At 69.7% G+C, this 53,997-nt stretch carries 54 protein-coding genes, 1 tRNA gene, 1 pseudogene and 2 riboswitches; of the genes and pseudogenes, 23 read left to right on the top strand and 33 right to left on the bottom strand.

Annotated features, from left to right (window positions below):
* Nucleotides 1–223: 223 nt before the first annotated feature.
* The 4 genes from ACFVZW_RS10875 to ACFVZW_RS10860 form a co-directional block, all read right to left on the bottom strand.
* Complete coding sequence (locus tag ACFVZW_RS10875; protein WP_384519545.1) at nucleotides 224–1,081, bottom strand: fumarylacetoacetate hydrolase family protein; 858 nt, start codon at nucleotides 1,079–1,081, stop codon at nucleotides 224–226.
* 137 nt (nucleotides 1,082–1,218) lie between these two features.
* Nucleotides 1,219–1,941, bottom strand: coding sequence for a YidC/Oxa1 family membrane protein insertase (locus ACFVZW_RS10870; protein ID WP_384519544.1), 723 nt, complete (start codon nucleotides 1,939–1,941; stop codon nucleotides 1,219–1,221).
* An 81-nt stretch (nucleotides 1,942–2,022) separates the two neighbouring features.
* Entirely contained in the window at nucleotides 2,023–2,352 is a 330-nt protein-coding gene (locus ACFVZW_RS10865; RefSeq protein ID WP_384519542.1) for a DUF6412 domain-containing protein, read from the bottom strand.
* Nucleotides 2,353–2,362: 10 nt separating this feature from the next.
* Nucleotides 2,363–2,893 (bottom strand): winged helix-turn-helix transcriptional regulator, encoded by a 531-nt coding sequence (locus ACFVZW_RS10860; protein ID WP_384519540.1) that lies wholly within the window; start codon nucleotides 2,891–2,893, stop codon nucleotides 2,363–2,365.
* A gap of 111 nt (nucleotides 2,894–3,004) precedes the next feature.
* Here ACFVZW_RS10860 and ACFVZW_RS10855 point away from each other — a divergent pair, with 111 nt between their 5' ends.
* A complete protein-coding gene (locus tag ACFVZW_RS10855; RefSeq protein ID WP_384519538.1) occupies nucleotides 3,005–4,384 on the top strand; it encodes an MFS transporter in 1,380 nt (459 codons plus the stop codon).
* On the opposite strand, the gene ACFVZW_RS10850 is transcribed toward ACFVZW_RS10855, so the two are convergent.
* The gene (locus ACFVZW_RS10850; protein ID WP_384519536.1) at nucleotides 4,338–5,114 is read right to left on the bottom strand and encodes a class E sortase; all 777 of its coding nucleotides are present in this window, start codon (nucleotides 5,112–5,114) and stop codon (nucleotides 4,338–4,340) included. The two genes, ACFVZW_RS10855 and ACFVZW_RS10850, sit on opposite strands and share 47 nt — an antisense overlap.
* 63 nt (nucleotides 5,115–5,177) lie before the next feature.
* On the opposite strand from ACFVZW_RS10850, the gene ACFVZW_RS10845 reads away from it, so the two are divergent.
* The 4 genes from ACFVZW_RS10845 (at nucleotide 5,178) to ACFVZW_RS10830 (ending at nucleotide 11,290) form a co-directional block, all read left to right on the top strand.
* Nucleotides 5,178–6,182, top strand: coding sequence for an SEC-C domain-containing protein (locus ACFVZW_RS10845; RefSeq protein WP_384519534.1), 1,005 nt, complete (start codon nucleotides 5,178–5,180; stop codon nucleotides 6,180–6,182).
* Between the two features lie 144 nt (nucleotides 6,183–6,326).
* A complete protein-coding gene (locus tag ACFVZW_RS10840) occupies nucleotides 6,327–9,407 on the top strand; it encodes a DUF3427 domain-containing protein (RefSeq protein ID WP_384519607.1) in 3,081 nt (1,026 codons plus the stop codon).
* A 44-nt stretch (nucleotides 9,408–9,451) separates the two neighbouring features.
* The gene (locus ACFVZW_RS10835) at nucleotides 9,452–10,660 is read left to right on the top strand and encodes a DUF262 domain-containing protein (protein ID WP_384519532.1); all 1,209 of its coding nucleotides are present in this window, start codon (nucleotides 9,452–9,454) and stop codon (nucleotides 10,658–10,660) included.
* Nucleotides 10,661–10,672: 12 nt separating this feature from the next.
* Nucleotides 10,673–11,290 carry a HEPN domain-containing protein gene (locus ACFVZW_RS10830; RefSeq protein WP_384519531.1) on the top strand — a complete coding sequence of 206 codons (618 nt, stop codon included), beginning with the start codon at nucleotides 10,673–10,675 and terminating at the stop codon, nucleotides 11,288–11,290.
* Between the two features lie 49 nt (nucleotides 11,291–11,339).
* Here ACFVZW_RS10830 and ACFVZW_RS10825 read toward each other — a convergent pair whose 3' ends face one another.
* On the bottom strand, nucleotides 11,340–11,537 hold the full coding sequence (locus tag ACFVZW_RS10825; protein ID WP_384519529.1) for a hypothetical protein: 198 nt from the start codon (nucleotides 11,535–11,537) through the stop codon (nucleotides 11,340–11,342).
* A 696-nt stretch (nucleotides 11,538–12,233) separates the two neighbouring features.
* Between ACFVZW_RS10825 and ACFVZW_RS10820 the strand changes: the two genes are divergently transcribed.
* The 5 genes from ACFVZW_RS10820 (at nucleotide 12,234) to ACFVZW_RS10800 (ending at nucleotide 17,036) form a co-directional block, all read left to right on the top strand.
* Nucleotides 12,234–13,622: a Tat pathway signal protein gene (locus ACFVZW_RS10820; protein ID WP_384519528.1), complete on the top strand. Its 1,389-nt coding sequence runs from the start codon at nucleotides 12,234–12,236 to the stop codon at nucleotides 13,620–13,622.
* A 60-nt stretch (nucleotides 13,623–13,682) separates the two neighbouring features.
* The gene (locus ACFVZW_RS10815; protein ID WP_384519526.1) at nucleotides 13,683–14,168 is read left to right on the top strand and encodes a TrmO family methyltransferase; all 486 of its coding nucleotides are present in this window, start codon (nucleotides 13,683–13,685) and stop codon (nucleotides 14,166–14,168) included.
* Between the two features lie 612 nt (nucleotides 14,169–14,780).
* Nucleotides 14,781–15,452 (top strand): hypothetical protein, encoded by a 672-nt coding sequence (locus ACFVZW_RS10810; RefSeq protein ID WP_384519524.1) that lies wholly within the window; start codon nucleotides 14,781–14,783, stop codon nucleotides 15,450–15,452.
* Between the two features lie 170 nt (nucleotides 15,453–15,622).
* Entirely contained in the window at nucleotides 15,623–16,687 is a 1,065-nt protein-coding gene (locus tag ACFVZW_RS10805; RefSeq protein WP_384519522.1) for an excalibur calcium-binding domain-containing protein, read from the top strand.
* A 46-nt stretch (nucleotides 16,688–16,733) separates the two neighbouring features.
* Nucleotides 16,734–17,036, top strand: coding sequence for a hypothetical protein (locus tag ACFVZW_RS10800; protein ID WP_384519521.1), 303 nt, complete (start codon nucleotides 16,734–16,736; stop codon nucleotides 17,034–17,036).
* Between the two features lie 131 nt (nucleotides 17,037–17,167).
* Here ACFVZW_RS10800 and ACFVZW_RS10795 read toward each other — a convergent pair whose 3' ends face one another.
* The 4 genes from ACFVZW_RS10795 to ACFVZW_RS10780 form a co-directional block, all read right to left on the bottom strand.
* Nucleotides 17,168–18,541, bottom strand: a complete 1,374-nt coding sequence (locus tag ACFVZW_RS10795; protein WP_384519519.1) for a DUF445 domain-containing protein — start codon at nucleotides 18,539–18,541, stop codon at nucleotides 17,168–17,170.
* Between the two features lie 17 nt (nucleotides 18,542–18,558).
* Nucleotides 18,559–19,539: an ATP-binding cassette domain-containing protein gene (locus tag ACFVZW_RS10790; protein WP_384519517.1), complete on the bottom strand. Its 981-nt coding sequence runs from the start codon at nucleotides 19,537–19,539 to the stop codon at nucleotides 18,559–18,561.
* A 3-nt stretch (nucleotides 19,540–19,542) separates the two neighbouring features.
* Nucleotides 19,543–20,319 carry an ABC transporter permease gene (locus ACFVZW_RS10785; protein ID WP_384519605.1) on the bottom strand — a complete coding sequence of 259 codons (777 nt, stop codon included), beginning with the start codon at nucleotides 20,317–20,319 and terminating at the stop codon, nucleotides 19,543–19,545.
* Between the two features lie 280 nt (nucleotides 20,320–20,599).
* Nucleotides 20,600–21,403, bottom strand: a complete 804-nt coding sequence (locus ACFVZW_RS10780) for an ABC transporter permease (RefSeq protein WP_384519515.1) — start codon at nucleotides 21,401–21,403, stop codon at nucleotides 20,600–20,602.
* A gap of 170 nt (nucleotides 21,404–21,573) precedes the next feature.
* On the opposite strand from ACFVZW_RS10780, the gene ACFVZW_RS10775 reads away from it, so the two are divergent.
* A complete protein-coding gene (locus ACFVZW_RS10775) occupies nucleotides 21,574–23,940 on the top strand; it encodes a transglycosylase domain-containing protein (RefSeq protein WP_384519513.1) in 2,367 nt (788 codons plus the stop codon).
* On the opposite strand, the gene ACFVZW_RS10770 is transcribed toward ACFVZW_RS10775, so the two are convergent.
* The 3 genes from ACFVZW_RS10770 to ACFVZW_RS10760 all read right to left on the bottom strand — a co-directional run bounded on the left by ACFVZW_RS10770 (nucleotide 23,937) and on the right by ACFVZW_RS10760 (nucleotide 25,126).
* Nucleotides 23,937–24,257: a DMT family transporter gene (locus ACFVZW_RS10770; protein ID WP_384519511.1), complete on the bottom strand. Its 321-nt coding sequence runs from the start codon at nucleotides 24,255–24,257 to the stop codon at nucleotides 23,937–23,939. The two genes, ACFVZW_RS10775 and ACFVZW_RS10770, sit on opposite strands and share 4 nt — an antisense overlap.
* A 33-nt stretch (nucleotides 24,258–24,290) precedes the next feature.
* Nucleotides 24,291–24,368, bottom strand: a riboswitch (guanidine-III (ykkC-III) riboswitch).
* A 52-nt stretch (nucleotides 24,369–24,420) separates the two neighbouring features.
* Nucleotides 24,421–24,759, bottom strand: coding sequence for a co-chaperone GroES (locus ACFVZW_RS10765; RefSeq protein WP_329120126.1), 339 nt, complete (start codon nucleotides 24,757–24,759; stop codon nucleotides 24,421–24,423).
* Between the two features lie 46 nt (nucleotides 24,760–24,805).
* The gene (locus tag ACFVZW_RS10760; protein ID WP_384519509.1) at nucleotides 24,806–25,126 is read right to left on the bottom strand and encodes a DUF3618 domain-containing protein; all 321 of its coding nucleotides are present in this window, start codon (nucleotides 25,124–25,126) and stop codon (nucleotides 24,806–24,808) included.
* A 121-nt stretch (nucleotides 25,127–25,247) separates the two neighbouring features.
* On the opposite strand from ACFVZW_RS10760, the gene bcp reads away from it, so the two are divergent.
* From bcp to ACFVZW_RS10740, 4 genes are all read left to right on the top strand, one after another.
* Nucleotides 25,248–25,715 (top strand): thioredoxin-dependent thiol peroxidase, encoded by a 468-nt coding sequence (gene bcp / locus ACFVZW_RS10755; RefSeq protein WP_384519507.1) that lies wholly within the window; start codon nucleotides 25,248–25,250, stop codon nucleotides 25,713–25,715.
* A 135-nt stretch (nucleotides 25,716–25,850) separates the two neighbouring features.
* Nucleotides 25,851–26,501 carry an HNH endonuclease gene (locus tag ACFVZW_RS10750; RefSeq protein ID WP_384519505.1) on the top strand — a complete coding sequence of 217 codons (651 nt, stop codon included), beginning with the start codon at nucleotides 25,851–25,853 and terminating at the stop codon, nucleotides 26,499–26,501.
* Nucleotides 26,498–27,163 (top strand): HNH endonuclease signature motif containing protein, encoded by a 666-nt coding sequence (locus tag ACFVZW_RS10745; protein WP_384519504.1) that lies wholly within the window; start codon nucleotides 26,498–26,500, stop codon nucleotides 27,161–27,163. Before ACFVZW_RS10750 ends, ACFVZW_RS10745 begins: the two co-directional genes overlap by 4 nt.
* A gap of 50 nt (nucleotides 27,164–27,213) precedes the next feature.
* Nucleotides 27,214–27,297, top strand: a tRNA-Leu gene (locus ACFVZW_RS10740).
* Nucleotides 27,298–27,345: 48 nt separating this feature from the next.
* On the opposite strand, the gene rdgB is transcribed toward ACFVZW_RS10740, so the two are convergent.
* The 4 genes from rdgB to ACFVZW_RS10720 all read right to left on the bottom strand — a co-directional run bounded on the left by rdgB (nucleotide 27,346) and on the right by ACFVZW_RS10720 (nucleotide 29,518).
* A complete protein-coding gene (gene rdgB, locus ACFVZW_RS10735) occupies nucleotides 27,346–27,948 on the bottom strand; it encodes an RdgB/HAM1 family non-canonical purine NTP pyrophosphatase (RefSeq protein ID WP_384519502.1) in 603 nt (200 codons plus the stop codon).
* An 8-nt stretch (nucleotides 27,949–27,956) separates the two neighbouring features.
* The gene (locus ACFVZW_RS10730) at nucleotides 27,957–28,337 is read right to left on the bottom strand and encodes a hypothetical protein (RefSeq protein WP_384519500.1); all 381 of its coding nucleotides are present in this window, start codon (nucleotides 28,335–28,337) and stop codon (nucleotides 27,957–27,959) included.
* Between the two features lie 82 nt (nucleotides 28,338–28,419).
* Nucleotides 28,420–29,151 carry a ribonuclease PH gene (gene rph / locus ACFVZW_RS10725; RefSeq protein WP_362357406.1) on the bottom strand — a complete coding sequence of 244 codons (732 nt, stop codon included), beginning with the start codon at nucleotides 29,149–29,151 and terminating at the stop codon, nucleotides 28,420–28,422.
* Nucleotides 29,152–29,224: 73 nt separating this feature from the next.
* Nucleotides 29,225–29,518, bottom strand: coding sequence for a glucose PTS transporter subunit EIIB (locus ACFVZW_RS10720; RefSeq protein WP_384519603.1), 294 nt, complete (start codon nucleotides 29,516–29,518; stop codon nucleotides 29,225–29,227).
* Between the two features lie 174 nt (nucleotides 29,519–29,692).
* Between ACFVZW_RS10720 and ACFVZW_RS10715 the strand changes: the two genes are divergently transcribed.
* Nucleotides 29,693–30,994 (top strand): PTS transporter subunit EIIC, encoded by a 1,302-nt coding sequence (locus tag ACFVZW_RS10715; RefSeq protein WP_384519498.1) that lies wholly within the window; start codon nucleotides 29,693–29,695, stop codon nucleotides 30,992–30,994.
* A gap of 263 nt (nucleotides 30,995–31,257) precedes the next feature.
* Nucleotides 31,258–32,523: a PTS transporter subunit EIIC gene (locus ACFVZW_RS10710; protein ID WP_384519497.1), complete on the top strand. Its 1,266-nt coding sequence runs from the start codon at nucleotides 31,258–31,260 to the stop codon at nucleotides 32,521–32,523.
* Nucleotides 32,524–32,762: 239 nt separating this feature from the next.
* Here ACFVZW_RS10710 and ACFVZW_RS10705 read toward each other — a convergent pair whose 3' ends face one another.
* On the bottom strand, nucleotides 32,763–33,515 hold the full coding sequence (locus ACFVZW_RS10705; protein WP_384519495.1) for an MBL fold metallo-hydrolase: 753 nt from the start codon (nucleotides 33,513–33,515) through the stop codon (nucleotides 32,763–32,765).
* Nucleotides 33,516–33,704: 189 nt separating this feature from the next.
* On the opposite strand from ACFVZW_RS10705, the gene ACFVZW_RS10700 reads away from it, so the two are divergent.
* Nucleotides 33,705–34,232, top strand: a complete 528-nt coding sequence (locus tag ACFVZW_RS10700) for a type II toxin-antitoxin system PemK/MazF family toxin (RefSeq protein WP_384519493.1) — start codon at nucleotides 33,705–33,707, stop codon at nucleotides 34,230–34,232.
* A gap of 19 nt (nucleotides 34,233–34,251) precedes the next feature.
* Here the strand turns inward: ACFVZW_RS10700 and ACFVZW_RS10695 are convergent, their stop codons facing one another.
* The 10 genes from ACFVZW_RS10695 to clpS form a co-directional block, all read right to left on the bottom strand.
* Nucleotides 34,252–35,202: a PLP-dependent cysteine synthase family protein gene (locus ACFVZW_RS10695; RefSeq protein WP_383550282.1), complete on the bottom strand. Its 951-nt coding sequence runs from the start codon at nucleotides 35,200–35,202 to the stop codon at nucleotides 34,252–34,254.
* A gap of 5 nt (nucleotides 35,203–35,207) precedes the next feature.
* Nucleotides 35,208–35,495 (bottom strand): MoaD/ThiS family protein, encoded by a 288-nt coding sequence (locus ACFVZW_RS10690; protein ID WP_329120102.1) that lies wholly within the window; start codon nucleotides 35,493–35,495, stop codon nucleotides 35,208–35,210.
* A gap of 98 nt (nucleotides 35,496–35,593) precedes the next feature.
* On the bottom strand, nucleotides 35,594–35,689 hold the full coding sequence (locus ACFVZW_RS10685; protein ID WP_329120100.1) for a putative leader peptide: 96 nt from the start codon (nucleotides 35,687–35,689) through the stop codon (nucleotides 35,594–35,596).
* 44 nt (nucleotides 35,690–35,733) lie between these two features.
* Nucleotides 35,734–36,519 (bottom strand): ABC transporter ATP-binding protein, encoded by a 786-nt coding sequence (locus ACFVZW_RS10680; protein ID WP_384519491.1) that lies wholly within the window; start codon nucleotides 36,517–36,519, stop codon nucleotides 35,734–35,736.
* A complete protein-coding gene (locus ACFVZW_RS10675; protein WP_384519489.1) occupies nucleotides 36,516–37,658 on the bottom strand; it encodes a FecCD family ABC transporter permease in 1,143 nt (380 codons plus the stop codon). The genes ACFVZW_RS10680 and ACFVZW_RS10675 overlap by 4 nt, the downstream gene beginning before the upstream one ends.
* Nucleotides 37,655–38,623, bottom strand: a complete 969-nt coding sequence (locus tag ACFVZW_RS10670; RefSeq protein WP_384519487.1) for an ABC transporter substrate-binding protein — start codon at nucleotides 38,621–38,623, stop codon at nucleotides 37,655–37,657. The genes ACFVZW_RS10675 and ACFVZW_RS10670 overlap by 4 nt, the downstream gene beginning before the upstream one ends.
* 59 nt (nucleotides 38,624–38,682) lie before the next feature.
* A riboswitch (cobalamin riboswitch) is annotated at nucleotides 38,683–38,756 on the bottom strand.
* 31 nt (nucleotides 38,757–38,787) lie between these two features.
* Nucleotides 38,788–39,216 (bottom strand): M67 family metallopeptidase, encoded by a 429-nt coding sequence (locus ACFVZW_RS10665; RefSeq protein ID WP_329120093.1) that lies wholly within the window; start codon nucleotides 39,214–39,216, stop codon nucleotides 38,788–38,790.
* A gap of 77 nt (nucleotides 39,217–39,293) precedes the next feature.
* Nucleotides 39,294–40,745 carry an amino acid permease gene (locus tag ACFVZW_RS10660; RefSeq protein ID WP_384519485.1) on the bottom strand — a complete coding sequence of 484 codons (1,452 nt, stop codon included), beginning with the start codon at nucleotides 40,743–40,745 and terminating at the stop codon, nucleotides 39,294–39,296.
* A gap of 315 nt (nucleotides 40,746–41,060) precedes the next feature.
* A complete protein-coding gene (locus tag ACFVZW_RS10655) occupies nucleotides 41,061–41,645 on the bottom strand; it encodes a DUF2017 domain-containing protein (RefSeq protein ID WP_384519483.1) in 585 nt (194 codons plus the stop codon).
* On the bottom strand, nucleotides 41,645–41,950 hold the full coding sequence (clpS, locus tag ACFVZW_RS10650; protein WP_329120087.1) for an ATP-dependent Clp protease adapter ClpS: 306 nt from the start codon (nucleotides 41,948–41,950) through the stop codon (nucleotides 41,645–41,647). Before clpS ends, ACFVZW_RS10655 begins: the two co-directional genes overlap by 1 nt.
* Nucleotides 41,951–42,050: 100 nt before the next feature.
* On the opposite strand from clpS, the gene ACFVZW_RS10645 reads away from it, so the two are divergent.
* On the top strand, nucleotides 42,051–43,379 hold the full coding sequence (locus ACFVZW_RS10645; RefSeq protein ID WP_384519482.1) for a nicotinate phosphoribosyltransferase: 1,329 nt from the start codon (nucleotides 42,051–42,053) through the stop codon (nucleotides 43,377–43,379).
* Nucleotides 43,380–43,488: 109 nt separating this feature from the next.
* A complete protein-coding gene (locus ACFVZW_RS10640; RefSeq protein WP_384519480.1) occupies nucleotides 43,489–44,085 on the top strand; it encodes an isochorismatase family protein in 597 nt (198 codons plus the stop codon).
* A 134-nt stretch (nucleotides 44,086–44,219) separates the two neighbouring features.
* Here ACFVZW_RS10640 and ACFVZW_RS10635 read toward each other — a convergent pair.
* Nucleotides 44,220–44,513: pseudogene (locus tag ACFVZW_RS10635) on the bottom strand (hypothetical protein); the annotation flags it as partial.
* A gap of 124 nt (nucleotides 44,514–44,637) precedes the next feature.
* Entirely contained in the window at nucleotides 44,638–47,079 is a 2,442-nt protein-coding gene (locus ACFVZW_RS10630) for an immune inhibitor A domain-containing protein (protein WP_384519478.1), read from the bottom strand.
* Between the two features lie 343 nt (nucleotides 47,080–47,422).
* Here ACFVZW_RS10630 and ACFVZW_RS10625 point away from each other — a divergent pair, with 343 nt between their 5' ends.
* A complete protein-coding gene (locus tag ACFVZW_RS10625; protein ID WP_384519476.1) occupies nucleotides 47,423–47,695 on the top strand; it encodes a hypothetical protein in 273 nt (90 codons plus the stop codon).
* Between the two features lie 13 nt (nucleotides 47,696–47,708).
* Here ACFVZW_RS10625 and ACFVZW_RS10620 read toward each other — a convergent pair whose 3' ends face one another.
* Together ACFVZW_RS10620 and ACFVZW_RS10615 are read right to left on the bottom strand one after the other, a co-directional pair.
* Nucleotides 47,709–48,476 carry an RDD family protein gene (locus ACFVZW_RS10620; RefSeq protein ID WP_384519474.1) on the bottom strand — a complete coding sequence of 256 codons (768 nt, stop codon included), beginning with the start codon at nucleotides 48,474–48,476 and terminating at the stop codon, nucleotides 47,709–47,711.
* Between the two features lie 79 nt (nucleotides 48,477–48,555).
* Complete coding sequence (locus tag ACFVZW_RS10615; protein ID WP_384519473.1) at nucleotides 48,556–50,046, bottom strand: RDD family protein; 1,491 nt, start codon at nucleotides 50,044–50,046, stop codon at nucleotides 48,556–48,558.
* A 292-nt stretch (nucleotides 50,047–50,338) separates the two neighbouring features.
* Here ACFVZW_RS10615 and ACFVZW_RS10610 point away from each other — a divergent pair, with 292 nt between their 5' ends.
* Nucleotides 50,339–50,830: an SsgA family sporulation/cell division regulator gene (locus ACFVZW_RS10610; protein ID WP_384519472.1), complete on the top strand. Its 492-nt coding sequence runs from the start codon at nucleotides 50,339–50,341 to the stop codon at nucleotides 50,828–50,830.
* Nucleotides 50,831–50,861: 31 nt separating this feature from the next.
* On the opposite strand, the gene ACFVZW_RS10605 is transcribed toward ACFVZW_RS10610, so the two are convergent.
* A complete protein-coding gene (locus ACFVZW_RS10605; protein ID WP_384519471.1) occupies nucleotides 50,862–52,241 on the bottom strand; it encodes an FAD-binding oxidoreductase in 1,380 nt (459 codons plus the stop codon).
* An 88-nt stretch (nucleotides 52,242–52,329) separates the two neighbouring features.
* Between ACFVZW_RS10605 and ACFVZW_RS10600 the strand changes: the two genes are divergently transcribed.
* On the top strand, nucleotides 52,330–53,784 hold the full coding sequence (locus tag ACFVZW_RS10600; RefSeq protein WP_384519469.1) for a tetratricopeptide repeat protein: 1,455 nt from the start codon (nucleotides 52,330–52,332) through the stop codon (nucleotides 53,782–53,784).
* Nucleotides 53,785–53,997 lie beyond the last annotated feature (213 nt).

Here is a 53,997-nt window from a genome sequence, read left to right as displayed (position 1 = left end):
CCGGCCCCCACAGCGCGGGCCGCACCGCCCGCCCCCCCCCCCCCCTCGGCGCCCCCCCTCCGGATCTCCCCGCCGCGCCCCCCATTTCGGCTGTCCCGAGTTGCCCAGGGCCTCTCGTTTGGATCCTGCCGGGCTCGCGTGCCCTGGTACCGGGCCGGCCCGCCCCGTGTCCTTGGAGCTGGGCGGCCGGTCCGTTACGCCGTCAGCCGGCCCGGCCGACGCGCTACGCGTCCTTGAGCTCCTGGCGCTGGCGGCCGAGCCCGTCGATCTCCAGCTCCACCACGTCACCGGCCCGCAGATACGGCTTCGGCTCCGGCTGCCCCATCGCGACGCCCGCGGGGGTACCGGTGTTGATGATGTCGCCGGGGTACAGGGTCATGAACTGGCTGACGTACCGGACGACCTCCGCGACCGGGAAGATCTGGTCCGAGGTGTTGCCGTCCTGCTTCAGCTCGCCGTTGACCCAGAGCTTGAGCGACAGCGCCTGCGGGTCCGGCACCTCGTCGGCGGTGACCAGCCACGGGCCGAGCGGGTTGAAGGTCTCGCAGTTCTTGCCCTTGTCCCAGGTGCCGCCGCGCTCGATCTGGAACTCGCGCTCCGAGACGTCGTGGGCGACCGCGTAACCGGCGACGTGCGCGAGGGCCTCCTCGTCGGTCTCCAGGTAGCGGGCCGTGCGGCCGATGACGATCGCCAGCTCGACCTCCCAGTCCGTCTTGGTGCTGCGGCGGGGTACGAGCACGGTGTCGTCGGGGCCCACGACCGTGTCGGCGGACTTGAGGAAGACCACCGGCTCGGCGGGGGTCGCCGCGCCGGTCTCGGCCGCGTGCCCGTGGTAGTTCAGCCCGATGCACACGACCTTGCCGATCCGGCCGACCGGCGGGCCGATCCGCAGCCCGGTCGCGTCGAGCGCGGGCAGCACGCCGGCCCCGACGGCCGCCCGGATCCGGTCGAGCGCGGACGCGTCGGCCAGCAGGCTGCCGTCGACGTCGTCGACCAGGGCCGACAGGTCGCGCAGCGTCCCGTCCTGGTCGAGCAGGGCAGGACGCTCGGCACCCGCCGGACCGACTCGCAGCAGCTTCATGGTCTTCTCCCTGTGGTCGAGGAGGGCCCAGGGTCGGGCCCTACTGATCCCCGGCCGATGGGTTGCGGCCATCGGAGGTTGGTCGATCCTCCAAGAGTTTCGACCACTCGGCAAGACCCCGTTCACGGACTGGACCCTTACGCCTGAGTAGCGAGGGCCTCCGCGGGGCGCTGCTCACGGAAGAGGACGGCCCGCTCGAAGACGGTCCACGTGGTGCTGGTGACGACGTAGAGCGCGGCGGCGAGCGGGACGACGGCGACGGTGATCAGGGTGGCGAAGGAGAGCAGCGGCATCACCTTGTTGATCGTGTCCGCGCCCGGCGTCGCCGGGAGTCCGGTGTCCAGGGGCTGCGCGGCGAGCTGCCGCTTCGTACGGCGGTAGTTGAAGGCCGCCACGGCGGCGACGATCGCGAAGAGCACGAGGTAGACCTGGCCGGCCGGGCCGAAGGCGCCGCCGTGGCCGAGGGCGTCGGCCCAGTGGTCGCCGAGCGGGGCGGCGAAGAGGGTGTGGCCGGCCATGCGGTCGCCGGAGAACAGGTGGTACATGAGGAGGAACGCGGGCGCCTGGAGGAGGCTCGGCAGGCAGCCGGCGAAGGGCGAGACCTTCTCCTTCGCGTGCAGCTCCATGACCGCCTTCTTGAGCCGCTCGGGGTCCTTGGCGTGCTTGGTGCGGAGCTCGGCGAGCTGCGGGGCGATGCGGGTGCGGGCCTTCTGTCCGCGGGCGGACGCCCGCGAGAGGGGATGGATCGCGAGCCGGACGAGCATCGTGAACAGGACGATCGCGGCGGCGGTCGCGGTGGTGGCGAAGAGCGGCTGGAGCAGGTCGGCGAGCTGCTCGACCAGGGAAGCGAAAACGGACATGGGAGCCCTCCGAGGGGTCTCGTCGTGCCGGAAGAAGGACGTCTCGGCATGACGGATCCGCGCAGGGTCGTGCTGGTGTTCCTACGCGGCCGTCGGGAGGGGACGGCCGGGTGCCCGGGGCCTGCGGCGGCCGGAGGCATCGGGGTCGCGTTGCGGCAGGAAGGCGGTGCGCCGCTCGCGATCGCGCAGGGCGGTGCGTACCCGGGTCGGGGGTACGGACGCCGGCGCGGAGGCGCCGATGAGGGCGCAGACGACGGTGGTCGCGGCGAGGGCGACGGCGGCGGAGAGGCTGGAGCCGTCGGAGAGGAGGAGATCGGCGAGCGCGAGCAGGAAGAAGAGGGGAGCGAGCACGCGCAGCAGCAGGTTGCCGATCACCGCACTTCCCTCCCTCGTTGCCGCTCGCTTCGTCATGTATCAGCCGTTATACACGATCGGCTTCGAGGGGGACGAGCAGTCGGCGGGGCAGGAGCAGCGCCCGGCTGACCGGATCGGCGGGGTCCGGATCGAGCCCGGCTCCGGGCCGCAACTCGACGTCGGCGGCCGGTACGGGAACGCGACAGGCCGGACATTCGCCGTACGGGCCGAGTTCGGTGCCGCAGTCGGCGTGGTGGAACTGGCGTACGGCCGGGGCTCCGGGCACCTCGTCGCGCCCCCAGCGTCCGAGCGTGCGCAGGACGGGCCACAGGGCGAGGCCGCGCTCGGTCAGGACGTACTCGTCGCGCGGCGGCGATTCCTGGTAGCGGCGCTTGTCCAGGACGCCGGCCTCGACGAGGGCCTGGAGGCGGGCGGCGAGGACCGCGCGGGGCAGGCCGAGGTGAACGAGGAAGTCGTTGTAGCGGCGCACTCCGTAGAAGGCGTCGCGGACGATGAGCAGGGTCCAGCGCTCGCCGATGACTTCGAGGGCGCGGGCGATGGAGCACTGCTGTGCCGCGTAGTCCTTTCCGAGGGCCATGAGGTCGAGGGTACAGCCCCGGGGTTCATTGACCGAACCGACCGACGTAAGGTTCAATCACTGAACCGACCAGATGAATCCGGTCCACCAAGACGATCCGTCGAGGCCCCCATGCCCCAGCTCTCCTCCGCTCCCACCCGCACGCCTGTGACCTCACGCCCAGGCGCCACCCTCACGATCACCAGCGCGGCCACCACCCTCGCGCTGATGAACTACACGGCCCCGATGCTCACCCTCCCGGACATGGCCGCCTCCTTCTCGACCCCCGCCTCCGCGCAGGCGTGGCTGCTCAACGGCACCCCGCTCGGCCTGGCCGTCGTCCTCCTGATCGCCGGCAGCCTCGCCGACGACCACGGCAGGCGCCGGGTCTTCCTGCTCGGCACCCTCGCCTTCGGACTCACCACCGGACTGGGCGCCTTCGCGACCTCCACGCTCACCTTCACCCTCGCCCGCGTGGCCCAGGGCGCTGCGAGCGCGGCCGTCCTGGCGAGCAGCCTGGGGCTCCTGGCGCATGCCTACCCCTCCGGCCGGGACCGGGTACGGGCGACGGGCGTGTGGGGTGCGTTCGTGAGCGCTGGAATCGCGCTGGGCCCGCTGCTAGCGGGCGGGCTGAGCCTGATCGACTGGCGTCTCGCATACGAGGTGCTGGCGGTGGCCGCGCTCGTGGTCGCCGCCCTGGGCACCCGTACCCTCGCCGAGTCCCGCGCACCGCGCGGCGGCCGGCCCGACATCGCGGGCGCGCTCGCCCTCGGCCTGTCCCTGGCCGCCCTGCTGACCGCGCTCACCCTGGGCCGGGACGGCTGGCTGCGCGCGCCGGTGGGCCTGCTGGCGGGCGCCGCGGTGGCGCTGGGCGCGGTCTTCGTGGCGGTCGAGCGCCGGAGCCGTACGCCGATGGTCGACCTGGCGCTCTTCCGCCGCCCGGCCTTCCTCGCGGCCATGTCCGGGGCGTTGTTCACCGGCCTGGCGGTGATCGGCCTGTTCAGCTTCCTTCCGGCGCTGCTCCGGCGCGTTCTCGGGATGTCGGCGCTGGGGGCGGCGTGGATGTTCGTGCTGTGGTCGGGCACGGCGTTCGTGGTGGCGCTGCAGGCCCGCAGGCTGGCGGGCCGGGTCTCCGCCCCGCACCAACTGGCGCTTGGTTTCGTCCTGTCGACGGCGGGCGTGCTCGGCCTCCTGGGCTCGCTCTCCTCCCCGCACGGCTCGTGGCTCCGCCTCCTGCCCGGCCTGTTCGTGGCGGGCGTGGGCAGCGGCCTGCTGAACGCGGCGCTGCCGAGCCTGGCCGTCGACTCCGTACCGCCGGAGCGGGCGGCGATGGGTTCGGGGGCCAACAACACGGCCCGCTACATCGGTTCGTCGGCGGGCGCGGCCCTCACGATCGCGCTGGCGACGGCGGGCGCGGACACGGCACTGCTCGTGTCGGCGGCGCTGGGCCTGGTCGGCGCCGCCGTCACCGTACGAGCTTCGCCCAGACGACGAGCCGGTACGCGGAGCTGAACTCGGGCGTACACGTGGTCAGGGTGAGGTAGGAGCCGGGGGCGGAGTACCCGTAGGAGGGCTTGACGAGGGAGCGGGGCACGGGCTGGATGACGCCGGTGTCGCGGGGAGCGGTCTGGGCGAGCACCTGATCGACGACGTACTCGTACTCCCGCTCCCTGGTCTGCACCCGGATCCGGTCGCCCGGCCGGAGCCGGTTGATGTAGCGGAAGGGCTCGCCGTGGGTGTTGCGGTGCCCGGCGAGGGCGAAGTTGCCGGGGCGTCCGGGGGCGGCGGTGTCCGGGTACTGCCCGACGTACCCGCGATCGAGGACGGACCGCTTGCCGACGCCACGGGCGACGGGGGCGGTGAGGCCGATGCGGGGGATGCGGAGGATGGCGTACGCGGAGGAGAGGGGAGGGCGTCTTGAGGAAGGAGTGGCCGCAGGCTCGGCCTCGGCCTCGGCCTCCGGGGAAGCGACGGACTCGACGGGCGCGGGGGTTCCCTCCACGGGAGGCGATTCCTCGACCGAGGGTGCCGGAGGTGATCCCTCCCACTCCCGTTCAAGGGCGCGGACCTGCTGGGTGGCCTGGGCGCGGGCCTGCTGATTGGTCCACCAGAGCTGGTGGACGACGAGGAGCAGCAGGACAACCCCGCAGGTGATGACGGCCTCGGCACCGACCCACAGCACGCGGGCGGGTGTGCTCCGCACCCCGCGTGTCTGGACGACGACCGGCACCCTGTCCCGCATGCGGGGCACGATAAGCGCTGACGCGCCAACTCTCCAGGGCCGTACAGCAGTACGGTGGTCGACATGCGCCCCGACACGCCTGCCGCCCACGCCACCGAAGCCGAGCGCCTGCTGCGCACCGCCGCGCGGTACCCCGAGGACCAGGAACCGCTGCTCCTCCAGGCAGCGGCGCATCTGGAGCTGGCGGGCGAGCGGCCGCAGGCGACGGCGCTGTACGACACCCTCCTGTCCTCCTCACCCGCCTCCCCCCACCTGATCAGGGCGTTGAAGGCGGCGAACCTGTGGGAGTACGGCCACGAGCCGGAGGCGCGGGCGATCATCGAGGGCGTGCGGGCGTCGGCGCCGGCGGACGCGGGGCCGTGGGAGATCGTGGTGGAGACGCTGGAGTCCCATGACGAGCTGGAGCTGTCGGAGACGTACGCGACGGAGGCGGCCCATCTGCTGGCACCGGAGTCGGCGCCGGCGGACCTCCCGCACCCCACCCGCTCGCTGCTCGCCACCCGCCACCGGGTCCGCCGGATGCTGGCGCTTCCCCACGACGGCTGGGACACCCTCGCGGACACGCTGCACACGGGGGACGTCCCCCTGGACGAGCTGCACGACCCGAAGCGCCTGTGGTCGCTCGGCTCCTCGGACCCGGCGGAACTCCAGGCCGAGATCACCCGCCTCCGCAGCGAACTGGGCTCCTACCGCACGGCCCTCTCCCGCCCCTTCCCGGTGGCGGTCCTCCACTGGCCGGAACGGGAACTGGACGAGCTCCTCGCCTCGTACCCGGAACTCGAGGCGGAGTACCCCACGTACCGAGCCCACCTGACGGACATCGAAGCGTCCCTCCGCGAACTGTCGGCGGCGGGCACCCCCAACCTGGGCATCGTCCCGGCCACGGTCCCCTCCTACGAAGCCTTCGCCGCCTCCGAATCCACGTCCCCCTCGAACGCCTCCCTACTCCCCCAGTACGCCACCACCCTGGCCGCCCGCGGCCGCGCCACGGCATGGCCACCGGCGCGGGGGGCGGGGTGCTGGTGCGGGTCGGGGCGGACTTATGGGGAGTGCCACGGGGCGGAGTGAAGGAGCCGAATATCCCCATGTCGTGATCGAACTCTCTGTGACGCCTGATATCACTGGGAGGGTCTGAACGGGGAGGGGACGACAGTGGCCGGTCCGATCGATGCCAACGAGCCGATCTCGGGACTCTACGAGCAGCTCATCACCATGCGTCTCGAGAACCAGCTCAAGGGGCTGGCAGATCAGGGCTGGCATGCGATCGACGACACCGTCGGCCCGGCTTCAGCACCCCACGTCATCGCCCGGCATGTCGCGGACACGGCACGGCACATCCTGGAACGGCTGCCCGCGGAGGAGCGGGTTCACGCGGCCAACCACATCCTCGAGTCGATGAGCAGTATCGAGGGCGCTCGCGAATGGGTCGACCTCGTATCCGACGGCCCCCGCCAACTCCTCGCCATCGCCGAACAAGAGGCCAAGGGCGTCTACCGGATCAGGCCCGCAACGCCCCTCTCAGAGACCACACTCATTACCAATTCCCCCGAAGACCCGAGCCTCGGCTTTGAACTCCGGGCCGAGCTCGCCACCGCTGACCGCGTTGATCTCCTGTGCGCCTTCGTGAAGTGGCACGGACTTCGTGTCATCGAGCAGTCTCTCGAAGCGGCTCACGCACGCGGTGTCCCGATCCGGGTCATCACCACGACGTACATCGGCGCCACCGAGCGACGGGCCCTAGACCGGCTCGTCCAGCGGTTCGACGCCGAGGTCAGGGTCAACTACGAGCTCCGCTCCACACGTCTTCATGCCAAAGCCTGGCTCTTCCGCCGCAACAGCGGCTACGACACGGCGTACGTGGGCAGTTCCAACCTCTCCAAGGCCGCTCTCCTTGACGGACTGGAGTGGAACGTCCGCCTCTCGTCTGTCGCGACGCCCGATGTCCTCCGCAAGTTCGAAGCGACCTTCGCCTCCTACTGGAGCGACTCGGCGTTCGAACCGTACGCCCCCGAGAGCGACTCCCGGCGCCTTGACGAAGCCCTCCATGTCGCCGGCCGCGGAACGGACAACACCACAGGTCGCCACATCACTCTCTCTGGTCTCGAGGTGCGCCCCTACCCCCACCAACGGGACATGCTGGAGCGTCTCGAAGTGGAACGTGAGGTCCACGGCCGCCACCGCAACCTGTTGGTTGCGGCCACCGGCACCGGCAAGACCGTGATGGCGGCCCTCGACTACAAGCGTCTGCGACAGAAGTACGGCCGCGACCTGAGGCTCCTCTTCGTCGCCCACCGGCAGGAGATCCTCCGCCAGTCCCTCCGCACGTACCAAGACGTTCTGTTGGACGCCAACTTCGGCGAGGAACTCCACAGCGGCCTCACGCCGGAACAGTGGAACCACGTCTTCGCGAGCGTCCAGTCGCTCAACACTCGCACGCTGGACAGCCTTGCCCCCGATCACTTCGACGTCATCGTCATCGATGAGTTCCACCATGGCGTGGCGCCCACGTATCGGAAGATCATCGATCACTTCACCCCCGCTGAGCTGCTCGGCCTGACCGCCACGCCAGAGCGCATGGACGGCCGAAACATCCAGGACGAGTTCTTCGACGGGCGCATCGCAGCGGAGATGCGGCTCTGGGAGGCGCTGGAAAACGACCTCTTGAGCCCGTTCCACTATTTCGGTGTCACCGACAACACCGACATGAGCGCTATCACCTGGAAGCGCGGGGCGTACGACGCCACGGCCCTCAGCAACCTGTTTACCGGCAACGACGCTCGCGCAAGACTCGTCGTCCAGGCGGTGAAGGACAAGGTCACCGACCCGGGCTCCATGCGTGCCCTGGGCTTCTGCGTCTCTGTGGCCCACGCCCGCTTCATGGCGGACTTCTTCCGCCGCGCCGGCCTCAACGCCGTAGCGCTGTCAGCGGACTCGCCGCGAGAAGAACGCAGGGAGGCACTCGCCGCGCTGAGCTCCGGGAGCCTCCAAGTGATCTTCTCCGTGGACCTTTTCAATGAGGGTCTGGATATCCCGGACGTCGACACGCTCCTTCTACTGCGCCCGACGTCCAGCGCCACCGTCTTCCTCCAGCAGTTGGGGCGCGGGCTTCGACGCAGCGAAGGCAAGGCGGTTCTGACCGTCCTCGACTTCATCGGTCAGCACCGCAAGGAGTTCCGCTTCGAGGAACAGTTCCGCGCGCTGACCAGCCTGACGAGGAACCGCCTGCTCGCGAACATCGAGCATGACTTTCCTCAGCTTCCGTCTGGCTGCCAGATCATCCTTGAGCCCAAAGCCAAGGACCTGATCATCGACAACATCCGCAGCCAGATCAGTGTCAACGTGACGCAACTGGCCCGCGAGGTCGGGCAGTACGGCGAGACTCGGCTCTCGGGCTATCTCAAGAAGAGCGGGCGCGAGCTCAAGGAGATCTACCGCGGCAACGGAAACTCCTGGACTGGCCTCCTCCGCCGATCAGGTCTGCTCCCTCAGTCTGGCCCGCCGGGTGAGGCTGCCCTCCGCAAGCGTGTCTCCGCGTTCCTTCACGTCGACGATCCCCGACGAGCGGACACCTACACGAGGCTCCTCGTCGACGACGCTCCCCCCTACAGCGAGCTCAGCGAGATCGAGCGGGCTTACGCCCGCATGCTCTTCTTCTCTCTGTGGCCCCTAGGCGGCGGCTACTCCGACTACCAAGACGCGCTGGACGCACTGCGTCCCCAGCACGCCCTGCGTGACGAACTCCGCCAGGTCCTGGCGTATGCCCTCGACCAGACCGACCACGTCCCGGTACCCCTCATCGGCCCTCTCGGCCAACTCCCCCTGACGGTCCACGCCTCCTACAGCCGAGAGGAAATCCTCCCGGCCCTGGGCCAGTCGGTCATCGGCGGATTCATGCCGGGCCACTTCCGCGAGGGGGTGAAATGGTGCGAGGACATCCAGACGGACGCACTGCTGATCACGCTGGAGAAGGACGAGAAGGACTTCTCCCCGCAGACGCGCTACCGGGACTACGCACTGAACGACATCCTCTTCCACTGGGAGTCCCAGAACCAGACGTCGGAGACGTCCCCCACAGGCGTCCGGTACCAGACACACAAGGAGAACGGCTCCCACGTCCTCCTCTTCGTCCGCCGCTACAAGAAGACGGACATCGGTGGTCCTCAGCCCTGGATGCTCCTCGGCCCGGCCACGTACGTCGAGCACAAGGGAAGCAACCCCATGGGGATCACCTGGAAGTTGGGGCACGAGATTCCAGCTGACGTGTGGACGTACTCCACCATCTCCGCCGGCTAGAAACGTTCACGCAATCATAAACAGAGGTAGATAAATTGGCACGCTTGCACGAAAACGGAAACGAAGCGTACGACGACCAGGACGGCGAGGAGAACGAACCTTCAAACGTGTCGTCTACTGACGTCACGCGCGCAGTTGTCACCGACACCGACTGGACCACGGAAACAATCCTCAGCCAGCTACGCCGCGGCAACATTCAACTGAACCCGAAGTTTCAGCGTCGCGACGCCTGGGATAGGGGGAGGAAAAGCAAATTTATTGAATCACTCATCCTTGGACTACCCATCCCGCAGATCGTCCTCGCAGAAGACAAGAAGCAGCGAGGCAAGTTCATCGTTCTCGACGGAAAGCAGCGACTCCTTGCCCTCCGTCAATTCGCGGCAGGATCTTCGTTCGCTGTTTCGGATGAGGAACAGGGGTTTAAGGGCTTCAACTTGACAAGTCTTGAGGTCAGGGAGGATCTGCGACTCAAGACCCTGGAAAAGATGGAGAACGATAGCGAGCTGGTCGACGACCTGAATGCTTTCCTCAACGAAACGATCCGCACTGTAGTTGTCCGCCGGTGGCCCAACGAAGAGTTCCTCAATCTTGTCTTTCTTCGCCTCAACACAGGCAGCGTCAGGCTCTCACCGCAGGAGCTCCGCCAGGCCCTCCACCCTGGCCAATTCACAAACTACCTGGACGATGCCGCATCGGCCAGCACATGGCTTCAGATGGCGCTCCGCATCAAGAAGCCAGACTTCCGCATGCGAGACGTCGAAATAATGCTCCGATACTTCGCCTTCCGGTACCGACTGAACGAGTACACCGGAAACCTCAAATCGTTCCTGGATGGAACAGTGAACACCCTGAATGACTCCTGGGAGGAAAAGGAGGGCGAGATCAGAAAGGCGGGGACCTCATGCGAGACGTCGATCGATGCAACGTTCGAGGTTTTCGGTAGCAATTCCTTCTACCGTTGGTCGGAAGGAGATTACGAGGGCCGGTTCAACCGAGCCGTGTTCGACATCATGACCTACTACTTCGCCAATCCAGAAATCGCCGAAGCGGCGATCGAGAACCGCTCTGAAGTCGAGTCAGCATTCAAGCACCTCTGTGAGAACAACACGCGATTCGTAGAGTCCATCCAGACTACGACAAAAACCCCTCTCGCCACTCATCGTCGACTCAGCCTCTGGGGAACGGAGCTGGAATCAGCGATCGGACTCCCGGTACCGATCCCCGGGTTCGACAACAACCGAATCATTGTTTGAGGTCGCTACGCGATGCCTTCCCCGCGCTATAGGACACTCTCACGTCGAGTTAACGAACTTCGTAAGAACCTACTACCCCGGACATTCGAACCGACCGGCCTGTACACAAACAGGGTTCACGAACGCACTCGCGCCTTCCGCGTGCTCGCCCATGCCGAATTCGAGTCATACATAGAAGACAGAGCGGTGGAGGTCATTCATCGCGCTCATTCCATTTGGGATAAAACCGGCAGGATCCGCCCATGCCTGCTCGCCCTCATGTCCCACAAAGAGGCCGACTATGACATCCCTGACAAGTTGTCCGATATCACTGACTCGTCGAGGAAATACCCGACACTGAAAGGGCGGATCGAGGCTTCCAAGAAGCACTACAGCACCTTCATCAGAACCCGAAACCACGGCATCAAAGAGAAGAATCTCCTCCTGATACTGCTTCCACTCGGGATCACCATCGATGAAATAAACCGCACATGGCTGGAGACAACCGAATCGTGGGCTACCGCTCGCGGAAAGGTAGCGCACAGTTCCGCCAAGTTGCAGCATCAGATAGATCCACGGATCGAACTGCAAACTGTCACCGAGATCCTCGAAGGGTTCAAGGGAATCGACGTGCTCCTGGACAGGAAGTAGGAGGCGCCACGTCAGCCTCCTACCCGCCGACCCCCACCAGTACGACGACTCATCCGGCGAGTGTGGTGTCGCCTGCAGGCTTTGTCAGCGTGAGCTTCTCGGGGTCTTCGGCATCCCAGGTGTCGCCCCCGCCCCAGACATGGCGAAGGACGTACACGGAGCCGCCGCGGACGTCGGTCACGATGGCCTTCCTGTTCGTGACCTCGTCGCGCACCTCGTCGCCCACCCAGGGCTTCCCGTCCTTCACGCGTTTCCCTCGCTGAGCTCGGCCCAGACCTGCTTGCCCCACCGGTACAGCTCAGTTCCCCACTCGTCCGTGAGCGTGTCGACCAGGATCAGCCCCTCCCCCGGAGCTGGTCGCCGCTGAAGTCCGCGCCCAGGATCGGGAGGGCCCTGGAGCGGTCGACCACCCCCACGCGAACCCCATTCGCGGAAGGCCGGGAGACGAGCACTCTGATCGACGGGAGTCGACTGTGGGCGACCGCGTTGGAGACCAGCTCAGTGATCACGAGCGAGGCGTCCTCAGTCAACGAATCCAGGCCCCAGAGGGTCAGTGCTGTTCGAACCAGACGGCGAGCGACTCCGGCGCTCCGCGCCTCGCGGGGAAGGGTCTGGGAGTAGGCGGGGTGACCTGTGGGCCGAGACGTAGCAGTCGCAGCGTCCATCAAGGCGGCTGGAGAGGGTACGGGCCTTTCACCTACTCGCGTTACCTGCTTGGGACGCGAATGGAGACGAGTCGGTGTCGTAGATGACGAGCCGGCGGGCTCTCGGCCCTCCTCGTCACCCACGTGGCTGAAAGTCACCAGTCGCCCTCCCTTCGTTGTCGGTTGGTGGTTTTCTGTCCTCTCAGCGAACCGTGGTTCGCGATGGGCGGGCATCCCCGTTGAGGCCTCGATGCCGTCAAACCCGTCAAAGGTTGTTCTCTTGTGAACAGGGGCGCAGCATGGCGCACAGGAACGACGAACTGGCCGCGGTGATCGCGGAGACTGGCTGGTCACAGCCCGTGGTGGCCGCTGCAGTCGTACGTGTCGCGGCAGAGGCCGGCGTTGACGAACTCCTCACCGTGAAGCGCTCGCACATCGCCATGTGGGTCGCCGGGACCCGACCCCGGGGCCGGGCCGCCGACATCCTGCGCGAAACTCTGTCGCGGCGGTTGGGACGTCCCGTCACACTCGCGGAGATCGGTCTCGCGGGGAGCACCTCGGACGCGGTCACCGGGTCCGAGTGGGACACCGACACGCTGACGACTCTGGTCGACCTGGGGAGAAACAGCATGGACCGCGAACGTCGCCGGCTCCTCACCGGCGCCGCCGTCTACTCCGTCGGCGGGCTGGTCCTGCCCCGCGACACTTGGTGGGACGAAGCTCCTCAGCGGGCGCGCACCCGCGCGATCGACCCGACCCGAAGAGTCGGCGCGACCGAAGTGCGGGCCGTTCGCGAGATGACCGAGTTCTTCGCCCGACGCGATCAACGGCACGGCGGTGTCGACGGTCGAACCGCGCTCTACCAGTACATCGTCGACGACGTCGCCCGGTACGTCGGTGGAGTCTTCAGAAGCGAGCACTCGCGTCGGTCGCTGTACTCTGCGGCAGCCGAAGCGGTGTACGTGGCCGGCTGGATGAGCTTCGACGCGTCTCAGCACGAACCCGCACGGCGCTACCTCACCCTCGCGCTCAAGCTTGCCGCGGAAGCCGACGACGCTCCCCTTGCCGGGCACATCCTGCGGGCAATGGCCCATCAGGCCATAGACCTTGGACACACCAAGGCAGCCATGGACCTCGCCACCGCCTCCGTCGAGCGCAAGAGGTACGCCAAGTCCACTCCGCGCGAGCGAGCCCTGATCGGCGTCGTGCGTGCGCGGGCGCTGGCCGTGGACGGCCAGAAGGGCAACGCCATCGCCGCGATCAACCAAGCCGAAACCGACCTCTGCCAGGCCGTAGCGGGCGACGACGAACCTCAGCGAGTCTGGTTCTTCCAGGAAGCGTCCCTCGCCCATGAAACCGCCCGCACGCTATGGGCCTTGGGCGACCTCGACGGCGCCCTGCGCCAATTCCGTGCCAGCGTTCGACATCGCAGGGCGGACTCCTTCAGCCGAACCCACGCTGTCACGCTCGGCTACATGGGAACCGTCCAGGCTGGACAGGGGAACATCGACGCGGCGTGCCAGACGTGGTCACGGGCTCTGGATGCCATGGACGGCGTCCAGTCCGGCAGGGCACGGGAAGCAGTCGTCACCATGCGGACGACGCTGTCCCCGTTCCGCAATCGCGGAATCCCCTCTGCCACCGAGGTGGACGAGCGAGCCCGGGTCGCACTCCGACGAGTAACCTGACGGCGCCGAAGCCGCTGTACCTACACAAGTGGCGTTGTCTGTATGGAAGAAGGGGACATCGTGGCTGCGCAGTTCATCGAGGTGCCGGTCATCGCCGACGTGGTCGGGGGGCATACCGGACGGCTCGACGACTTCAAGGGCGGCGTGGAATCGGTCATCCGTCTGCGGCCGGATTTCCCAGTGGAGACCCTGCAGGGCATCGAAGAGTTCTCCCACCTCCAGGTCACGTGGTTCTTCAACCTCGGATCCCCGGATGATGTCGCCCTTCACGCACGCAGCCCCCGCGACAACCCGGCATGGCCGGCGACCGGCACCTTCGTTCATCACAACCATCGCCGTCCGGCCCGGCTGGCCACTTCCTTTCCGAGACTGCTGAAGGTCGACGGGCGCGACCTCCACGTCGCGGACCTCGACGCCGACGACGACACTCAGGTCGTCGACCTTGTCGCGGTGTTCCAAGAAATGCTCCCTCGTGGGCCCGTGACTCAGCCGACGTGGCCGGGCGAGATGCTCGCGGACTACTGGCGAGACTCCTCCGAACGCTGAAGCGAGGGGCCTGCGTCACGACCTCTGCCGTCACGCGAGGTCGGCCCATGGGGTGGGCCGGGTTCGTGAGTGTCGGGTGGGACCCGCCCTCTTTCCGAGAGCCGCTCCTTCCGGCGGCGAAAACACTCTCGGAAGGCGGGCGCACCCGAGGCGGAGCTGGTGTCCAGGCCTGTCGAGCCTGCCCTTCACCCACACGAACGCTCTTCACTTAACGTGCCCATCTGGGCACGCCCCGTGCGGTACGTTCGCGCAAAACGGCCCCCGTCGACGGTTGCAGCCATCGGCGAGGGCCTGAACCACTAGTGGAAACAGGCCTCCACCGTGATCTACCGGCACTTTAACGCGCCCTCCCATGCCTTCAGTCAGTTCTCGCACGAGATCATTCGGCATCCTCGGCTGAGTTCCGACGCCGTTCGACTCCTCACCTGGCAACTCTCCCTCCCTCAGGACGCGCGCGAGTCCCTTTCCGCGACCGCCCAACGTGCCCGGATCGGGGGATGCGCCTTCACCCGCGCCAAGCGGCAGCTCAAGGAGGAGGGATTCGTGCATGAACGGCGAGTTCAGGGACCTGGTGGGCGGTGGGCCACCCAACAGCTCGTCTCCAGTACCCCGTTGACCTCCGGCGAGGCCGCCAAACTCCTCGCCCGGACACCCCTCTCCGTCTGCACGGACCGCGTGACCCCGCACGTCGCACCGAGTCCTCGGAACCCGGCCGCCGGTCGGCCGACCACTCCGTCGACCGACGGTCATCCAGAAGAACACCTGAGGAAAGACACCTCCAACCTTCCGGCCGAATCGGCCGAGGCCGTCGATGAGCCTGCCGACGGAACACCGACCAGCCCCCACATCGATGCCGCCCGCGCCCTCGTCGGGGCGCTGCACCTGCTCTCCCCCACCCTGCGGCACATCCCGCCCGGCATGCGCGACGAACTCGCCCGCCTCGCCGCCCGCTGGCTCGACGCCGGGCACTCGTCCGCCGACGTCCACGAGCACGTCCTACGCGGCCTGCCCGCCGGGACGCCCGTTCACCGACCCGGCGGACTCGTCCGCTATCTCCTCCGCGATGTCCCACCACGCGCCCTGCCGACCCCGCCCGCACCTGCACCCACGCGGATCCGGCTCTCCGTCCGCCTCGAAGGCACACGCGAGTGCACCGGCCACCACACCCAACCCATGCTGTTTCGGCCGCTCGCCGACGAGACCCTGTGCGCCGCATGCGCCGCTCCCACCCGTGACGAGCCGATGCCGGTGCCGGACGGGGAGCGCATCCGCACTCCCTTGTAGGGTCGAGGGGCAACCCACCTCACGCGAACGAGCGTCCGCCCGGCGGCATCGAGTCGCAGCGCGCGGGCATCCGCAGGATGCTCGCCGGCGTCCTCGGCGCTCTGGAACATCCCGGTCCCCGCATCCAACGAGCTGGACTGCGACGTCGCCACCTTCCAGCACACCGCCCCGTGTTCCCGGCCGTCTTCTTCGCCGATCGCGGCCAGAGCACGTCGGCCAAGTTCAACTCGCCGCTCGGGGCCCTGAGGTGTGTCCCGAGCGGCGCTGCCGAGGCAAGGGAAGATGATCTTCACTCGAAGTTCACGATTCCACCACATCTCACGCTCGCACGTGGCAGCATCGGTGCCTTCTCCGTAACCGGAATGCCGTGGGGGTTCGTTGTGCGTACGGGAAACATGCGCCGGGGTCGTAGAGCGCTGATCGCGTCAGCCGTGGCCGTCGTAGCCCTCGCTGGGTGCGGTGGTGAGGGTGGAGGCAGCCGTGCTGAGGATGTCAAGGAGGTTGAGGCCGTGGCGACGAGTGCTACGCCGAAGCCGGCGGTCACGCTGACGTTGGTCGACGACGAGGAGAGCGCTGAGGCCTCCCCGCTCACCATCGCTGTGCTCGCCAACGACACGGCGACTGAAGCCGCAGGTGGCGGGCAGAAGCCGTTGACCAGCTTCCTAGGCGGGAGCGAGTACGAGCTGACCCTCGACTCGCAGCCCGGTCACGGCACGGCCGTCGTCGACGGCGTCTCCATCATCTACACGCCCGTTACTGGGTACAGCGGAGAGGACGAGTTCACCTACCGGGTGAAGCCGAACTCCCCTGACGTAACTGGCGGGACCGCCGTCGTCCGCATCACGGTCGATGCCCCCGTGCCGTCCCCGACCCCCACTCCTACACCGAAGCCGAAGCCGACCCGTACGCAGAAAGCGGAACCCCCGGCCGTCTACTACCGGAACTGTGACGCCGCGCGCGCCGCAGGCGCGGCACCGGTCCGTCGCGGTGACCCCGGGTATGCGAGTCATCTCGATCGAGATGGGGACGGGGTGGGGTGCGAGCCGTACTCCGGAGGGTCTGGAGGTTCCGGCGCGTCGGTCACTGGGGGAAGCAGCAGTGGCGGAAGCGGCAGCACGTACTACGAGAACTGCAGCGCCGCCCGCGCCGCCGGGGCCGCTCCCGTGCGCCGAGGTGACCCTGGGTATGGGCGTCACCTCGACCGGGATGGGGACGACGTCGGCTGCGAGAGCTGAATTAGGCTCGTAGTCCGAGACTGCCACCCTGAGAGAGGCGCCCACCATGCCCCGCATCCCCGCCCCCGCCATAGCCGCCGTCGGACTCGTCGGTGGGTACGCCGTCGCGCGGTGGACCAAGAAGCGGCCCCTCGGGGGTGTTGTGCTCGCCGGTGCTGGGGCCCTTGCCGCGCGGGAGTGGCAGCAGGTGGCGGGTGGGAAGGCCGCTGCCGCGCTGACCGGGGCCTATGTCGCCGCGTTCGCCGGGTCTCACCCGCTGGCCAAGAAGGTCGGGGCCTGGCCCGCCGTGTTCTCCGTCGCCGGGGCCATGGCCGGGACCTCGTGGGCCGTCACCCGTAACAAGGGCTGAAGTCCCGCGTCACGTGCTGAACGGCCCCGCCGTTCCGTACGTACTACCCAGTGCCCTCCCCATGAGCGCTGGGCGGGCAGGTTCCCCTACCCCCTTGCCCGCCCAGCGCACCCCCTGCAAGGCCGACCGCCTCAGCCCCCCACCGCGTGGCTCACCGTGTAGATCAGCAGGCCCGCCAGTGCGCCCACCACCGTGCCGTTGATGCGGATGAACTGGAGGTCCCGGCCGATGTTCGCCTCGATCTTCTTCGACGTCTGGTCCGCGTCCCAGCTCGCCACCGTGTCGCTGATCAGCGACGTGATCTCCGCGCGGTACGTCGTGACCACATAGGCCGCCGCGTCCTCCGCCCAGCCCTCGACCTTCGCCTGCAGGCGGCCGTCCGTCACCAGCCTGCCGCCCAGCGAGATCAGGGACGCCCGCGCCCGCAGGCGCAGCTGGCTGCGGTCGTCCTCCGCCGCCGCGATGATCAAGCCCCGCACCGACGACCAGGCCGAGGCGATGATGTCCTGGACCTCCGGGCGTGCCAGCAGGTCCGCCTTCAGGCGTTCCACCCGCGCACGGGTGTCCGTGTCCGCCTGGAGGTCCGCCGCGAAGTCCGTCAGGAAGCGGTCGATCGCGCCGCGCGCCGGGTGCTCCGGCATGTCCCGCATCTCCGTGACGAAGCGCAGCAGCTCCTTGTAGACCCGCTCCCCCACCCGGCGGTCCACGAACCTCGGCGTCCAGCCCGGCGCGCCGCCCTGGACCGCGTCCATCACCGAGTCCCCGTGGAACACCAGCCAGTCGTGCGCCCGCGCGCACACCAGGTCCACGGCCCTGCGGTGGGCCCCGTCGGAGACGATCTTCTCCAGCGTCTTGCCTATCCCCGGCGCGATCTCCGCCGCCTCCGCGCGACGGGTGATCGCCTCGCCGACCACCGCCTGGACGTCCGAGTCCCGCAGGACCGTCAGGGCGCCGCGCAGGGCCGTGGCCAGCTCCCGCGTCACCCGGTCCGCGTGGTCCGGCTCCGCCAGCCACGCGCCCAGGCGGCCCGCGATGCCCAGCGCGTGCAGCCTCCCCCGTACGACATCCGCCGACAGGAAGTTCTCGCCGACGAAGGAACCCAGCGTGGTGCCCAGCTGGTCCTTCTTCGTCGGGATGATCGCCGTGTGCGGGATCGGCAGGCCCAGCGGACGCCGGAACAGCGCCGTCACCGCGAACCAGTCCGCCAGCGCGCCGACCATGCCGGCCTCCGCCGCGGCCGCCACATAGCCGGCCCAGGCGCCCCATCCCGCGTTCTCCGCCCACGTCGCCAGGGCGTAGATCACCGCCACCACGACGAGCAGACCCGTGGCCAGGGCCTTCATCCGGCGCACCCCGCGGTGACGCTCCGCGTCCGCCGCCGTGTACGCGAACGCCACCAGCGGCCGCCGCGCCTCGCCCGGCGGCCTGCCCGGCGTGTCGCCGAGGGCCTCCCCCCGCGCGCCGCCCCCCGCCTCGCCCCGCGCCCCGCTCCTCGTGTCGCTCATCACCCCACCTCCCTACATCAGGGACTTCCCGGACGCACCTCAAGTTCCCGTTCCCCGTACATCTTCGCGATCACCGCCTCGATGTCCGGCTCCCGCACCGACAGGTCCACCAGCGGATACGCCTCCGCCACCGCCGCCACGAGCGGCGCCGCCGACGCCGAGGCCGGGAAGGCGAGCACCTGCCGCGGGCCCTCCGACCGTACGAATCGCGCCCCGGGCAGCTCGATCGGCGGCAGCTCGCGCTCCAGGTCCACCACCAGCTGACGCTCACTGGCGGCCCCCACCTCGTGGAGCCCCGCCAGCTCGCCGTCGTACATCAGCCGGCCGTGGTCGATCACCATCACCCGCTTGCACAGCTGCTCGATGTCCGTCAGGTCATGGGTCGTCAGCAGGACCGTCGTGCCCTGCGTCGCGTTGAGCTCGCGCAGGAACTCCCGCACCCGCGCCTTCGACACCACATCGAGGCCGATCGTCGGCTCGTCCAGGTAGAGCACGTCCGGGTCGTGCAGCAGCGCCGCCGCGATGTCGCCGCGCATCCGCTGGCCCAGCGACAGCTGCCGTACGGGTACGTCCAGCAGCTCGCCCAGCTCGAGGAGTTCCACGCAGCGGGCGAGATTGGCGGCGAAGCGCTCGTCCGGGATCCGGTACATCCGGTGCATCAGCCGGTACGAGTCCTTCAGCGGCAGGTCCCACCAGAGCGTCGTCCGCTGCCCGAACACCACCCCGATCCGCTGGGCGAGCCGCGTCCGCTCCCGCGACGGGTCGATGCCCGCGACCCGCAGCCGGCCCCCGCTCGGGGTGAGGATGCCCGTCAGCATCTTGATGGTGGTCGACTTGCCCGCGCCGTTCGGGCCGATGTAGCCGACCATCTCGCCGCGCTCCACGCCGAAGCCGATCCCGTCGACCGCCCGGACCTCATGCTTCTCACGGCGCAACAGCCCCGCCCTCCGCCGCACCGTGAAGACCTTCTGCACGTCGTCCAGCTCGATGAAGGCCATGTCTCAGCTCCCTGTGCTTCGGTACGAACGGAGTCCCGCGCGCCACGCCAGGCCCGCGAGGGCGCAGCAGGCCAGCGCCACCAGCGGCGACGCGAACGCCAGCCAGGACGGCACCCCGGCCGGCGCGGGCCGGCCCAGGACGTACAGCGCCGGCAGCCAGTTCACGAACGCCAGCGGGACGACGTACACGACCCCGCGCACCAGATCCTGCGCGAAGATCGCCGGCGGGTACTGCAGCAGCGTGTTCCCGCCGTACGTGAACGAGCTCGTCACCTCGGCCGCGTCCTGCGCCCAGAACAGCGCCGACGCGCCGACGACCATCACCGCCGAGAAGATCAGCGTGCCGCAGAGCAGCATCACCGGCAGCAGCAGCACCTTCACCGCCGTCCACTCCACGTCCAGGATCAGCAGCGCCCAGATGAGTACGAACAGTCCCTGGGCCACCCGGCCGAGCCGCCGCAGCGCGAACTTGTCCGCCGCCACCTGCGCGAGCACCGGCGCCGGCCGCAGCAGGAACATGTCGAACGAGCCGTCCCGCACCCGCTTGCCCATCCGCTGGAGCGAGCCCATCGTCAGGTCCGCGAGGCCGAAGGACGTGCCGGTCGCCCCGTACAGGAACGCGACCTCGGCGAAGGCGAAGCCGCCGAGCCCCTCCACCTGACCGAACATCAGCAGGATCACGACGAAGTCGAAGAAGGTGACGGCGAAGGAGGTGACCAGCGTCAGAGCGAAGGACGTGCGGTACGTCATCGTCGAACGGATCCACATGCCGGCGACCATCCGGTACGTCCGCCAGGACTCCGCGAGCCAGGACGATCCGGGAGCCGCCGGCACAGGCTCCGTGCCTCCTGAGGACACACGCTCCGTACCGCCCGCCGGCACACGCTCCGTCCCGCCCGAAGGCACAGGCTCCGTGCCTCCCGAGGACACGGGCTCCGTATCGCCCGACCCAACACGCTCCTTACCGCCCGCCGGCACAGGCTCCGTCCCGCCCGGCGACCCGGCAGCCGTATCGCCGTACGCCCCGCGCACCGCTCCCGACTCCCCCAGCACAGGCGTCTCACCCACCCTGCACCACCACCTTCCGCGTCGCCAGCGACTGCGCCAGCCGCCCCGCCACCAGCAGCACCGCCGCCCAGCCGAGCTGGAAGGCGTACGCCCCCAGCAGCCCCCACCCCTCGTACTTCTCCAGGTACACATCCGCCGGGATCTGCAGCATCGACGCCCACGGCAGCACCCGCGCCACCTCGCCCAGCGCTCCCGGGAAGACGTTCAGCGGCAGCAGCATCCCGGAGAAGAACAGCCCGCCCAGCCACGCCACCTGCACCACGCCCTGACCGTCCATCAGCCAGAACGCGCTCATCGCCACCAGGTACCAGATCGCGAAGCTCACCGTCGCGCCCAGCGCGATCGCCAGCAGGAAGGCGAGCCAGGTCGACGCCCGCTCGGGCAGCGTGATGTCGAAGACGAGCGCGCCGACCACCATCGGACCCACCCCGCGCCCGAGCAGCTGGTACGCGCTCCGCCCCGCGTTGGCCGCGAACCACCAGGCCTGCAGATCGGCCGGCCGATAGAGGTCGACGGCGATGTCACCCGTCCTGATCCGTTCGATCAGCTCTTCCTCGAACCCGCCGCCCATCAGCCCGCAGACGGTGATCAGCCCCTGGCCGATCCACACATAGGCGAGCGCGTCGGCCATGTCGTACCCGCCGAGCTGTGGCCGCTCGTCCCACAGGGCGATATAGGTGTACGACAGGATGAACCCGAAGACGGTGTTGGTGAACACCCCCGCCGCCGTGGCCATCCGGTACGTGGCGTAGCGCCGGAACCCACCCGCGGCCACCGTCGCGTACAGCAGCCGCATCCCGGTTCCCTTCCCTCTCGTCCAGTGCGCCCCGACGGCACCAAAGCGCACGACCCTAGTACCCCGCACGCCGCCAACGCGAGTGCTTTACGAGTCGCATTCCTCAGGTTCTGTCCCGGTGCGTGCAGTATGGGGGAGCCATCCCCTTCATCCGGTACGGGAGCTCCACCATGAGCGAGGACCAGCCACACCGACCCGGCTGGGCGCCCAGGGACCCCACCGTCCCCACCCCGCCACCCAAGCGCCCACGGCGCTCCCGCCCCCGACGCATCCTGCGGGCGCTCCTCGGCACCTTCCTCCTCGGCACGCTGCTGCTCCTCGGCGGACTCGTCGCCGGCTACCTGCTCGTGGACATCCCGCCCGCCAACTCCGCCGCGATCGCGCAGTCCAACGTGTACCTCTACAAGGACGGCAGCCAGATCGCCCGCGACGGCGAGGTCAACCGCGAGAACGTACGGCTCATGCACGTCCCGGCGTCCGTCCGGCACGCCGTACTCGCCGCGGAGGACCGCGACTTCTACTCCGACCGAGCCGTCGTCGACCCCAAGGCCATGGTCCGCGCCGCCTGGAACACCCTCACCGGCAAGGGCCGGCAGTCCGGCTCCACCATCACCCAGCAGTACGTCAAGAACTACTACCTGGGCCAGGAGCAGACCATCACCCGCAAGGTGAAGGAGTTCTTCATCGCCATCAAGCTCAACCGCGAGAAGAGCAAGGACGAGATCTTCGAGGGCTATCTGAACACCAGTTACTTCGGCCGCAACGCCTACGGCATCCAGGCCGCCGCCCGCGCCTACTACGGCAAGGACGCCGGGCACATCGACACCGCCGAGGGCGCGTACCTCGCCTCCCTGCTCAAGGCACCCAGCGCCTACGACGTCGCCACCCACCCCGAGAACCGGACCAAGGCGCTCGGCCGTTGGAGTTACGTCCTCGACGGCATGGTCAAGGAGAAGTGGCTCTCCCCCGCCGAGCGGACCGACACCACCTTCCCGTCCCCGCAGACCGCCCGCCCGGCCACCGGCCTCTCCGGGCAGCGCGGCTACCTCGTCCAGGCCGTCGAGGAGTATCTGACCGGCAACGGCATCGTCGACGAGAAGACCCTGGCCGGCGGCGGCTTCCGGATCACCACCACCCTGGAGAAGGAGAAGCAGGACGCCTTCGTCACGGCCGTCGAGGACCAGGTGATGTCGAAGCTCGACCCCGCACGGAACCCCACCGACCGCTTCGTCCGGGTAGGGGGCGCCGCGATCGATCCGGCGACCGGCCGGGTCCTCGCCCTGTACGGCGGCATCGACTACACCAGGCAGTACGTCAACAACGCCACGCGCCGCGACTACCAGGTCGGCTCCACCTTCAAGCCCTTCGTCCTCACCGCGGCGCTCCAGCACGGATCGCTCACCCAGGAGGGCGAGCGGATCACCCCGAACACCTACTACGACGGCACCGACAAGCGCCCCGTGCAGGGCTGGGACGGCGACTACTACGCCCCGGGCAACGAGGACGACGAGTCGTACGGCGACATCACCGTACGGTCCGCCACCGACAGCTCGGTCAACGCCGTGTACGCGCAGATGGCGGTGGACGTCGGGCCCGCGAGGGTCAGGGAGACGGCCGTCGCCCTCGGCGTACCGAAGAGCACCCCCGACCTCAACGCCTCCCCCTCCATCGCGCTGGGCCCCGCCACGGCGAGCGTCCTCGACATGGCGGAGGCGTACGCCACCCTCGCCAACCACGGCCGGCACGGCACGTACAGCCTCGTCGAGAAGGTCACCAAGGACGGCGAGGACCTGGAGCTGCCCGCCGCCGGAAGCCGGCAGGCGGTGAGCCGGGAGGCCGCGGACACGACGACCTCGGTGCTGCGGAGCGTGGTGGAGTTCGGTTCGGGAACGGCGGCCCTGACCGCGGGCCGGCCGGCGGCGGGCAAGACGGGCACGGCCGAGGACGACAAGGCCGCCTGGTTCGCGGGGTACACCCCGGATCTGGCGACGGTGGTCACGATGATGGGCCAGGACCCGGACACGGGCGAGCAGAAGTCGCTGTACGGGGCGCTCGGACTGCCCAGGATCAACGGGGGCGGGCCACCGGCGGAGATCTGGGGCCAGTTCACACGCGACGCGCTGGCGGGGAGCGAGCCGCGGGAGTTCGAGCTCGAACTCGGGGAGGGCGCGCAGGAGTCGTGGGACCCGCTGGAGTCGCTACGGCCGGACGGATCGGACGAGGCGGAGGAGTGGGAGGAGTCGGATGAGGGCATGGAGGGCCCGCAGAGGACGCAGGAGCACCCTCGGACACCGGCGGTACCGCTGACGCCTCTCACGCCCCAGGCACCTCAGAGACCTCAGAGACCTCAGCGACCGACTCGTCCCGAGCCCCGGCCGGAGCCGGAGCGCCCGGGAACGCCGGAGGGCACGAACGACGGCGGTGCTACGGGGACGGACGAAGGCGGGGGAAGCGCGCCTCCCCTCGCCACTCCCGAGTCGACCCCCGAGGCGGCTCCCCCGCCGCCGCCGCTGCCGCCACCGGCCTCGCCGAGCTAGTGACCCGAGGTCGCCTTCAGACCCACCACCGCGACCAGGAGCAGACAGACGAAGAAGATCCGGGCGGCGGTCGCCGGCTCACCGAGCGCCACCATGCCGAACACCGCCGCACCGGCCGCACCGATACCGACCCAGACGCCGTACGCCGTACCGATGGGAAGCGTCTTGGCGGCCTGGGACAGCAGCAGCATGGAGGCGACGATCCCGGCGCCCGTGAAGACGCTGGGCCAGAGGCGGGTGAACCCGTCCGTGTACTTCATGCCGATCGACCAGCCGACCTCGAGCAGACCGGCGACGATGAGAAGAACCCAGGCCATGACGACGAAACCTCCGCGAGACGGAACAACAGGAGTGCGTCGTCTTTGCGTACTGCGGTGCAGCGGGCCCGGTACGGCGCGTCTCGTCGGGTGGCTCCAGAGTAGCAAAAACCATACGAAAGGCCTGGTGACACCGGTCACCAGGCCTTCGGTTCGGAACGTTCTACAGATACAGCCCGGTGGTGTCCGTGGACCCCTCGAACCGGTCCGCGGCCACGGCATGCAGATCGCGCTCCCGCATCAGGACGTACGCGACGCCCCGCACCTCGACCTCGGCGCGGTCCTCGGGGTCGTACAGAACGCGGTCGCCGGTCTCGACCGTGCGGACGTTCTGGCCGACCGCGACGACCTCGGCCCAGGCCAGCCTGCGGCCGACGGCGGCGGTCGCAGGGATGAGGATGCCGCCGCCCGAGCGCCGCTCCCCCTCGGGGGAGTCGGTCCGGACCAGCACACGGTCGTGGAGCATCCGGATGGGCAGCTTGTCGTGGGTGTTGTCGCTCACGACTCGAACCTACCTGTCCGGGCGTGTCGGCCGTACTCGGGAGGGGTCATCCCTTGCGCTTGCGGGTGGAGACCGCGAGCAGCCCGACGAGGACCACGGCGACCACCGCCACCGGAACCACCCGCTCCAGGCGCGGCGCGCCGTCGTCGTGCGTGAACCGGGCCTTCACGTCGGAGAAGGTCCGGCTGACGGCGGCGGCCGTTCGTCCGACGGTGTGGTCGACCGTGGAGACGACCTTCGCCTTCGCGTCGCCGACGATCGTCTTCGGGTGCACCCGAATGCCGATCTCGTCGAGAGTGACGGCGAGCTGCTCGCGCCGGCGGACGATGTCCGCCTCGATCTGCGCAGGGGTCCTGGCCTCCGACACCGCGCTGCCTCCGTAGTCGTAATCGGTCGTTGACGGACAGTCTCTCAGTTTCTCCGTCCGTGGTGTGTCTCAGGCCCCCATTAGGCTCGGTCGTGTACGCCCAGATATCCCGAGGAGAGCCATGAGCGAGCGACTTCAGCCCGGTGACACCGCCCCCGCCTTCACCCTGCCCGACGCGGACGGCAACGAGGTCTCGCTCGCTGACCACAAGGGCCGCAAGGTCATCGTCTACTTCTACCCGGCGGCGCTCACCCCCGGCTGCACCAAGCAGGCCTGCGACTTCACGGACAACCTGGAGCTGCTGGCGGGCGCGGGCTACGACGTCATCGGCGTGTCGCCGGACAAGCCGGAGAAGCTGGCCAAGTTCCGCGAGCAGGAGCACCTGAAGGTGACCCTGGTCGGCGACCCGTCGAAGGAGACCCTGGAGGCGTACGGCGCCTTCGGCGAGAAGAAGCTGTACGGCAAGACGGTGACGGGCGTGATCCGCTCGACGGTGATCGTCGACGAGGACGGCAAGGTCGAGCGCGCCCTGTACAACGTGAAGGCGACGGGGCACGTAGCCAAGATCATCAAGGACCTGGGCATCTGAGAACCCTTCCGAACGGCCCGCACCGCCAGACAAGCGGTGCGGGCCGTTCCGCATTTTGGACGTGACTGTCCGATATTCGGCTCGTTACTCCGTACGAGACCACGAACAGGTGGCCGAGGCGGAGGGGATACGGGTATGCCGGAAAGTCCGTACACACGGGAGCGCCTTGCGGAGGCGGCGGAGTCGTCACGGACGCTGACGGAGGCGCTGGGGAAGCTGGGGGTGGATCCGAGGAGCGGGACGCGGCGGTATGTGCGGGACCGGATGCGGAAGCTGGGCGTGGACACGTCGCACTTCGAGCGGGAGGGAGCGCGGTGGACCAGGGAGGTCCTTGAGCCCGTGGTGGCCAAGTCCGCCAGCATGTGCGACGTGTTGCGCCGACTCGGAGTCGAGGTGGTCGGGGGCCAGCACACGCACATCAGCCGACGGATCCGGGCGCTGGGGATCGACACATCGCATTTCAAGCCGCCATCGCGGGCGGGCGAAACCCGGCGGCGGTCGCCCACCTCCCTGCTCGTCGAACAGGTTCCGAGCCAGGCGCGGCGGATCCCGAACGATCGCCTGAAGCCCGCGATGGCAGCGGCGGGCGTCTCTGAGCGATGTGCACTCTGCGGGAACGAAGCGATCTGGCGAGGCCACCCGCTCCCCCTGGAGATCGACCACATCGACGGCAACTGGCGCAACAACCGGATCGAGAACCTGCGGTTCCTCTGCCCCAACTGCCACTCGACGACGGACACGTACCGAGGACGGGGCAAGGGTCGTCGCCAAGGGACCTCGTCATGAGCGCGGGAACCCGCTACACACGGGAGCGGCTGATCGAAGCGGCTAAGCAGTGCGGGACCATCGAGGAGGTCATCGCGTTCTTCGGCACCCAACCCTACGGGCGCCTCCGTCGGTACTTGTGGGGACGCTTCGAGCACTACGGCATCGATGTGTCGCACCTCCCCCGACGTAGTTACCGCAGGTCGGGCACCCGGCCGACGTCGGAAGAGCTGGCAGAAGCCGTATCGGGCTCCCTCTCAGTGGCGAGCACTCTGCGACTTCTCGGGCTGCCGGACAACGCCAACCAGAGAGCTCTCCTGAAGGAGCGGATCAATGAGGACCGCCTGTCCACGAGCCACTTCCTCGGTCAAGCGCACCAGCGGGGCAAGCCTGGCCCCACCCCACTGCGAGGCGCCGTCGACGTGTTGGTGAAGCACAACGGTCGGCGCCGAACAAAGACAGTGATCCTGCGTCGCGCCCTCTGCGAGATCGGTGTGCCGGAGGAGTGCGCGGAATGCGGCACCGGCCCCGCATGGCGCGGAAAGCCCATGACCCTCGAGATCGACCACACAAACGGCGACTGGAGTGACGACCGCGCCGAGAACCTGCGGCTGCTATGCCCCAACTGTCACGCGATCACCGATACATGGTGCCGAGGAGGCAAGCGCCGACAGTCAACCTAGCGGCACCCGTGCCTACGCCGCCGCCTGCCCGCTACCATGGCAGGCGGCTAGCGGCCGTGGTGGAATTGGCCTACACGCAACTTTTAGGTAGTTGTGGGAGAAATCCCTTGAGGGTTCGAGTCCCTCCGGCCGCACTGTGAAGGGCGCGCCACCCCCAAGGTGACGCGCCCTTGGCGTTGCCCTCAGCCAAGCAGCTCCCGCACCACCGGTACCAGCGCCCTGAACGCCTTCCCGCGGTGGCTGATCGCGTTCTTCTCCTCCGGGGAGAGTTCCGCGCACGTCACCTCGTAGCCCTCCGGCTGGAGGATCGGGTCGTAGCCGAAGCCGTTCGTGCCCACCGGGGTGTGGCGCAGTACGCCGCGCAGTCGGCCCTCGACCACGCGTTCCGTGCCGTCCGGGAGGGCCAGGGCTGCCGCGCAGGCGAAGTGGGCGGCGCGGTGGGTGTCGTCGATGTCTCCGAGTTGGGCCAGGAGCAGGTCCAGGTTCGCGCGGTCGTTGCCGTGGGTGCCGGACCAGCGGGCCGAGAAGATGCCGGGGGCGCCGTTCAGGACGTCGACGCAGAGGCCGGAGTCGTCGGCGACGGCCGGCAGGCCGGTGGCCTGGGCCAGGGCGTGGGCTTTGAGGAGGGCGTTCTCGGCGAAGGTGACGCCGGTCTCCTTGACGTCGGGGATCTCCGGGTACGCGTCCGCGCCGACGAGTTCGTGGGTGAGGCCTGCGTCGGCGAGGATCGCGTGGAGTTCGGTGATCTTCCCGGCATTGCGGGTGGCGAGGATCAGACGGGTCATGGTCCCGATTATCCCGGGGTGCAGACCTTGCCGATCTCGGTGGCCGCGTCGGTGATCGGCTTGATGTCCGGGGTGGTGTCGCCGTTGTTGACGGAGGTCTTGACGGATTCGACGCCCTTGGTGAGGTCGTCGACGGCCTTGGAGAGGTCGGCGTTGTCCGTCGTGTCCTTGAGCTTGCCGAGTTCGGTGGAGATCTCGTTCAGGGACTCGTTGAGCTGCGTCGGGTCGTTGGAGGCGCTGGAGGCGGCCTGTTCGAGCTTGCTGACGCTGGTGGCTATCGCGTCGGCGGTCGCGACACAGTCCATCGCCTTGTCGAGTGCTCCACAGCCGACGAGGGTGGTGGTGAGTACGGCTGCCGAGGCCACGGTGAGTGCGAGACGGCGCTTCAAGACGGGTCCTCCCCAGGGGATATGGATGTACGGGCGTACGGCTCCTGCCGTACGCCCGTGTTCATGGAGACGCCGTGGCGCCTCAGAGAGTTCCTTCGAGCGCCTTGCGCTGGATCTCGGCGAGGTCGGCGCAGCCGCCGGAGGCGAGGTCGAGGAGGGCGTTGAGCTCCTTGCGGTCGAAGGGCTCGGCCTCGGCGGTGCCCTGGACCTCGACGAAGCGGCCGTCGCCGGTGCAGACGACGTTCATGTCGGTCTCGGCGCGGACGTCCTCCTCGTAGCAGAGGTCGAGGAGGGGGGTGCCGTCGACGATGCCGACGGAGACGGCGGCGACGGTGCCGGTGAGCGGCTTGCGGCCGGCCTTGACCAGCTTCTTGGTCTGGGCCCAGGCGACGGCGTCGGCGAGGGCGACGTAGGCGCCGGTGATGGCGGCGGTGCGGGTGCCGCCGTCGGCCTGGAGGACGTCGCAGTCGAGGACGATGGTGTTCTCGCCGAGCGCCTTGTAGTCGATGACGGCGCGCAGGGAGCGGCCGATGAGGCGGGAGATCTCGTGCGTACGGCCGCCGATCTTGCCGCGGACGGATTCGCGGTCGCCGCGGGTGTTGGTGGCGCGCGGCAGCATCGAGTACTCGCCGGTGACCCAGCCCTCGCCGCTGCCCTTGCGCCAGCGCGGGACGCCTTCGGTGACGGAGGCGGTGCAGAAGACCTTGGTGTCGCCGAAGGAGATGAGGACGGAGCCCTCGGCGTGCTTGCTCCATCCGCGTTCGATGGTGACGGGGCGGAGCTGTTCGGGGGTACGGCCGTCGATACGAGACATGGCACGAGCGTAGCCGTACATGGCGAGGGGCCCGTTCCCCTGCCGGAACGGGCCCCGCGGGCGATGAGGCTGGTTACATCATGTCTTCGATGTCGGCGGCGATGGGGTCGGCGTCGGTGCCGATGACGACCTGGATCGCGGTGCCCATCTTGACGACGCCGTGGGCGCCGGCGGCCTTGAGCGCGGCCTCGTCGACCTTGGAGGGGTCCACGACCTCGGTGCGGAGGCGGGTGATGCAGCCCTCGACCTCTTCGATGTTGTCGATGCCGCCGAGCCCGGCGACGATCTTCTCAGCCTTGCTGGCCATGTTCTCTCCCTGTCCGTTCCGTTCAAGAAACGTGAGTCTCGGCGCACCGATGGTCCGCATTGTCACGGTAACCCACGGTTGGCCCAACTTCGCGAGCGGGTGCCCGGGTTCTGTCGAATGATGACGATCACCGGCAACCTGCCCTCAGCGGGCTCCGGGAGCCTATCGCAACTGGTCTACACCAGTGTGCAACGCGAGTCGGGCCCGGCTTGTTCCGGGTCAGGGAGGACGCCGATGAGTACGGAAAGCGCCGCCGCGCCGCCGCGGAAGTCGAGGTGGGGCGTTCTCTTCCAGGGCCTGCAGAAGATGGGCCGCAGCCTCCAGCTGCCCATCGCCGTCCTCCCGGCGGCCGGCATCATCAACCGCCTCGGACAGCCGGACGTCTTCGGGGCGGACGGGCTCGGCTGGGACAACGTCGCGAAGGTGATGGCGGGCGCCGGCGGCGCGCTGCTCGACGGCAACCTCGGTCTGCCCCTGCTGTTCTGCATCGGTGTCGCGATCGGCATGGCGAAGAAGGCGGACGGCTCGACCGCACTCGCGGCCACGGTCGGCTTCCTCGTCTACTTCAACGTGCTGCGCCAGTTCCCCGAGACCTGTCCGCCGGGAACGGCGGACATCAACGGCGGCTGCCTGGCCCCCGAGCAGGCCTTCAGCGGGTACACGTACCAGAACCCGGGCGTCTTCGGCGGCATCGTCATCGGTCTTCTCACAGCCTGGTTCTGGCAGCGCTACCACCGGAAGAAGCTCGTCGACTGGCTGGGCTTCTTCAACGGCCGCCGGCTCGTGCCGATCATCATGACGTTCGTGGCGATCGCCTTCGCGTCCCTGTGCCTGTGGGTCTGGCCGCCGATCGGCGACGCGCTGGAGAACTTCAGCGACTGGCTGGTGGGCCTGGGCGCCTGGGGTTCGGGCATCTTCGGTGTCGCCAACCGCGCGCTGCTGGTGATCGGTCTGCACCAGTTCCTGAACGTGCCGATCTGGTTCCAGTTCGGCACGTACGAAAAGCCGGACGGGACGACGGTCCACGGCGACATCCCCATGTTCCTCGCGGGCGACCCGGAGGCCGGTCAGTTCCTGACGGGCTTCTTCCCGATCATGATGTTCGCGCTCCCGGCGGCCGCGCTGGCGATCACCCACTGCGCCAAACCGCACCGGCGCAAGGAGGTGGGCGGCATGATGCTCTCGGTCGCGCTGACCTCGTTCGTCACCGGCATCACGGAGCCGATCGAGTACTCGTTCCTCTTCATCGCCCCGGTGCTCTACGCGATCCATGCCGTGCTCACGGGTGTGTCGATGGCCGTGACCTGGGCGCTCGGAGTGAAGGACGGCTTCAGCTTCTCGGCGGGTCTGATCGACTACGTCATCAACTGGAGCCTCGCGACGAAGCCGTGGCTGATCATTCCGATCGGCCTGGGCTTCGCGCTCGTCTATTACGTGATCTTCCGGTTCGCGATCACCAAGTTCGATCTCCCGACGCCGGGGCGGGAGCCGGACGAGCTGGGCGAGGAGATGGATCGGGACGTCACCAAGGCGTAGCCGATCCGGGCCTTTCGACCCGGCGCACGGAGCCCTTCAAGGCCCTCGGACCTCATGGTCCGGGGGCCTTTCGTCGTTCACGCCCAGCTATGGCCCGGGCACACAGAATTCGCAGGTTCCTTATCTAAGTCTCACGTGCTAAAACTGGTCTACACCACTCATTGGTGTAGACCACGCGGTCCAGTCCACCGCGTTCCACGAGACGCCGCCGTCGCCCCCTTTTCATGTCCTCTGGCGGCGCCTTGCCTTACTGGAGGAAGTTGATGAGTACGGCCACCGCCCAGGCCGCCGCTCCCGCGAAGAAGCGCGGATCCGGCCTGTTCCAGGGCCTGCAGAAGGTCGGTCGCAGCCTGCAGCTGCCGATCGCCGTACTGCCGGCCGCGGGTATCTTGCTCCGTCTCGGCCAGCCCGACGTGTTCGGTGCCGAAGGCCTCGGCTGGGACAAGGTCGCCTCCGTCTTCGCCACGGCGGGTGACGCGGTCTTCGCCAACATGCCGCTGCTGTTCTGCGTCGGCATCGCGATCGGCTTCGCGAAGAAGGCCGACGGCTCGACCGCGCTCGCCGCACTGGTCGGCTTCCTGGTCTACAAGAACGTGCTCACCGCGTTCCCGACCTCCGAGGCCGTCGTCAACACGACCGCCAACAAGGGAGTCGACGTCGCCGCGACGTACAACGACCCCAAGGTCTTCGGCGGCATCATCATGGGTCTGCTCGCCGGCGTCATATGGCAGAAGTACCACCGCACCAAGCTGGTCGACTGGCTCGGCTTCTTCAACGGCCGCCGTCTCGTCCCGATCATCATGGCCTTCGTCGGCACCGTGATGGGTGTTCTCTTCGGTCTGCTCTGGGAGCCCGTCGGCAACGTCATCACCGACTTCGGCAACTGGATGACCGGGCTGGGCGCCGTCGGCTCCGGCGTCTTCGGCGCCATCAACCGCGGTCTGCTCCCGGTCGGCATGCACCAGTTCGTGAACACCGTGGCCTGGCAGGAGATCGGATCCTTCACGGACTCCACCGGTGCGGTCTGGCACGGCGACCTCCCGCGCTTCTTCCACGGTGACCCGACCGCCGGTCAGTTCATGTCCGGCTTCTTCCCGATCATGATGTTCGCGCTGCCGGCCGTCGCGCTCGCCATCACCCACGCCGCCCGCCCCGAGCGCCGCAAGGTCGTCGGCGGCATGATGTTCTCGCTGGCCCTGACCTCGTTCGTCACGGGCATCACCGAGCCCATCGAGTTCGCGTTCATGTTCCTGGCGCCACTGCTGTACGTGATCCACGCGGTGCTCACCGCCGCCTCGATGGTGATCACCTCGGCCCTCGGCGTGCACCACGGCTTCACCTTCTCCGCCGGTGCGCTGGACTACTTCCTGAACTGGACCTACGCCACCAAGCCCTGGATGATCATCCCGATCGGCCTGGTCTTCGCGGTGATCTACTACGTGGTCTTCCGCTTCGCGATCACCAAGTTCAACATCATGACCCCGGGCCGCGAGCCCGAGGAGGAGCTCGAGGACCTCACCAAGGCGTGAGCCTCGCCCGTACGACGGAAGGGGGGCCGGCCCCCCCCGGGTGGGGGGCGGGGGCCGGGCGGACCGGCGCACGAGCACCCACGCCCCCCGCCCCCCCCCCCACGCGCGCGCCCGCGCCCCCCCCCCCCCCCCCCCGCGCCCCGCCCTGTCTGCCCGCTCCCCCCCCTGCGTCCCCCCCCGCCCCCGCCCCTCCGCGCGCGCCGCGACCTACGGGCCGGGCGGGCCCCTTCCCGTATGCCTCAGACCTCGTACACCGCGCCCGCGTACGCCAGCTCCGACGGCCCGTCGTAGACCGCCCGCGCATCCGCCAGGTTCTGGGCGCCGTCCGTCCACGGCGGGATGTGGGTCAGCACCAGCCGGCCCACCGAGGAGCGGGCCGCCTCCGCGCCCGCCTCCCGGCCGTTGAGGTGGAGCGCCGGGATGTCCTCCTTGCCGTGGGTGAAGGACGCCTCGCAGAGGAACAGATCCGTGCCGTCCGCCAGTTCGTGCAGCGCCTCGCAGACGCCCGTGTCGCCCGAGTACGTGAGCGAACGGCCGCCGTGCTCGATCCTGATGGCGTACGCCTCCACCGGGTGGCACACCTTCTCCGTACGCACGGAGAACGGGCCGATCTCGAAGGAGCCGGACTTCAGGGTCCGGAAGTCGAAGACCTCACTCATCGACTTGTCCGAGGGCGTGTCCGCGTACGCCGTGGTCAGGCGCTGTTCGGCGCCCTCCGGGGCGAAGACCGGGATCGGCTCGCAGCGTCCGCCGTCGTGGCGGTAGTAGCGGGCGACGAAGTATCCGCACATGTCGATGCAGTGATCGGCGTGGAGGTGGCTGAGGAAGATGGCGTCGAGGTCGTACAGACCGATGTGGCGCTGCAGCTCGCCCAGGGCGCCGTTGCCCATGTCGAGGAGCAGCCGGAAGCCGTCGGCCTCTACGAGGTAGCTCGAGCAGGCCGAATCCGCGGACGGGAAGGACCCGGAGCAGCCGACGACGGTGAGCTTCATGGAGCGTGAACCTCCGAGGGCGGAGAAGCGGCTGGGGAGGTCGTGCGATGCGTCGAGCGTAAGGCGCGTCAGGGCTCGTCGCTCCTCCGCGGCGTCCCGTTGTGGGCGAACTCACGGGCTCTGTCACCGGTTCGGATGGACCTGGGGCGGGAGAGCGCGGGGTACGGGTCGCCGGTAACGTCTTGGGGTATGGACACGTCCTGGTGGCCGGCGCTCGTCGCGGTCGTGGTGATCGCGCTGGTCGTGGCGGTGGCGGACGGCCTGAAGCGCTCGGGTCGGCGGCCCGGTGGGCGGACGCGGCCGCCCGCGCGCCCCCCGGCCCGGCCGCGCGCCCCGGGGAAGGCGCCCGCTCGGGTGCCGCGGGCGGGCGAGATCTGGCGGGCGGACGTGCCGTACGAGGACGGGCCGAAATCGGAAGGTGCCGCGCGAAGCGCGTCGGGCAGGGCGGTGGCGGGAGACGGGCGGGCGAAGGACCGTCCGTGCCTGGTGCTGGCGCTGCGGGGGGACTCCGCGCTGGTCGCCAAGATCACCAGCAAGTACCACGACGAGCGGCCGGGGGTGATCGCGCTGCCGCCGGGGTCGGTGGGTGACGCGCGGGGGCGGCCCAGCTTCCTGGAGACGGACGAGCTGCGGGAGATCCCGGTGTGGGAGTTCCGTCGCAGAGTGGGAACGGCGGACCCGGTCGTCTGGGACCAGGTCCGCCATTTGGCCTCGTGAGCGCGGAGCGCCGTGAGGGCTACGCCCAGAGCTGGCCCTGGACCGTTTCGATCGCCTCTTCCGTGGTCGCCGCCGTGTAGAGGCCGGTCGACAGGTACTTCCAGCCGCCGTCCGCGACGACGAAGACGATGTCCGCGCTCTCGCCCGCCTTCACGGCCTTGTTGCCGACGCCGATCGCCGCGTGCAGCGCCGCGCCCGTCGAGACACCGGCGAAGATGCCCTCCTGCTGGAGGAGTTCCCGGGTACGGGTGACGGCGTCGGCCGAGCCCACCGAGAAGCGGGTGGTGAGGACGGAGGCGTCGTACAGCTCGGGCACGAAGCCCTCGTCCAGGTTCCGCAGGCCGTAGACGAGGTCGTCGTAGCGCGGTTCGGCGGCGACGATCTTGACGTCCGGCTTGTGCTCGCGCAGGTAGCGGCCGACGCCCATGAGGGTGCCGGTGGTGCCCAGGCCCGCCACGAAGTGGGTGACGGAGGGCAGGTCGGCGAGGATCTCGGGGCCGGTCGTGGCGTAGTGAGCGCCCGCGTTGTCCGGGTTGCCGTACTGGTAGAGCATCACCCACGTGGGGTTCTCGGCCGCGATCTCCTTGGCGACGCGTACCGCGGTGTTCGACCCGCCCGCCGCGGGGGACGAGATGATCTCGGCGCCCCACATGGCGAGCAGCTGTCGGCGCTCCTCGCTGGTGTTCTCCGGCATGACGCAGACGATGCGGTAGCCCTTGAGCTTGGCCGCCATCGCGAGCGAGATGCCGGTGTTGCCGCTGGTCGGTTCCAGGATGGTGCAGCCGGGGGTGAGCCGGCCGTCCTTCTCGGCCTGCTCGATCATGTGGAGCGCGGGGCGGTCCTTGACCGAACCGGTGGGGTTGCGGTCCTCCAGCTTGGCCCAGATGCGGACGTCGTCCGAGGGCGAGAGCCGGGGCAGCCGGACCAGGGGCGTGTTGCCGACCGCCGCCAGCGGGGAGTCGTAACGCATGTGGATCAGACCATGCCGCCGGCGACGGCCGGCAGGATCGTGACGTTGTCGCCGTCGGTCAGCTTGGTGTTGATGCCGTCCAGGAAGCGGACGTCCTCGTCGTTCAGGTAGACGTTGACGAAGCGGCGCAGCTCGCCGCCCTTGGCCTCGTCGACGATCCGGGCCTGGATGCCCGCGTGACGGGTCTCGAGGTCGGTGAAGAGCTCGGCGAGCGTCGCACCGCTGCCCTCGACGGCCTTGGCGCCGTCGGTGTAGGTGCGGAGGATGGTCGGGATGCGGACCTCGATGGCCATGGCGTGGGCTCCTGTCGGAAGTGGCGTGAAAGGCGCGCGGCTCTGAATGCCCCCGCGCGGGGGGTCGTGCTCCTGGGTGCGCTGGTGTGCGCCCCCGCTCACATCGCGCTGGCGAGGCGGCACAGGTCGACGTGCAACCGCGCCACGAGCAGCACGCTGCCCGGCGTCACTTCGCTCACGTCGTGGGAAACCATGCGGTCATCGTATCGATTCCCGGTCCGGGTTCCGGAATGTGATCTCACATGACGGACAGATCGCGCTCGACAGGCGGACCGGGGAGATAGAGGACGGTCGGGGTGCCGGTCCTGGGATGCGGGACGACCTCGGCTTCCACCCCGTACACGGTCGACAGCAGCTCCGGGGTGAGGACCTCGGCGGGCGTGCCCTGGGCGACGATCCGGCCTCCGGCGAGGACGTAGAGCCGGTCGCAGTAGAGGGCGGCGAGGTTGAGGTCGTGGAGGGCGAGGAGGTTGGTGGTGCCCAGGTCGCGGACGAGGCGCAGGACCTCCAACTGGTAGCGGATGTCGAGGTGGTTGGTGGGCTCGTCCAGGACCAGGAGGGCCGGTTCCTGGACGAGGGCGCGGGCCACGAGGGCGCGCCGGCGTTCGCCGCCGGAGAGGGTGGGGTACGGGCGGTCGGCGAGCTCCGCGATGCCGACGCGGGCGAGGGCTGCCTCGGTCCGTGCGAGGTCGTCGCCGGTGTCGCCCTCCCAGAAGCGCTTGTGCGGGGAGCGGCCGAGGACGACCAGTTCGCGGACGGTCAGCTCCCACTCGGCGTCGCCGTCCTGCGGGACGGTGGCGATGCGGCGCGCCCGCGCCTTGGCGCCGAGGCCGTGCACGTCGACGCCGTCGAGGAGCGCGCGGCCGGATGTGGGGGTGAGGGTGCCGTAGACGCAGCGCAGGAGGGTGGTCTTGCCGCTGCCGTTGGGGCCGACGAGTCCGACGGTCTCGCCGGGGCGGGCGGTGATGTCGACGCCGTGCAGACGTGTCCCGTACGAGAGTTCCCGCGTACGCAGCTCGGTCATACCGGGCTCCCTTCGGCGCGGCGGCGCATGAGCCAGAGGAAGAACGGGCCGCCGGTCAGTGCGGTGAGGACGCCGACGGGGATGTCCTGGGGCGCGGCGACGGTACGGGCGGCGAGGTCGGCCAGGATCAGGGCGGTCGCCCCGCCGAGCGCGGCGACCGGCAGCAGGCGGCGGTGCGAGGCGCCGACGGCCATGCGGGCGGCATGCGGGACCATCAGGCCGACGAAGCCGACGGCTCCGCTGACGGAGACCATGACGGCGGTGACGAGGGAGGCCAGGACGAAGACGGCGGCGCGGAAGCGGGCCGTGTCCAGGCCGAGGACGGTCGCGCCCTCCTCGCCGACGAGGAGCAGGTCGAGCGGGCGGGCGAGGGTGAGCAGGGTGGCGATGCCGACGGCGAGGACGGCGGCCGGCAGGGCGAGGGTCTCCCAGCGGGCGCTGCCGAGCCCGCCGAGGGACCAGAACATCGCCTCCTGGAAGTGCTCGGGGCGGCCCGCGAGGACCAGGATCAGGGTGGTCAGCGCGGAGAGGATGTACGAGACGGCGACGCCGGCGAGGACGAGCCGGGCGCCGGTCATCGTGGAGCCGCGGCGGGCCAGGCCGTAGACGAGGACGAGGGCGAGCAGGGCGCCGGCGAAGGCCCCGGCGGGCATGGCGACGGTGGTGGTCACCCCGCCGCCGATGCCGAGGACGAGCACGAGGACGGCGCCGGTGGAGGCGCCGGAGGAGATCCCGAGCAGGAAGGGGTCGGCGAGGCGGTTGCGGACGAGGGCCTGCAGGACGGTGCCGACGACGGCGAGCCCGGCGCCGACGATCGCGCCGAGCAGGACGCGGGGCAGCCGGACGTCGAGGACGATCGTGCGGTACGGGGAGGGAGCGGCGCGGCCGGTGAGGATCTCGGCGACGTCGCCCACGGATATCCGTACCGACCCGAGGGCGACGCCGGCGACGACGGAGACCACGAGAGCGGCGACGAGCCCGGCGACGACGAGGAGATACCGACCGGGCCCGGTCGCCCCGGACGGGCGACCGCGAGCGTCCCGTCCGGACGGACCGCCGGCCGCCGATCCATGCAGCACCGGCCCGGACGAGCCGGGACCGGACAGACCCGAAGCGTCCGCGTCCGGGGTGGCCGTCATCGTGTCGGGTGGAGCTGGGTCGCGAGCTTCTCGATCGCCGCCGGGACGCGGACGCCGAGGACCGCGTCCGAGAGGGGCATGACGGCGAAGCGCTTGTTCTTGATCGCCGGGACGTCCTTGAGGGCCGGGTCCTCCAGGAGCCGCTTCTTCTTCTGTTCGACGGTCGTGGAGCCGTAGTCGTAGATGACGATCACGTCCGGCTTGCGGGCGACGACCTGCTCCCAGGTCGCGTCGCCGAAGGTCTTGTCGAGGTCGGCGAAGACGTTGCGGCCGCCGGCGCGGGTGATCAGCTCGTTGCCGATGCCCTTGCCTCCGGCGGTGAACGCCGCCTTGTCGCCGCTGTCGTAGACGAAGACCGACACCGGGGCGAGCCCCTTCAGCTTCCGCTCGGTCGCCGCGACGGTCTTCTTCGCCTCGGCCGTCCATCGCGCGCCCCGGTCCGGGACGCCGAAGGTCCGGCCCACCTCGTCGACCTCCCGGTAGAGGTCGGCGAGGGAGGAGGCGCCCGAGGGGCAGTACTCCGTGTTCAGGCGGGTGTTGACGCCCGCGGCCTTCAGGTCGTCCCGGCTGCGCCCGGCCTTGGCGTCGAAGGCGCTGGCGTAGCCGCCGTAGACGAAGTCGGGGTTCGCGGCGAGCAGCGCCTCCTTGGCGGGGTACTCCTTCGCGAGCACCGGCACCGAGTCGTACGCCTTCTTGTACGCGGGCAGGATCCGGTCGTCGAGGTAGGCGGTGCCGACGAGGGACTTCTCCAGGCCGAGGGCGAGCATGACCTCGGTGACGTGCTGGTTCATGGTGACGGCCCGCCGCGGCGGGGCCTGGTACGTCGTCTTCACACCGCAGTTGGAGACGGTGTACGGGAATCCCGGTGCGGCTTTCGCGGCGGGTGCCTGCTCCGAGGGGGCCGCGCAGCCGGCCAGCAGGGAGACGAGGGCGGCGGGCAGCAGGGTACGGCGGCGCCAGGTCATGACGGAGTGCCTCCTCCGGGGATTTCCACGTCCCCAGTCGGTGGTGAGAGGCGGCAGGTCAGTTCCTGGCTCCCGGCGCCCGGAGGCGCTGGTCACAGTGGCGGGACCGTGCCGGATTCACACCGGCTTCCTGGGTCCTGCCGCCCTGGTGTCGGGTCAGTCTCTCAGGCGTCGTACGCCTCGACGACCTTGACGTCCTCCTCGGTCACGACGCCTTCGACGATGGTGAAGGAGCGGAACTGGAAGGGGCCGGAGCCGTCGCTGTCGGCGGTGGAGACCAGGACGTAGTGGGCGCCGGGCTCGTTCGCGTACGAGATGTCGGTGCGCGACGGGTACGCCTCGGTGGCCGTGTGCGAGTGGTAGATGATCACGGGCTCCTCGTCCCGGTCGTCCATCTCGCGGTACAGCTTCAGCAGGTCGGCGGAGTCGAACTCGTAGAACGTGGGCGAGCGCGCGGCGTTCAGCATCGGGATGAACCGCTCGGGGCGGCCAGCGCCGACCGGGCCCGCGACCACGCCGCAGGCCTCGTCGGGGTGGTCCGCGCGGGAGTGTTCCACGATCTGGTCGTACAGGGCCCGGGTGATGGTCAGCATGTCGGACAGGATAAGCAAAGGAGCCGCCCCGTACCGAGGAGTGGTACGGGACGGCTCGAATGCTGGACGGAGCTGCGTTACGAGCGCTTGGCGAAGGCCGCGCCCTCGGGGTTGCGGCTCTTCAGGATGAGGTAGGCGACGCCGAGGATCAGGGCCCACAGCGGCGCGCAGTACAGCGAGATCCGCGCGTCCTTGTCGATGCCCATCATCACGATGACCATGCCGATGAAGGCGAGGGCGAAGAGGCTGGCCCAGATGCCGCCCGGCGCCTTGAAGGACGACTGGGGCAGCTCGCCGCGGTCGGCCTTGAGGCGGAAGCGGACCTGGCAGATCAGGATCATGATCCAGGCCCACATGCCGGAGATGGTGGCGAAGGAGACGACGTAGTTGAAGGCGTCGCCGGGCCACTGGTAGTTGATCCAGACGCCGACCATCATCAGCCCGGCGGAGAAGGACGTGCCGACCAGCGGCAGGCCGTTCTTGGTGAGCTTGGTGAAGAACTTCGGGCCCTGGCCGTTGAGCGCGAGGTCGCGCAGCATCCGGCCGGTGGAGTACATGCCCGAGTTGCAGGAGGAGAGCGCGGCGGTCAGGACGACGAAGTTCACGATCGCGGCGCCGACGCCGAGGCCCATCTTCTCGAAGGCCGCGACGAACGGGGAGACGCCCGGCTGGAAGTGGGTCCACGGGACGACCGACAGGATCATGATCAGCGCGCCGACGTAGAAGACGGCGATGCGCCACGGCACGGTGTTGATGGCCTTGGGCAGGACGGTCTTCGGGTCCTTGGACTCGCCCGCCGTCACACCGACCAGCTCGACCGCGAGGAAGGCGAACATGACCATCTGCAGGGTCATCAGGGTGGAGCCGATGCCCTTGGGGAAGAAGCCGCCCTCGGACCACAGCAGGGTCATCGAGGCCGTGTCACCGGCGTCGGAGAAGCCGATGGTGAGAATGCCGGCGCAGATCAGGATCATGCCGACGATCGCGGTGACCTTGACCATCGAGAACCAGAACTCGAGCTCGCCGAAGAGCTTGACGGAGATCAGGTTCGCGAGGAACAGGACGACCGTGAAGATCAGGGCGAAGACCCATTGCGGCTGATCGAGGATCCCATCCGCGTTCTTGGTCCAGTACTGCATGTACTCGGAGGCCGCGGTCACCTCGGTGATGCCGGTGACGACCCAGAAGAGCCAGTACGTCCAACCGGTCACGAAGCCCGCGAAGGGGCCGATGAACTCGCGTGCGTACTCCGAGAAGGAGCCGGACACGGGGCGGTACATGAGGAGCTCGCCGAGCGCCCGCATGATGAAGAAGATGACGAGGCCCGCGATGGCGTACGCGAGGATCAGGCTGGGGCCCGCCTTGGAGATGCCCTTGCCCGCGCCCAGGAAGAGGCCGGTGCCGATGGCGCCGCCGATCGCGATCATCTGGATCTGGCGGGCGCCGAGTGCCCGGTGATAACCCTCGCCGTCGGCGGAGTCCGCGGCCTCACTGCCGTCGTGCTGCTTGTCGACCTGCACTGAGGTCATGGTGGTGCGCCTTTCTCCATGCCGATCCGCGCCGACTGCGTCTGGCTGCGGATCAGGTCCTGATCCCCCCGGATATGGATGGAGTGCTACCGGCGGTCAGCCGGTCCAAGCGCCCCCGGGAACAGGGGTGGCGTCCCCGGGCGGTCGTGAAGATTTATCACGGGGGAAACAGTGATCGGCGCGCGTCGAAGTGACGCACGCCACAGGGAGAACCGGACAAAAGTCACTCAAGAGGGCCAACGAGAAGACTTTGGTGACGTATTCGTTATCCGGATTTGAGCGTCCGCTGAGCGAACACCGCCCGAACGCCGGGCATCAGGCTCCGGACATCAGCGTCTCGACGAGCGACTCCTGGAGCGCGCCGAGCCAGAGGTACGCCATCACCATCGGCTTGCGCGGATCGGCGTCCGGCAGCCGGTAGAGCTCGCCGCCCTCGTCCTCGTCGGTGACCTCCAGACGGGTCCCGATGGTCAGCCGGAGGTCGTTGAGAGCGCCGAGCCAGGACCGGGACTCGTCGGCGGTGAGCTTGAGGATCGCCCCGCCCTCGCCGCCCGAGGAGAGCGCGTCCAGGCTGCGGATGACCGCGAGGGCGTCCTCGCGCTTGCGCGCGCGCAGGTCGTTCTCGGTGTAGCGCCGGAAGTCGGCCGCCGCGGCCCGCAGCTCCTCGTCCTCGTCGCCGTACGCGTCGGGGAAGAGCCGCTTGAGCGCGGGGTCGGACGGGGGCTCGCTCGGGCCCTCGGCGAAGAGCGCGGCCAGCGGGTCCTCGCCCTCCACCGGCTCGTCGCCCGGCCCGATCAGCTCCAGGAGCTGGACGGCGAGGGAGCGCAGGATGGAGATCTCGACCTCGTCGAGCGCGACGGCCGCGCCGCCGCCGGGCAGCGCCTCGAAATGGCCCGCCATCAGCCGCGGTCCTGGGTGAGGGTCGCCCACAGCCCGTAACCGTGCATCGCCTGCACGTCCCGTTCCATCTCCTCGCGGGTGCCACTGGAGACCACCGCGCGGCCCTTGTGGTGCACGTCGAGCATCAGCTTGTGCGCCTTGTCCTTGGAGTAACCGAAGTACGCCTGGAAGACGTAGGTCACATAGCTCATCAGGTTGACCGGATCGTTGTGGACGAGGGTCACCCAGGGCACGTCCGGCTCGACGACCGCGTGGGTCTCCTCGGCCGACTCCGTACGTTCGATCTCAATAGGCGCGACGCTCACTTACCCCATGCTGCCACCTCGGAAGGGGGGTCGCACAAACGGGTCACCTCCCGGCCCGAGAAATCGTCACTCTGACGATTTCTCGTGTAGCATCGCTGACATGAACGCTGCGGACCTTGGGCTCCCGGTGGACGTGCCGTCGACCGCGCTCTTCACCGACCAGTACGAGCTGACCATGCTGCAGGCCGCCCTCCGGGGCGGCACCGCCGACCGGCGATCCGTCTTCGAGGTCTTCACCCGGCGCCTGCCCGAGGGGCGGCGCTACGGAGTGGTGGCCGGAATCGGACGCGTCCTGGACGCCGTCGAGAACTTCCGCTTCGACCCGGGCGTCCTCGGCTTCCTGCGCGACCAGGGCATCGTCGACGAGCCGACGCTGAGGTGGCTGGCGGGCTACCGCTTCTCCGGCGACATCTGGGGCTACCCCGAGGGCGAGGTGTACTTCCCCGGCTCCCCGATCCTGCGGGTCGAGGGCTCCTTCGCCGAGTGCGTGCTCCTGGAGACCGTGATCCTCTCGATCCTCAACCACGACTCGGCGATCGCGGCGGCGGCCTCCCGGATGTCGGCCGCGGCCGGCGGCCGGCGGCTGATCGAGATGGGCGCCCGGCGCACCCACGAGCTGGCCGCCGTCGCCTCCGCGCGCGCCGCGTACGTCGGCGGCTTCGACTCCACCTCGGACCTGGCGGCAGGCTTCCGCTACGGCATCCCGACCGTCGGCACCTCCGCGCATGCCTTCACTCTGCTGCACGACAGCGAGCGGGACGCCTTCCAGGCCCAGGTGGAGACGCTCGGCCGCGGTACGACGCTGCTGGTCGACACCTACGACGTGGCCGAGGCCGTGCGCACCGCCGTCGAGGTCGCGGGCAAGGAGCTCGGGGCCGTCCGGATCGACTCCGGGGACCTGCTGCTCGTCGCGCACCGGGTGCGGGCGCAGCTGGACGAGCTGGGCGCGAAGAACACCAAGATCGTGGTCACCTCGGACCTCGACGAGTACGCCATCGCCTCGCTGGCGGCGGCGCCGGTCGACGCGTACGGCGTGGGAACGCAGCTGGTGACCGGCAGCGGCCACCCGACCTGCTCGATGGTCTACAAGCTGGTCGCCCGGGCCACGTCGGCCGACCCGAAGGCGCCGCTGACCCCGGTCGCCAAGAAGTCGGTCGGCGGCAAGGCCTCGGTCGGCGGCCGCAAGTGGGCGGCGCGCCGGACGGACGCGGAGGGCGTCGCGGAGGCCGAGGTCATCGGCACGGGTCCCGTCCCGCCGGAGCTCGCCGACCGCCACCTGCTCGTCGAGCTGGTCAAGGGCGGCGACGTTGTGGCCCGCGAGCCGCTGGAGGCGGCGCGGACGCGGCACTTCGAGGCGCGGGCGGGGCTGCCGATGTCGGCGATCCAGCTGTCGCGGGGCGAGCCGGTGCTGCCGACGGAGTACGTGTAACACCCTGCGACGCCCCCTCCCGCGAGGAGGGGGAAGTCTCTAGGCTCGACGTCATTCCCCCTTCCGTGACCCTCCGTTCCCCCCACCGGCCCACCAAAGGACACCCGCCATGCACCGCGCATTGATCGTCGTGGACGTTCAGAACGACTTCTGCGAGGGCGGCAGCCTCGCGGTGGCGGGGGGTGCGGATGTCGCCGCCGCCATCACCGACCTGGTCGGGGAGACGGCGGGCGCCGCGTACCAGCACGTGGTGGCGACGCGTGACCACCATGTCGACCCGGGCGACCACTTCGCCCCGGCGGGCCGGGAGCCGGACTACGTCACCTCCTGGCCGGTGCACTGCGTCGCCGGTACGGAGGGCGTGGGCTTCCACCCGAACTTCGCGCCGGCGGTCGCCAGCGGGGCGATCGAGGCGGTGTTCGACAAGGGGGCGTACGAGGCGGCGTACAGCGGCTTCGAGGGGCGCGACGAGAACGGCCGCACGCTCGCGGAGTGGCTGCGGGAGCGGGACGTGCGCGAGGTCGACGTGGTGGGGATCGCGACGGACCACTGCGTGCGGGCGACGGCGTTGGACGCCGCGCGGGAGGGGTTCGAGGTCCAGGTCCTCCTCGACCTCACGGCGGGCGTGGCCAAGGAGACGACGGAGCGGGCGCTGGAGGAGCTTCGGGGCGCCGGGGTTCAGCTGACGGGGAAGCCCGTCGTCTGAGGGCTGCCGAGGCGGACGGCCAGGTCGGCGGGGTGCGGGTACAGGTCCGCCGGCTGTGCGCCCCGGTCGACAGGGTGCGGGTCGGCGGATATGTCCATGCGTTCCGGCCCTGCGGCGGTATGTGTACTCACCACGGGTTCGCGGGGCAGCAGACGGGCCGAGTGCCAGAGCTCTCTGGCCGTCGATCTCCACAGGAGGCCGTCCGGGTGGTGGAGGACCGCGGTGATCTCGTCCGGGGTCGGGGGCTCCGCGTTGCCGCGGAGGTAGACCGCTCGCAGGCCCAGGTTCCGCAGCCGGGTCAGGGCGCGGGCGCGGTTCGCGGCATGGACCAGGAAGCGGACCGTGACCCCGTCGCCGGCCGGGCTCGGCAGCCCGATCGCGACGACCACGCTGCCGCCTGGCAACTTGCAGAACCCTCCACCGGGCATCCCGAAACCACTCCCCCTGTGAGCTTGCTGTCAATAAGAACTCGGTCAGAGGCACCTAAACACGATCGGCCGCCGCCCGCTAGAGGGCGACGGCCGATCATGGTTTGACCTGCAGCGATGCAGATTACTTCTGAGACGGACCCACCTGGACGGTGATCGTCTGGCCGTCCTTCGGCTCCTTGACGACCGCGATCTTGGTGTTGGTGTCAGTTACCTGGACACCGGCCCGCTCGGTCTGGGTGTACCAGTACGTGCCCCGCCGGTCGTCGAAGACCGGGACGCCGGGCTGCGACTTCACCCACGCCGGCTGGTCCGCCTTGTGCAGCCGGATCGCGTCGGTGCGGTAGGTGCCGAACGTCGAGTCGTACGCCTGGACGCGGTTGCGCATCAGGGTGCCGTCGGCGTTCTTCAGCGGCGTCGGGTGGGCGTCGATCGGAAGGATCAGACCCTGGCCGGGGTGGACGGCCGTGTTGTTGTCCTTCTGCGAGGTGTCCCACTGCCAGATCAGCAGACCGTTCTGGTACGGGTAGTGCTCGACCCAGCTGGCCTTGTCACCCGTGAACCCGAAGTTGTACGGGCCGACCTTGAGGGTCGCGTCGTACGAGACGTACTGGCGGTTCTCCGCGATGTAGTACTGCTCGTACTCCTTCGTGAAGCCCTTGGCGATCCGCGAGAAGCCCTTGGCCGTCCAGCCGTTGTCACCGTTCTCGGCGTTGTCCGAGAAGACGGTGGCACCGTCGGCGGTCAGCGTGATGGCGTCGGCCGCGAAGCCCTTGCCGCCCGCGCCGCCGTCCGTCTGGTAGCGGAAGCGGAGGTCGAACTTCTTGCCCGCGTAGGCGTCCAGCGGGAAGACGAGCGGCTTGTACGCGCCGGAGACGTCGGTCAGCGCCGGGGCGCCGCTCGCGTCGCGGGGCAGCGGCTTGCCGTCCACCGTGCCGTCCAGGGCGGTCCAGTTGGCGCCGCCGTCCGTCGACACCTCGGTGTAGAGGTAGTCGTAGTCCAGCTCGATGTCGTACCAGCCCTTGAGCTCCAGGGTGGCCTTCGACTTGCCCGTGAGGTCGACGGAGCGGGTCAGGGTGTTCTTGAGGTCGTCACCCATGTCGCTCCACCACTGCGTGGCACCCTCGGCGGGCGCGACGACATCGGTGGTGACCTTCTTCTTCGGCAGCTCGACGACGAGCGCCTGCGGGTTCTTGGTGTTGTACTCGGCCACGCCCAGCTTGTGGGTGGACTTCGTACCGCGCTGCTCGTTGCTCACCTTGGTGTAGTTGAGCCAGCCGAGCTGCAGCTTGTCCCAGGAGTTCATGTCGCCGGGCAGGTCGCCGATGGAGTCCTTGCCCCGGCCGAGCCAGGAACCGGAGGACATCAGGGACCAGAAGCCGGTCGAGTTCTCGGCGCCCGGCTTGCCCGAGGTGTCGTACAGGTCGGGCAGACCCAGGTCGTGGCCGTACTCGTGGGCGAAGACGCCGAGGCCGCCGTTCTCGGGCTGCATCGTGTAGTCGCCGACCCAGATGCCGGTGTTGCCGACCTGCGTGCCGCCGGACTTGTTGTGCGACGGGCCGGTCTTGCCCGCGTCCGTGCCGTACGCGTACCAGCGGTGGGCCCACAGGGCGTCGGAGCCCTGGGCGCCGCCGCCCGCGGACTCGTCCTCACCGGCGTGGACGATCTGGAAGTGGTCGATGTAGCCGTCGGCCTCGTTGAAGTTGCCGTCGGCGTCGAAGTCGTACCGGTCCCACTGGTCGTACTGCGCGATGTCGGCCTTGATCTGGGCGTCGGTACGGCCCTTGGCCTTCTGGTCGGCGGTCCACGCGGTGACACCGTCGCGGACGGCGTCCCAGACGTTGGCGCAGTTGCTGTTGCCGCAGTAGTTCGAGCCGTAACGGGCCTCGTTGTACTCGACCTTGACCCAGTCCGAGACGCCGCCCTCGACCGAGTACCGGCCCGAGGAGGTCTTCTCGTAGTAGGTCTTCAGGGACTGCTTCGGCTGGCCCTTCTTGTCCTTGCCGGTGCCGAAGTACAGGTCCTGGAAGTGCTGCTGGTTGTAGTCCTTCTGCCAGGCCGTGGAGTTGTCCTTCGCACGGTCCGGCTCGGCTATCTGGTTGTGCAGCGGGCCGGGCGTGCCGCCGAACTTCGGCTTCGGCTCGGTCGTGTCGTCGTCGGCGCGGTCGACCAGGGTGGTGTTGTCCACCTTGTCGCCGAACTCGACGAGGATCGTGAAGATCTTGTCGGTCTTCTCACGGCCCAGCTCGACGTACTTCTTGCTGTCGAGCTTCACGACCTGGGAACCACCGCGGCGCTCGACCTTGGTCTCGCCGCTCAGCACCTGCTCCAGGGCAGCCTTGCGCTGCTGCTCCTGCTGCTTGCTGTAGGGGCCCTCGAGGTCGTGGTCGACCGCCGTCTTGTCGACGCCGGCACCCGGAGCCGGGTCCTGACGCTCGATGCCGGCCGGTGCCCCCGGGCCCCTGTCGTCGGCCCATGCGGTGGCGAAAGCCGAGGCGCTGGCGGCGGTGGCCGCGAGCGCCACGACGACTGCGGACGCTCTGATCGCCCGTCGTCTGTTGGTCACTTGATGATTCCTCCCCGGCGCCCACGACCGCACGGACCGAGGGTGGGGTGTCCGCGGGCGGGGTCGCGCGTCACAAGTGACGACATTCGACCGGAGTTACGCGAGAAAAGACAGACCTTGACTTGAGCAGGCCAACTGCACTATGCAGGAGTCGATTTCCGTTATCCGGACGTCCACCAGGCGCACCCTGCGGGGTGGTTGGCGGCACCGATGACTCCATGCGCCCCCCGTGCATCCGTACCGTGGGTTAGGTCACGCTTACTACCCGTTTCGCTCGGGCATCCACCGTCGTAGAGTCGCTCGCGAGTGCGACCCGCCGATGCTTCGAGGGACGGTACCCGTCATGCCGCGTCCGAACGCCGCACAGCTCGCCTATGGTTCGGCCACCGTCGTCTTCTCGACCGTCGCCCTGCTGCTGCTGTCCCGCACCACGACCGCGCTGGGGATCGTCGTCATCAGCGCCGCGGGACTGCTTCTCGGGCTGCTGGTCACGGTGACGATGCCCGTGCACCGCAAGGCGACCGTCGCACCCGTACCGCCCCTCCCCCGGAACGACGAGATCCGGGTACCGGCCGCGCCGGTGGGCGCGGGGGTCGATACCCGGATCGGTTCGTGAGGCTGTTCCGTCGCTACTGCGGCACGGACACCACCACGGTCTTGGCGGCCTTGTCGTGCAGGCCCTGCTTGTAGGGCTTGTCGACCAGGATCAGGATCAGCAGGAGCAGCGGCCACAGGCAGGCGCAGCAGATCAGCGCCGGCAGCCACAGCACGACGGCGCGGATCAGCGAGGCGTTCATCGGCGGTGTGGAGCCGTCGTTGAGCATCGCGACCCGCAGCTTCAACCACTTCTTGCCGAGGGTCTGGCCGTCCTTCGCCACCATCACGGTGTCGTACGCGACGAACGCCACGATGGTGATGAGCTGGAAGACGAGGCCGGTGCCGGTGCTGGTCGCGGTGATGGTGTCACCGAAGTCGTCGCCGTCGGTCGCCCGGTCGTACACGTTGAACGGAATGCCGATGATCGCGAGCGGAATGGCGACGATCAGCCAGTCGATGATCCTCGCGAGGATGCGCTTGCCGGAGTCGGCGAGCGGCGGCATCCCTGCGAGCGGGTCCGCGCCGCCGTAGGCACCCCCGCCGCTGTAGGGCTGGGAGCCGTACGGCGGGGGCGGCGGCGGCGCGTTGTCGTACGGGGAGCCGCCCGGAGGCCCCCCGGGCGGCGGTCCTCCGGGCGGCGGCCCCTCGGGCGGGGGACCTCCCGGCGGCGGTCCTTCGGGGGGCGGCTGGCCGCCGCCCCCTGGCGGAGAGCCCGCCGACGGCGGCGTGGGCTCCTGCGGCTTCTTGAGGAACGGGTCGTCCTCGGGCGGCTGGCCGGGCGTCGGCTGGTCGTTGCTCATGGGGGCAGTGCATCCCGCGAGCCACGGCCCCGCAAGGAATCGCCGCCCGTTCGAGCGACCGCCGTACGGGCCCCTCGGCCTAGCGCGCCACGAACGTGTGAGCCGCCTTGTCGTGCCAGCACTGACGCCAGGGCCGGTCGAAGAGGCACCAGAGGACGTTGAGGACGCCGAGGACCAGAAGCCCGAGGACGCTGTAGACGAGCCAGCGCCGCAGGGCCGCGCCGAACGTCGGCGGCTCGTGCGCCTCGATGTCCCGCACCTGGAGACCGCAGAGCTTCTTGCCGAGCGTGCGACCCCACTTGGCGGTGGGCAGCGCCTCGTACAGCACACCGATGACGAGCAGGGCGGCGAGCGCGATCCCGAAGTTGAGCGAGGTCGTGCCGTCCAGGAGCCAGACCTGGACCGTGGTCCCGGTCTGCTTGGCCGCCTCGATCTTGGCGTCGATGTGGTCGAGCGCCTGGGTCACGAAGGGGAACGACGCCCCTCCGACGAGCGCGCCGAGGACGAGGGTGTCGACGAGCCGGGCGACGAGGCGCTTTCCGAGTCCGGCGGGGCGGGCGGCGGCCTGCGCCCGGGCGGCCTGCAGGAACGGGTCCTCGACGGGCGGCTTCCAGGGGAGGACGGGCTGCTCGGCCTCGGCCCGGGGGCTCGCCGCGCCGGGCGCGGACTGCGCGAGCTGCTGCACCTGCTGCGGCCAGGAGGGGGCGCCGCCGCCGGGGCCGGTGGTGACCGGCGCCGGAGCGGCGGGAGTGGGGGCCGGCGCGGCCTGGGGCTGGGGCTGGGGCTGGCCGGGAACGTGCGGGAGCGGGGCCTGCGGGCCCTGCGGGGACCTGAGGGCCTGCGGACCTTGCGGGCTCTGTGCGCCGGAGGCGTCCTGGGTGCCGTGCGGGGCCTGCAGCGCCTGGGCGCCCTGGGGCGCACGGGCCGACGGGGCCGCCTGCCCGCCCTGCGGCGCGAGGGAACGGATCGTCATGGTCCCCTCCGCCTGCGGCTGCCGTACGCCGGGCAGCGCGCCGCCCGTCGGATCGGCGGCCGGAGCCGGCGTGACGGGCATGCCGCCGAGTCGCGCCGGCGACGTGGTCGCGGGGCGCGCGGCGGGCGTGGGGGCGGGCTCGGGGTCAGACGTCCGGGAGGCGGCCACGCGAGGGTCCTGCGCGGCCGGCGTCGCGGCTGCGGGCTCCGCCTCCGGGGCGCCCCACGAGACCCGCTGGTCCCGGTCGCCGCCGAAGCCGGTCTGCCGTGAGACGTCCGCCTGCCAGGCCGAGGCCGGCTCGGGCCGCGTCTCGGCGACCGGCTCCTCGTCCAGGAAGACGGGTCCCGTCTCCTCCACGGCGGGCACCGGGGTGGACGGAACCACGGGCGCGGGCGAGGGGTTCGGGGCCAGCGCCGGCCCCGCGGGCATCACCCCGGCCGGGGCGGCCGGCGGCGCCTCGCCCTCCTTGGGCGCGGGACGGCTCGTCCCGGGCACCCAGGCGCCCCCGTTCCAGTACCGGATGTATCCGGGAATGGACGGGTCCGGGTAGTACCCGGCCTGAGGTACCTCCCCGCCGGCTCCAGGAGGAGTAGCCACTGCCCCGACTCCGTTCCGTGACAACGCTTCTACGACATCGGGCCTGCCGGCCCAAGGAGGACAGTAACGAAGAACGGTGCCGCGGGAAGAACGTGGCCGTGAGAAACCCGCCTTCGAGCGACATACCCACGGATCCCGCCACTCACCGTCACGCTCGGGCCGACGATCCTGCCGGATCCTCGCGAAAATCTCCTCGAAAAACTTCTCCGAAGTCGCGTAATGGGCGGCCACGACCGCGCTCTCTTCGGGTGCGGGCCCACCCGGGGCCCCGGACCGGAGAGGACGTCACGCCATGCAGAACACCGAGAACACCGTGGTCGAGCGGGAGCTGGAGCTGAAGCTGGTGCTCTCCCCCGAGCGCTCCATCCCCGTGCCCGCCCGGCTCGCGTACCGCACCGACGACCCGTACGCCGTGCACATCACCTTCCACATCGGCTCGGACCACCCGGTCAACTGGACGTTCGCCCGCGAGCTGCTCGTCGAGGGCGTCTTCCGGCCGTGCGGCCACGGGGACGTCCGTATCTGGCCCACCAAGGTCGACGGGCGCAACGTCGTCCTGATCGCGCTCTCCTCCCCCGACGGCGACGCGCTGCTCGAAGCGCCGTCCGCGCAGGTGTCCGCGTGGCTGGAGCGGACCCTGCGCGCCGTTCCGCCGGGCACCGAGTCCGAGCAGCTCGGGATCGACGACGGCCTGGCCGAACTGCTCGCCACCACCTCGGTCGCCGACGACCTGTGGCTGCGCGACCCGTGGCCGTCGGACGAGTCCCAGGACGGTGAGGTGTGAGGGGGTGTCGACACCCGGGAGGGTGCCGGCGTCAGAACAGCTTTCCGGGGTTGAGGATCCCCAGCGGGTCGAAGGTCCGCTTGATGGCCCGCTGCATCTCCACGCCCACCGGCCCCAACTCCCGCGCCAGCCACTCCTTCTTCAGCACACCCACACCGTGCTCACCGGTGATCGTGCCGCCCAGCTCCAGACCGAGGGCCATGATCTCGTCGAAGGACTCCCGCGCCCGGCGCGACTCGTCCTCGTCCGCCTGGTCGAAGCAGACGACGGGGTGGGTGTTGCCGTCACCCGCGTGCGCGCAGACGCCGATGGTCAGGTCGTACTTCTCCGCGATGGCGGAGGTGCCGTCGAGCATCGCGGCCAGCTTGGTGCGCGGCACGCACACGTCGTCGATCATCGTCGCGGACTTGATCGTCTCCAGGGCGGTCAGCGACAGCCGGCGCGCCTGGAGGAGGAGTTCGGACTCGGCGGCGTCCTCGGCGGGGACGACCTCGGTGGCCCCCGCCGCCGCGCACAGCTCCCCGACGGCGGCCAGGTCGGCGGCCGGGTCCGGGGTGTCGAAGGCGCACAGCAACAGGGCCTCGGTGGTGTCGGGGAGCCCCATGTTCGCCATCCTGTTGACGGCGCGGATGGTGGTGCCGTCCATGAGTTCGAGCAGCGAGGGCGTGTGGCCGCGCTCCATGATCGCGCAGACGGCGTCGCAGGCGGCTGCCGCGGAGGGGAACTCGGCGGCGAGCGCGAGCTGTACGGGAGGCCGCGGCCGGAGCGCGAGGGTCGCACCGACAACGATGCCGAGACTGCCTTCCGAGCCGACGAAGAGCCGGGTCAGGTCGTATCCGGCGACGCCCTTGGCGGTACGCCGGCCGGTCGACATCAGCCGCCCGTCGGCGAGGACGACGTCCAGACCGAGGACGTACTCCGCCGTCACCCCGTACTTCACACAGCACAGACCGCCGGACGCGGTGCCGATGTTCCCGCCGATCGTGCACATCTCCCAGCTGGACGGGTCCGGCGGGTAGTACAGACCGTGCTCGTTCACGGCGCGGGACAGGACGGCGTTCACGACGCCCGGCTCGACGACGGCGATCCGGTCGACCGGGCTGATCTCCAGGATCCGGTCCATCTTGACGAGCGACAGCACGATGCAGCCCTCGGAGGCGTTCGCGGCGCCGGACAGACCGGTGCGCGCGCCCTGGGGGACGACCGGGACGCGCAGCGCGGTCGCGGTCCGCATGATGTGCTGGACCTGCTCGACGGTGCGCGGGAGCACGACGGCCGCGGGGGTACCGGCCGTACAGAAGCTCGCCATGTCGTGGGAGTAGGAAGCGGTGACGTCCGGGTCGGTGATCAGCGCCTCGGCGGGCAGGCCCGCGCGCAGTTCCGCGTGGAGCCGCGTCAGAAGATCGTCCATGCGTCCAGCGTGGCAGCCGGGGCCATCGGTGTGAACCCGCCGGAGTGGGCGCTTCGTGTGCTCTTCGTACAGGCGCACAGTGAGCGGCATGAAGACGGAGAACGTGTCGAGGTCGGTCCTGGCCGCCGGGGTGGGCGCGGTGCTCGCGGCGACGGCACTGCTGTACGCCCCCGATCTCGCTCCCGGTCTGTTCGGCGACGGGAAGCCGCCCGCCCCCGGTCCCGCTGAGCGTGCGGTGCTCGCGGCGAACGCGGGCGCGCCGGCCTCGCTGCCCGACCTGGGCGCGCTGATCGCCGACCGCGAGAAGTGGCTGAAGAAGCATCCGAAGGACGAGGCGTCCTGGGCCGTGCTGGGGGCGGCGTACACGGAACGGGGTACGCGGCTCGGCGACACGACGTACTACCCGCGGGCGGAGCGTGCGCTGAAGCGCTCGCTGGAGGTGCGGCCGGCCGCGCGCGGGAACCTCGACGCGCAGCTGGGGCTCGGCGCCCTGGCCAACGCGCGGGGCGACTGGCGGACGGCGCGGACCTGGGGCGAGGCGGTCCGCAAGGAGGAGCCGAAGCGCTGGTCGGCGTACCCGCTGCTGATCGACGCGTACAACGGGCTCGGGGAGTACGAGTCCGCCCGGAAGGCGCTCTCCACGCTGGAGGAGCTGCGCACGGGCGGGGCGGTCAGCGCGCGGACGGCGCAGATGTACCGCGACCGGGGCTGGCGGGAGGACGCGGCGGCGGCCGCGCTCGACGCGGTGGGACAGGCGGAGTCGGGCGCGGAGAAGGCGGCGGCGCTGTCCCGGCTCGGCGATCTGGCCTGGGAGCGGGGGGAGCCGGAGGAGGCGCTCACGGAGTACGGGAAGGCCCTGGCGCTCGTAGGGGACCACGGCCCTTCGCTGGCCGGCCGGGCCCGGGCGCTCGCGGCGCTCGGCCGCACGGACGAGGCGGTCCTCGGCTACCGGGCGGCGCTGGCGCGGCTGCCGCTGCCGGAGTACGTCCTGGAGGCGGGCGAGCTCTACCAGTCGCTGGGCCTGGACGGGGACGCGCGGAGCCAGTACGACCTGCTGCGGACGCGGACGTGGGTCAACGCGGAGGCGGTCCTGGGCCTGTTCGAGGCGGACCACGGCGACCCGGGCGCGGCGGTACGGCGGCTGAGGGCGGAGTGGGCGCGGGGGCACCGGTCGGTGCAGGTGGCGGACGCGCTGGGGTGGGCGCTGTACCGCTCGGGGGAGCCGAAGGAGGCGCTGGAGTACGCGAAGCGGGCGACGGACGAGGGGCTGCGGAGCGCGCTGTTCGCGTACCACCGGGGCGAGATCGAGCGGGCGGTGGAGGAGTACGGCCCGGCCCGCCGCCACCTGGCGGAGGCGCTGCGGATCAACCCGGACTTCTCGCCCCTGCTGGCCCCGAAGGCCCGCAAGGCGGCGGCGACGCTCGGCGACCCACCGGACGAACTGCCGGAAGAACTCCGCGGGGAGCGCCCGGAGCCACCGAAGACGGACGAGCCGTCGCCGGAGGAGACCCCGACATCCCGAGAATCGCCGAAGGCGAGCTAGAACCGCGGCCCGCGGACGGGCGTGAGCCGGCGGCGCTGCGGCGCCAACCCCGCGGGCGCCGCAGCGTGCCGACGCCCAGGCGGACCCGGGTGCTCATGGTGACGGGGGCCGGGGGGGGGGGGCCCGCCCCCCCGGGCCGCGGGGAGAGAGATGTTGTGGGCGGGTCACAGGGCCCCGGCTAGCCCCCCCACAACGCGGGGAGATTGTGACGTG

Source organism: Streptomyces sp. NPDC059567, assembly GCF_042735655.1.
Classification (GTDB): Bacteria; Actinomycetota; Actinomycetes; order Streptomycetales; family Streptomycetaceae; genus Streptomyces.
This window is presented reverse-complemented; position numbering and strand designations above follow the sequence as displayed.

Coding starts and splice junctions, on each gene's coding strand:
- ACFVZW_RS10705 (WP_384519495.1), bottom strand. CDS start 33,515: ATGAAGCTCACCGTCGTCGGCTGCTCCGGGTCCTTCCCGTCCGCGGAT.
- ACFVZW_RS10685 (WP_329120100.1), bottom strand. CDS start 35,689: ATGGTTTCCCACGACGTGAGCGAAGTGACGCCGGGCAGCGTGCTGCTC.
- ACFVZW_RS10795 (WP_384519519.1), bottom strand. CDS start 18,541: ATGAGCGACACGAGGAGCGGGGCGCGGGGCGAGGCGGGGGGCGGCGCG.
- ACFVZW_RS10675 (WP_384519489.1), bottom strand. CDS start 37,658: ATGACGGCCACCCCGGACGCGGACGCTTCGGGTCTGTCCGGTCCCGGC.
- ACFVZW_RS10840 (WP_384519607.1), top strand. CDS start 6,327: ATGCGTCTCGAGAACCAGCTCAAGGGGCTGGCAGATCAGGGCTGGCAT.
- ACFVZW_RS10640 (WP_384519480.1), top strand. CDS start 43,489: ATGCACCGCGCATTGATCGTCGTGGACGTTCAGAACGACTTCTGCGAG.
- ACFVZW_RS10625 (WP_384519476.1), top strand. CDS start 47,423: ATGCCGCGTCCGAACGCCGCACAGCTCGCCTATGGTTCGGCCACCGTC.
- ACFVZW_RS10695 (WP_383550282.1), bottom strand. CDS start 35,202: ATGCGTTACGACTCCCCGCTGGCGGCGGTCGGCAACACGCCCCTGGTC.
- ACFVZW_RS10785 (WP_384519605.1), bottom strand. CDS start 20,319: ATGGTCGCCGGCATGTGGATCCGTTCGACGATGACGTACCGCACGTCC.
- ACFVZW_RS10770 (WP_384519511.1), bottom strand. CDS start 24,257: ATGGCCTGGGTTCTTCTCATCGTCGCCGGTCTGCTCGAGGTCGGCTGG.
- ACFVZW_RS10665 (WP_329120093.1), bottom strand. CDS start 39,216: ATGCTGACCATCACCCGGGCCCTGTACGACCAGATCGTGGAACACTCC.
- ACFVZW_RS10790 (WP_384519517.1), bottom strand. CDS start 19,539: ATGGCCTTCATCGAGCTGGACGACGTGCAGAAGGTCTTCACGGTGCGG.
- ACFVZW_RS10660 (WP_384519485.1), bottom strand. CDS start 40,745: ATGACCTCAGTGCAGGTCGACAAGCAGCACGACGGCAGTGAGGCCGCG.
- ACFVZW_RS10845 (WP_384519534.1), top strand. CDS start 5,178: ATGCGCCCCGACACGCCTGCCGCCCACGCCACCGAAGCCGAGCGCCTG.
- ACFVZW_RS10720 (WP_384519603.1), bottom strand. CDS start 29,518: ATGCGGACCATCGGTGCGCCGAGACTCACGTTTCTTGAACGGAACGGA.
- ACFVZW_RS10620 (WP_384519474.1), bottom strand. CDS start 48,476: ATGAGCAACGACCAGCCGACGCCCGGCCAGCCGCCCGAGGACGACCCG.
- rph (WP_362357406.1), bottom strand. CDS start 29,151: ATGTCTCGTATCGACGGCCGTACCCCCGAACAGCTCCGCCCCGTCACC.
- ACFVZW_RS10610 (WP_384519472.1), top strand. CDS start 50,339: ATGCAGAACACCGAGAACACCGTGGTCGAGCGGGAGCTGGAGCTGAAG.
- ACFVZW_RS10655 (WP_384519483.1), bottom strand. CDS start 41,645: ATGGCGGGCCATTTCGAGGCGCTGCCCGGCGGCGGCGCGGCCGTCGCG.
- ACFVZW_RS10870 (WP_384519544.1), bottom strand. CDS start 1,941: ATGTCCGTTTTCGCTTCCCTGGTCGAGCAGCTCGCCGACCTGCTCCAG.
- ACFVZW_RS10600 (WP_384519469.1), top strand. CDS start 52,330: ATGAAGACGGAGAACGTGTCGAGGTCGGTCCTGGCCGCCGGGGTGGGC.
- ACFVZW_RS10750 (WP_384519505.1), top strand. CDS start 25,851: ATGCCGGAAAGTCCGTACACACGGGAGCGCCTTGCGGAGGCGGCGGAG.
- ACFVZW_RS10715 (WP_384519498.1), top strand. CDS start 29,693: ATGAGTACGGAAAGCGCCGCCGCGCCGCCGCGGAAGTCGAGGTGGGGC.
- rdgB (WP_384519502.1), bottom strand. CDS start 27,948: ATGACCCGTCTGATCCTCGCCACCCGCAATGCCGGGAAGATCACCGAA.
- ACFVZW_RS10855 (WP_384519538.1), top strand. CDS start 3,005: ATGCCCCAGCTCTCCTCCGCTCCCACCCGCACGCCTGTGACCTCACGC.
- ACFVZW_RS10775 (WP_384519513.1), top strand. CDS start 21,574: ATGAGCGAGGACCAGCCACACCGACCCGGCTGGGCGCCCAGGGACCCC.
- ACFVZW_RS10865 (WP_384519542.1), bottom strand. CDS start 2,352: ATGACGAAGCGAGCGGCAACGAGGGAGGGAAGTGCGGTGATCGGCAAC.
- ACFVZW_RS10820 (WP_384519528.1), top strand. CDS start 12,234: ATGGCGCACAGGAACGACGAACTGGCCGCGGTGATCGCGGAGACTGGC.
- ACFVZW_RS10645 (WP_384519482.1), top strand. CDS start 42,051: ATGAACGCTGCGGACCTTGGGCTCCCGGTGGACGTGCCGTCGACCGCG.
- ACFVZW_RS10700 (WP_384519493.1), top strand. CDS start 33,705: ATGGACACGTCCTGGTGGCCGGCGCTCGTCGCGGTCGTGGTGATCGCG.
- ACFVZW_RS10670 (WP_384519487.1), bottom strand. CDS start 38,623: ATGACCTGGCGCCGCCGTACCCTGCTGCCCGCCGCCCTCGTCTCCCTG.
- ACFVZW_RS10800 (WP_384519521.1), top strand. CDS start 16,734: ATGCCCCGCATCCCCGCCCCCGCCATAGCCGCCGTCGGACTCGTCGGT.
- ACFVZW_RS10780 (WP_384519515.1), bottom strand. CDS start 21,403: ATGCGGCTGCTGTACGCGACGGTGGCCGCGGGTGGGTTCCGGCGCTAC.
- ACFVZW_RS10690 (WP_329120102.1), bottom strand. CDS start 35,495: ATGGCCATCGAGGTCCGCATCCCGACCATCCTCCGCACCTACACCGAC.
- ACFVZW_RS10710 (WP_384519497.1), top strand. CDS start 31,258: ATGAGTACGGCCACCGCCCAGGCCGCCGCTCCCGCGAAGAAGCGCGGA.
- ACFVZW_RS10605 (WP_384519471.1), bottom strand. CDS start 52,241: ATGGACGATCTTCTGACGCGGCTCCACGCGGAACTGCGCGCGGGCCTG.
- ACFVZW_RS10875 (WP_384519545.1), bottom strand. CDS start 1,081: ATGAAGCTGCTGCGAGTCGGTCCGGCGGGTGCCGAGCGTCCTGCCCTG.
- ACFVZW_RS10830 (WP_384519531.1), top strand. CDS start 10,673: ATGCCTTCCCCGCGCTATAGGACACTCTCACGTCGAGTTAACGAACTT.
- ACFVZW_RS10680 (WP_384519491.1), bottom strand. CDS start 36,519: ATGACCGAGCTGCGTACGCGGGAACTCTCGTACGGGACACGTCTGCAC.
- ACFVZW_RS10860 (WP_384519540.1), bottom strand. CDS start 2,893: ATGGCCCTCGGAAAGGACTACGCGGCACAGCAGTGCTCCATCGCCCGC.
- ACFVZW_RS10850 (WP_384519536.1), bottom strand. CDS start 5,114: ATGCGGGACAGGGTGCCGGTCGTCGTCCAGACACGCGGGGTGCGGAGC.
- ACFVZW_RS10745 (WP_384519504.1), top strand. CDS start 26,498: ATGAGCGCGGGAACCCGCTACACACGGGAGCGGCTGATCGAAGCGGCT.
- bcp (WP_384519507.1), top strand. CDS start 25,248: ATGAGCGAGCGACTTCAGCCCGGTGACACCGCCCCCGCCTTCACCCTG.